Raw genomic sequence first — 44658 nt, 5'->3', positions numbered from 1 at the left:
AAGCCGCAACCAGCAGCCAGAACGCCCCCGGCGCGCGAAAACTTGTTGTATGTTGTGCCATATATTCACTCCCGTTTACCGCCCGGCTTGCCTTCAACCGGGAAGATGCGTACACAGGCCGGAATGCGCGCCGCGCCTTGCGGCGTCCCTTCCAACCCTGGCCGCCCGTCAGCGGCCGTCAAAATTCTCCAGCCGGAGACGCCCATGAATGATCACTCCGACGACGCCCCGCTCTTGCCGGGGCTGAAACCCGTGCTGGAACTGCTCGCCTCCGAGCCCCAGCGCGTTGATCTTGTTTTCTGCAAAAAGGGCCTGCACGGCCCTGAAGCGCGGGAGGTGCAGAACCTCTGCCGTCAAAACGGCGTACGCTTCAGCCTGGTGGACGGCGCGGCACTGGACCGCCTTTGCCGGGGCCCGCGCCAGGGGCGCGACGCCGTGGCCCACCAGGGGGTGGTAGCCCGCCTGGCCGTTACCGGCTTCTGCGGACTGGAAGAATTGCTGGCCGCCGTGCCCGACGCGCCCCTGCCCCTGCTGCTGGCCCTGGACCAGGTGCAGGATCCCGGCAATGTGGGCACGCTCTGCCGCACGCTCTACGCCTTGGGCGGAGCGGGCCTGCTGCTGCCCCGGCACAACAGCGCCTACCTGGGCCCCGCCGCCCGGCGGGCCGCCGCCGGGGCTTTGGAGCATCTGCCCGTGGCCCAGGTGACCAACTTGGCCCACGCCCTGGACAGCGCCGAGGAAGCGGGCCTGACCATTTACGGCGCGGGCGGCGCGGGCGGCGCGCCCGGCCCCAACAGCCTGGACGCCTTTGCGGACGGCATGCGCCTCCCCGCAGTGCTGGTGCTCGGCAATGAGGACAAGGGCCTGCGGCCCGGCGTGGCCAAACGCTGCGCGCATATGCTGCGCATTCCGCTGGCCCGGCCTTTTGATTCCCTCAACGTGGCCCAGGCCGGAGCCGTGCTGCTGGGCCTGGCCGCGTCGGCACGCTCTCGGGGCTCTGTAGTGTAGTTCGGCGGGAAGATAAAAAACTATAGAGCTGAAATAAAATTAGCCGGAAGTATTCTTTCCCGGACGAACGACGCCCCTAATAAACATGAAAAAAGGAGGACTGTACAGAGTCCTCCTTTTATTTTTTAGTCAATATAAAATGTATATTCTTTCTAAACTTTATCTAAACATTATTTATACGTCCCTCTTTGCGCATTGTACAATAACAAAACAACTGTTAGAGCATGTTGCATTGCCACGGCGACATAACCCATGCGGGCTGAGGACACCACAACGCACGGGGAGGAAAGATGAATATCAGATTGGCCCGGCCTGGGGACAGCGCGGCGCTGCTGCGCATTTACGCGCAATATATCGACACTCCGGTGACCTTTGAGTACACCCTGCCTTCGGAGAACGAATTCGCCGCGCGTATCGGCGCCATTTCAGCGGAGTATCCGTATCTGGTCTGTGAGGAAGACGGCGAAACGCTCGGCTACGCTTACGCCCACCGACAGGCCGAGCGCGAGGCGTATCAGTGGAACGCGGAATTATCCGTGTATCTCGATCCCGCCTCGACCTCGAGGGGCATCGGCGCACGGCTGTACCGCATGCTGCTGGACATTCTGCTTTTGCAGGGCGTCAGAACGGCATATGCCCTGGTCACGCTTCCCAACCGCAAAAGTGAGCGGCTGCACGCCTCTCTGGGCTTCCAGACGCTCACAATCCAGCGCAAGGCCGGTTTCAAAGGCGGCACATGGCACGACGTTGCCTGGTATACAAAAGACCTCGCTCCCCATGACGCCGATCCGCAGCCGATTTTGCCTGTGGAGCGGATCAGTGCGGAGCGGCTGCAACAGATCCTGAACACGCGTCCGTAAGCCTGCCCGGATAGACGCCGCCGCGCACCCGCCCGAATTATCTCACATAAGTGGGGATGTTGATGAACACGTCGCGGGTGAAGGTGATCATCCGCTCCATGAGCCAGGGCAGAGCCAGCAGCAGGGCAATGAACATGCAGACGATTTTGGGGATGAAGGTCAGGGTCATTTCCTGAATCTGGGTGGCCGCCTGGATCACGCTGACCACCACGCCCACGCCCAGGCCCACGCCCAGCATGGGCAGGGCCATCATCAGACAGAGTTCAATGGCCTGGCGGCCGAAACCGATGACGAAATCAGGAGACATCTGGCTGCCCTCCTCGGGAGCGAAAGTTAGAGCATTTTCACAATGAAATTACTCTGTACTGTCAAAATGCCCGGCCTTGTGAAACAAGGACCGCAAGATTTCCATAGGCGGGCTTTGCCCGCCGTAAAGCGCAAATCTCAAGCACAATACACTCTAAAGCAAAAAACTGTTGACCAGCGAGCCCACCAACAGATTCCAGCCGTCCACCATCACAAAGAGCAGGAGCTTGAAGGGCATGGAAACCATCATGGGCGGCAACATCATCATGCCCATGGCCAGCAGCACGCTGGAAATGACCATATCCAGCACAAGAAAGGGAATGTAGATCAGAAAGCCGATGGTGAAGGCCGTCTTGAGCTCGCTGATCACATAGGCGGCGGCCAGCAGCATGGTGGGCACTTCTTCCTTGTTCTTGGGAAGTTCCATCTGGGTGATGGCATAGAAGACCGAGAGGTCCTTCTCGCGGGTGTGCTTGAACATGAAGGTGCGCAACGGGGCCTGGGCCCGGTCCAGCGCCACCTTGTAGTCGATCTGTTCGTTGAGATAGGGTTGCAGGGCCTGATCGTTGATCTGCTTGCCCACCGGAAACATGATGACCACCGTCATAAAAATGGCGAGGCTGGCAAGGATCTGGGTGGGCGGCAGCTGCTGCACGCCCATGGCTTGGCGCAGAAAGCTGAAGACGATGATGATGCGGGTGAAGCTGGTGACCGTGAGCATGATGGCCGGGGCCACGGAAAGCACGGTGAGCAGGAAGAGGATTTCCAGCAGCACCGAGACTTTCGTCGGTTCCGGCGCGCCGCCGGACAGCGTGAGGGACATGGCGGGCAGGCTGAGATCCTGCGCCGCGAAAGCCAGGTCAGGCAGCAGGATCAGCAGGCTTGCCGTCAGCAGGCCCGCCGCGCCGGGCTTCCTCCATGATCTCGTGAAAATCTGCGTCGTGCGGCTCATGGTGCGCGTCTTCCTCCGTCAGAAGGGTGATCTGCTGGTCAGTAACCCCCAGCAGCAACCTTCTATTCAAGAAACGTACCACCATAAGTCCTTTGCGCGGTCCCAGCGGCATCTGGGCCTCCATGACCAGCGCGCCGCGCGGCAGGGCTCCCGGACGCGGCAGAAAATTGAACCGCCCGTAGCGCCGCACCAGCCAGACCAGCAGCCAGAGCACGGCCAGCAGCAAAAAAAGAATGCCCACGGCCTGCATATAGCCGCCCCAACTGAACGAGGTCTGGCCGAGGCTGGAGACGTGGCCGCCCGCAACGGCCTGATTCGCGGCATGATCCGTCGCGCGCTCCACGGCCTGGCCCATGATCCGGCCCGCCTGCTCCAGACCGCGCGCCACATGCTCACCGGCTGCCCGGACCGCGTCCTCCAGGCCCATGGGCCGCGGAACCGCCGCGGCACCGTCCACCACGCCGCGCACCGCCTGGCCCGAAAGGCCGGGGTCAGTCGCGGCGGCCGCCACTGAAACGTACCGGCTAGCCAAGCTGCTTCACCCGCTCAATGGGACTGATGATGTCGGTGAGGCGCACGCCGAATTTCTCGTTGATGACCACGGCCTCGCCGCGCGCCACCAGTTTGCCGTTGACATAGACTTCCAGCGGCTCACCGGCCAGCTTGTTCAACTCCACCACCGAGCCCTGGCCCAACTGGAGCAGTTCATTGATCAGCAGGCGGGTACGGCCCAACTCCGCCGAGACGTCCAGCGGGATGTCCAGGATGAAATCCAGTTCGCGTTTGAGCTTGTTGTCCCTGGGCTGGCGGGACATCTCGGTCATATCCTTGAAGTGGGCGTCCGTGGTCTGGCCGCCGCCTCCCGCGCCCGCGCCGCCGAAAGTGGACGGACCGCTTTTGTCCTCCTCATCCTCGGCCAGGGCTTCGGCCCACTGCGCGGCCAGAGTCTCGTCGTCCACGGGCGAACGCTCCTGGTCCCCGGCGGCGGCTCCGGCGTCCCCGGCCTCAGCCTCCGGCGCTCCGGCATCCCCGCCGGGCTGGCCGGCTTCTTCTTCCTCAAGCTGTGCCGCCCACTGCGCGGCCAAGGCTTCCTGATCGTCCTGCGACATGACGTACCTCGTTATCAGCTCCGTCGCGAGGGTCCGCGTTTGCGGCCCCGCCGGAGCGGCTTAGAGCGCTCTGACATTGAAAATATCCAAACGCTCTGTGCGGATTCTCGCGAAAAATCCGCGCCGCGAACGTATCGCAAGGCAAATTCATTTCGCCGTTACGCGAGACGTCCAAGCGCAAAATACGCTCGCGGAACAAGCACCGGCGCGGGCTTATTCCACCACAAAATCCGTAAAATAGACTCGGATCACGCGTTGCGCGCCCAGAATCTGATTGAGCCGCGCCGCCACTTCGGCCTTGAGCAGCACCTTGCCGTCGGGCGTGGCAATGTCCGTGAAACTCTTGCCCGCCAACAACATGATGACGGCATCGCGGATGCGCGCATTCTGGGCTTTGAGCGCTTCCGACACGTCGGCATTGACTTCCACTTCCATGCCCAGCTTGAGATAACGCCGCCCGCCGGGGTCCGACAAGTTGACCGTGATGGGCGGCAGAGGCAGAACCAGGCCCGCGCTGCGGGGCAGATCGCTCTGGCGCTCGATGCGCGGCGCGTCGGCCGCGTTTCCGGCTGAGCCGGAGACCGGGGCTCCGGACGCGGGCGCGGACGGGACCGGTGTCGAGGCGCCGCCCGCTGCCGCCGAAGGGGCGGGGGCTTCCGTCTTGGCCGGAGCCGGCGCGTGGGCCGCGCCGCTGCCGGGCGTGCGCAGATACAGCCACCAGTACGCGCCAAGGCCCGCGCCGCTGAGCGTCATCAGCAGAATCGCCAAAAGAATGACGAGGCGCTTGGCTTTGGATTTCTTCTTGGGCTTTTCGGCCTGCCCTTCCGGCAGGGCCGGGGCTTCCCTGGCGCTGTCCTTGGCTGCCATATATACTTACTCCGGACGGGTTGAAACCGGCCTGACGGCTCAAGACCGGGCCGGTCTGAATCATGCAGGCTTTATGCCAAACATTTATGTTCTGGGCGGGCGCGGCCCGAAAATATCCGTGCCGATGCGCACCAGGGTGGCACCTTCGGCCACCGCCGCCTCAAAATCCCCGCTCATGCCCATGGAAAGCTCGGGCAGGGGCAGGCCCAGTCGCACGCGCAACTCCTCACACAGGACGCGCAGACGCGCGAAGTGCGGCCGTGCCGCTTCGCCCGCGTCGAAGACCGGCGGCAGGCACATCAGGCCGCGCAGTTCCAGATGCGGGCAGTTCTCCACTATATAATCGGCCAGAACAGGCAGATCTTCAGCCATGATGCCGGATTTCTGCGGCTCGGCGGCCACGTTGACTTCCATGAGCACCGGCTGGCGCGCTTCCAGGACGGCCAGACGCCGTTCCAGGCCGTCAGCCAGCTTGCGTGAATCCAAGGTATGGATCAGGGCGAAGGCCCCGGCCACCTGGGCGGCCTTGCGGCTCTGGACGTGCCCGATCATATGCCAGCGCACGTTCCGGCAGGCGGGCTCGCCCGCCAGTTCCTCGCGCTTCTGCAGGGCCTCCTGCACGTAATTCTCGCCGAAATCCACCTGCCCGGCGCGGGCCACGGCGGCCACGTCAGCGGCCGGATGCAGCTTGGACACCGCGATCAGGGCCACGTCCTCCCGCCCGCGGCCCGCGGCCGCGCAGGCCGCGTCCAGCCGCTCCAGAACACGCGCATAACGCTCGCGCAATACGTCTTCGGCACTCATGCCCGCTACTCCGCCATAAGGCCCAGGTCGCGCAGAAAGGCCGGATCTTCCGTCCAATGCTCGCGCACCTTGACCCAGAGTTCCAGATGCACCTTGCCGCCCACCAGCTCCTGGATGTCCTTGCGGGCCTCGCTGCCGATCTGTTTGATGGAAGCGCCCGCCCGCCCGATGACCATGGCCTTGTGCATGGGCCGGGCCACGTAAATCACGGCGTGGATCACGGTCTGGCCGCGCTCCTCGTCCTCTTCCCAACTTTCCACGTCCACGGCCACGGCATAGGGCACTTCCTGGCGCAGATGCAGAAAGAGCTTTTCGCGGATGATCTCGGCGGCCATGAAACGCAGGGAAGCGGTGGAAATCTGGTCCTCGGGGAACTGCGCGGGCCCTTCGGGCAGTTTGGAGCGGATCAGGGCTTTGAGCTCCGGCAGGCCGTCCCGACGCAAGGCCGAGGTCGGAAAGATGTCGGCCCTGGGCCACATTTCGTTCAGGCGGGTCAGCAGGGGCAGCATCCGGCTTTTGTCGCTGAACAGGTCCACCTTGTTGACCACCACGATCATGGGCCGCTCGTCGCTGGCCAGGGCTTCGGCCACCGGGGCCAGATCCCGGTCCAGAAATTCCGGGTGCCGGATGTAAAGATGGGAATCCAGAATGGGCATGATCACGTCCGCCTGACCGAGGCTCTGCCAGACCGCCTGGATCATGGTTTTGCTCAAACGGCCGCGCACCTGGGTCAGGCCCGGCGTATCCATAAAGATGACCTGGGCCTCCTCGTCAGTGAGAATGCCTACGATCTGATTGCGCGTGGTCTGGGGTTTGGGCGTGACAATGGTCACTTTCTGGCCCAGCAGGGCGTTCAACAGCGTGGATTTTCCGGCATTGGGCGGGCCCATGAGCGCCACCCAGCCGCAACGATAGGTATGATCCGTCATTATCTTCTCCCCGGCGGATCGCGGGCTGTGCGGGGCCGCCGTTAGATATCGTGACCGCGCCGACGCGAAGCGGCGCGAAAACAGACCAGAGCAGATTGACTTTGAGAATTGACATTCTCAAAGTTGACGCTGCCCTCAGCCTGCGGCGGGAACGCGGTCCCGCCTTGGTTTCAGGCGCGGGCGTCCGCTTTCGCAGCCGCCGGAGCAAAGTAATTTTGAAAATTACTTTGCTCTGAGAAAGACGCCGCCCGGCATATGACCGGCACGGCAGGAAGACGGGCGCGGACAAGCCCGGCACGCCTTCCATACGCGCTTCATCTCCCATATCCCACGGCCGGGGTCAAGGCCGGGAGCGCGCGGCAAGGGGCGGTTCAGGCCCCGGCGTGAACGCTGAAGCCGTCCTTGCCCCGCTTCTTGGCCTGGTACAAAGCGGCATCGGCGTTTCTGTACAATGTGGCGAAGTCCTTGCCGTCCCTCGGCGCCAGGGCGATGCCGATACTGGCGGTAATACCGAAGGCGTAGGTCTCCGACATAAAGCTCTTGCGCAGGGCCGCGCCCAGCTTAGATGCCTTCCGCTCCACCCAGGCCCTGCCGGGCACCGGCAGAAAGGCCGCAAACTCGTCGCCGCCGATACGGCCCGCGATATCCGTGTCTCTGAACTGCCGCTTCAATTCCAGGGCAAATTCGCGGATGACCATATCGCCCACGGCGTGTCCGAAATCGTCATTGACCCGTTTGAAGTCGTCAATATCCAGCATAAAAAAGGCGAAGCGGCGGTCCTCGGTCTTGCATGCGGCCAGAATCTCGCTGATGTGCTGTTCCGTGGCCGCCTTGTTGTACAGGCCGGTCAGCGGGTCCAGCCGGGCCTGGGCGGAGAGCCTGCTTTCCCGCCTTTTTTCCTCGTCGATGTTCTGGCGGAAAGAAAAAATCCGTACGGATTTGTCTTCATCCCAGAAAAAAATGCGGGCCGTGATGCGCAGCCAGTAATACGCCTCGCCGTCATCAGTGGAAAGCATGACTTCGCAGACCTGGCGATCCGTGCCGTTGGCGTGGGCCGCAAGCACATTGTCCGACAAGAAGGCGTCCAGATACCGCTGCCGGTGCTCGGCCTTGATCTGCTTTTCAGCCACATGATGCAAAAAGCGGTCGTAGGGGGCATCGCCCGGCAATCCCAGGCTTTCGAAATAGGCGCGGGTTTCCTCGTTGGCGGCGCAATTGTGGGTCATATCCATCTCATAGATATTTTCATACAGACCCTTGGCGGCCTCCATAAGTATCTGCTGATACTGGTATGCCTTCCAGTGATGCTTTTCCTCGTCGATATTCTGCCGGTAGACGATCATCCGCACGGACTGGTCGAAGGGCAGAACAAAGATGCGCGCTATGATGCGCAGCCAGTAATAATTCTTGCCGTCCTCGGAGATCATGAATTCATAGCGCAGGCTGCGCACGCCCTCGCGGTAGGTCCGCAGAACCCTGTCCGGAGAAAAGGTGGCCAGATAGCCACGGCGGTCCTCTTCCCGGATCTGCCGGGCCGCGATATGCCGCAGGGCCTCCTCGAAGGGCGTGTCGCCGGCAATGCCCAGCCGCTCGAAATAATGACGGGTTTCCTCGCTGTCCGCCCTGTCGCGGGTGACGTCCACCTCATAGATGCTTTCGTACAGGCCCTTGGTGGCCTCAGTGATCAGCTTTTGGTATTCCAGGCTCCGTTCCATGCTTTCCTGGCGGAGCCTGGCGTTCCGGTTCCGGCTGTGCGCCAGGAGCAGAAAGCCCATCAGCAGCAGCCCGCAGCCCCCCGTCACAAACAAAATGAGCTGGGCGTCGTCGTTCATGGCGACCGGCGGCGTTTTGCCGGAACTGAGCAAGGAATGCGCGAAAGGGAAAAGGGCCATGCCCGCAAGCGGCAGAAACAGCAGAACAAGCAGCGTCCAACCGTGTGCCCTCAACCATGCGCTGAATCTTTCCAAGACGACGCCCTCTTTATGATGCCCTGCGGCGATCCCGGCGGCCATGTCTCGCGGAAAGAGCTGCGACAGCGTCGGATACGGAAGACAGCCCCGCGGATCATGCCGCAGCAACGACCAAAACCCGCTGCCGGACGGGGTGAATTCCGGTCCGGAAAGGCCGCGTTCCCCTCAGCGGCAACGTAACGCCCCTGTTTTCCGCACTCATTAAGTGTATTCCTTGCCCCGTCCCTTGTCCATATGACGCGCCGCTCGCTCTTGACGGCGCGCGGCGCTCCGCATAGTCTGCGCACCATGTTCTCGCTGTTTACCTACATAGCTCTGATTGTGGGCGTTAATTACGCTTTTGCCGTGACCCCGCTCGTTCAGCTGCCCAACGGCGACCTCTGGCCGCCGGCGTCGCTGATCGTGGGTTTTGTCTTTGTAGTGCGCGATTTCGCCCAGCGCCGCGTGGGGCACCATATTCTCTGGGCCATGCTGGCGGGCTGCGTGGTGAGCTGGTATATGGCCACGCCCCAACTGGCCGTGGCCAGCGCGGTGGCCTTCGCCGTGGGCGAACTGGGCGACTGGGCCCTGTTCACCTTCACGCACAAGCCCTTTTCCCAGCGCATCCTGATTTCAAGCCTGCTGGGCGCGCCCTTGGACAGCCTGGTCTTTCTGCTGTTCCTCGGCTTGGCGACCCCCTGGTCCATCGGCATCATGAGCCTGTCCAAGCTGGCCGGTTCCTTTCTGGTCTTTTTCCTGGTGCGCCGCCGCGAACGCCGCGAGGCCGGGGCCGAAGCCGCCTGATCCCCGCCACGGCCTTTCCCGCGCCTCCCTTCCCGGAGGCTACAGTCCGTAACGGCTGAGCTTGCGCCAGAGCGAAACCCGGTTGATGCCGAGAATCCGCGCGGCTCTGGTCCGGTTGCCGTCCGCATAGTCCAGAACCCGGAGGATATGCCGCTTTTCGTTTTCCTCCAGGCTTTCCGGCCGTTCTCCCGCTTCCGGCCCGGCTCCGGCAGCGGGCAGCAATTCCCCGCCGAGTTCCTCCGGCAGATGCGCCGGGGTGATCCGCTGCCCGTCGCTGAGCACCGCCGCCCGCTCCATGAGATTGCACAGCTCCCGCACATTGCCGGGAAAGAGATAGCCTTCCAGAACGCGCAGGGCCTGGGGCGAAAGCTCCGGTACGGGCAGGCCCGCGCGCCGCGCGCCCGTCTCCAGAAAAAAATGCGCCAGCAGGGGGATGTCCTCCCGCCGTTCCGCCAGGGCGGGCATGCGCAGGGTGATCACCGCCAGCCGATAGTAAAGATCCTCGCGGAAATTTCCCCTGGACACTTCCAGCCGCAGATTGCGGTTGGTGGCGGCCAGTACGCGCACGTCCACCTCAATGTCCCGCGTGCCGCCCACCCGGCGGATGACGCGTTCCTGCAGGGCGCGCAACAGCTTGACCTGCATGGCGGGCGACATTTCCCCCAGTTCGTCCAGAAAGAGCGTGCCGCCGCAGGCCGCCTCGAAAAGCCCCGGTTTACGGCGCACCGCCCCGGAAAAGGCCCCCTGCTCGTGGCCGAAGAGCTCGCTTTCCAGCAGTTCTTCCTGCAAGGCCCCGCAATTCACGGCCAGAAAACGTCCCCCGGCCCGGCGGCTCAGGGCGTGAATGGAACGGGCGGCCAGCTCCTTGCCCGTGCCCGTGTCGCCCAGGATGAGTACCGAGGCGTCCGAGGGGGCCACCCGGGCGATGGTCCGCTTGAGCTCGCGCATGACCGGAGCATCGCCCAGCAGCAGCGGCCCTTCGCGCGTTTCCAGCAGGGAGCGCATCCGGGCCACTTCCAGATACAGACGGCGTTTTTCCAGCGCCCTGGCCACGAGCAGGCGCGCCTCGTCCAGTTGGTAGGGCTTGGCCAGATAATGGTACGCGCCCTTGCGCATGGCCTCCACGGCGGTTTCCACCATGGGATAGCCGGTGACCACGATCACTTCAGTGCCGGGAAAGCGCGCGCGGACACGCTCCAGCAGTTCCAGCCCGCCCATGTCCGGCATGATCAGGTCCGTGAGGACCAGATCGTATTCCCCGTGCTGCAGCATCTCCAGCGCAATGCTCCCGCCCCCGGCCTGGGCCGTCTCGTGCCCGTCATGGGCCAGAACGCGGGCAAGATTGGCGCGGGCAATGGCCTCGTCGTCCACCACCAGAATTTTCGCCGCGGCTCCGTTCATCTTTATTCCCCCTTGTGCGCGTCCAGCGGCAGTCGGACGGTGAAACAGCTGCCTTCGCCTTCCACGCTTTCCACGCTGATCGTGCCGCCGTGCCTGCGGATGATCCCGAAAGCCACGGAAAGCCCCAGGCCCGTGCCTTTGCCCACGCCCTTGAGCGTGAAAAAGGGATCGAAAATGCGTCCCAGGCCGGCCTCGGGGATGCCGTCACCGCTGTCGCGCACGCGCAGCACGGCCTGGGCGGCGGCCTCGTCGCGCCGGGCCGTTACGGAAATCCGTCCGGGCAGGCGGCTGACGGCCTGGACGGCATTGAGCAGCAGATTGATGCAGACCTCCTGCAAACGGCGGCCGTCGGCGGGCAGCACGAGATCGGGCGGCACGTCGATGTCGATGCGCAGGCCGGGCGGGGTTTCACCGGCCACCAGGGCCACGGCCCGCCCCACCACGTCCGCCAGGGCCACGGGCTTCAGGCTGAAGTCGGACTGGCGCGCGAAATCCAGCAGGCCGCGCACGATGTCGCGGGCGCGGAGCACTTCCTGATGGATGTTGCGCAGCATTTCCGCCGGGAATCCGGCGTCGCCGCCGTGCGCGCCGCTCTCGCGCAGCAACTGGCAGGACGTGAAAATATTGTTCAGCGGATTGTTCAGCTGGTGGGCGATGCCCGCGGTGAGCACCCCCAGGGAAGCCAGCTTTTTTTCCTGCACGAGCTGGTTCTGGCTGCTCTCCAGTTCACAAATCATATGATTGAGCGCCTCCAGCACATGGCGGCTTTCCGCCTCGGCCCCCTCCAGAGGCAGAGGGGAAAAATCGCCCTTCACGACCCTGGTGGTGGCCTTCTCGATCAGCCCCAGGGCGTGCAGAATGCGCCGCCCCATCAGCCAGGCCAGGAAAAGCCCCACACCCAGCAGCGCGGCTGTGGAGAAGACCAGTTGCCGCCGCAGCGCGGAAACGATCTCAAGAATATGACCGCGCAGCCGTCCCACGAGCAACTGGGTGTCGGCAACCAGATCCTTGCCCAGCATGCGCACATTCTCCGCCTGCGGATCATGGGGAGAGCCGAGCGCCCGGAAACCGTCGCGGTAGGCCTCCATCCGGACGAGCAGCCCGGTCAGCCGCGCCCGGCCGGAGCCCAGAGTGCCGCCGGGCAGATCCGCCCCCGGCTTCCTGCGCAGAAGTCCACGGGCCCGGCTGATGACCTGGTCCACATAACGCAGACTTTCCCCCCTGTCCGCGCCGAGGCCGTACAGCAGGTAGTTCTTTTCACTGCGCCGGATTTCCAGCACGTCGCTCTGCAGGTCGTCCACGCCTTCGGCCAGGGCCAGGGTTTCCTCCAACTGCCGCAGATAATAATAGGAAACCGCCCCCAGCGTCCCCACGCCCACCAGAGAAAGCACGATGCCCAGCAGCACCTTGTGCCGTATGCTTCTGCCGAATGAGCGCAAGCGCCGCTTCATGCCCTTCATGACGTATCCCCCTGCGAGCCGGTGCGGTCCGGGTCGTCGGGCGACGCGCCCGCGCCGGATGCCGTGCCCCACCGGATGCAACTTGCAACGTTCCTGCCAAAACCGCCGGGATGCCCGGCCGGGATGCCCGGCCCCCAAGCCCCGAAATCCGGCGTTTCCGAAAACCGGGGCGCCGGGCTCCACTCCCCGGCCGCCGCCACGGCGTTACACTCCGGAACAGCCGTTGCAATATTCAACATATAAAATATGTTAATATTTTCACATTATTACCTGAAGCAAATCCGCCCGCTGCGTTACATTCCGCAACGCCGCCACCGGGCCATCCGCCCGGCTCTAAAAAATTTCTCATGGAATAACAGCTTGATACAAAAAATCCGGACTGGCACGCTCTTTGATATACCGGAAACAGACACGCGGCGACACAACGGCCCGCCACACCGCAAACCCGGAATGACTGCCATGAGCGTGAAAAACATCCCTTCCCCCCTGAGTCTGAAAGGCATGGCCCGGCTGCGGGAACGCATGGACGACCTGAGCGAGGCGCTGGCCTATGCGGACGCCGGGGAAACGGATCTGGCCCGCGAGGCGTACACGCGCGGCAGCGGTCATCCCAGAGTGGTGCTGGCCGTTTCCCGGCATGAGCACTGGAGCCGGGAACTGGCCGCCAGCGCCCTGGGGCTGGCGCAGCGTCTCGGGGATGCCCTCGTGCTGCTGAACCTCACCCCCCGGCCCGACCGGGCCTTCATTTCGCGGGCGGATTCCGCCGCCGAGCCGTGGCTGCGCCGGGCTTCCGCCGAAGGCGTTCCGGCCCGGCACCACATCCAGCCGGGCGGCATGGACGCCGTCAGCGACGTTGTGCGGGACATGGGCCGGGTGGACATGGTCATCTGCGCCCTGCGGGACGGCGTCCGCCTGCGCGGACAGCTTTCCATACCCGTGTATTGCGTCAGGGTCTGAACAGCTCCGCTTTCATCCATACCTCAAAGGAGGACATCATGCATATCACCGGACACGCCTCAACCATCGGCAAAACCCTGCTCTTCGGCGCCGCCAGCGCGACCCTGTACGTTCTGCTTTACTTCTATGCGGACGCTCTGGCCGCCTTCTGTTCCCAGGGCGGCGTCAGCGCCTCGGTCCCCATCGGCATCGCCCTGCTCTTTTCCTATGTGCACGGCAGCTTCGCGGCCAACCTCTGGCGGCTGCTCGGCGTGACGGCCCACACGGCTCCGGCTCCGGCCCCGACCTGCCCCGAGGAGGAAGAATCCGTTCTGTCCCTGCGCACTCCCGCGCACGCCTGACATCGGACCGGGGAGAAGATTATGGACCTGTTCGCGCTTGATTCCGCCAAATTCATCGACCTGAATCTGGTTACCGTGGGCTTTCTTTTCATTGTCGGCTTTATCGGCGGCCTGGTCAGCGGCTTCATCGGCTCGGGCGGAGCCTTCATTCTCACTCCCGGCATGATGGGCCTGGGTGTGCCGGGCACCGTGGCCGTGGCCAGCAATATGTGCCACAAATTTCCCAAGGCCCTGGTGGGCGCGCTGAAGCGCTTCCGCTACGGGCAGGTGGACGTCAAGATGGGGCTGGTCATCGCCGCCTCGGCCGGGGTGGGCGTGCAGTGCGGCATCGCCATCCAGCGGCATATCCTGGAACGCTGGGGGCAGGCCGGTTCGGACCTCTACGTGAGCCTGGCCTTTGTGGCGGTGCTGTTCAGTGTGGGCGGCTATGTGCTGCATGACGCCCTGCGCTGCAACCGGCGCAACGGCGACTGCGGCGGAACGCCCGCTCTGGCCCGCCGTCTCCAGGCCGTCAATCTGCCGCCCATGCTTACCTTCCGGCGCTCGGGTCTGCGCATCTCCCTCTGGTTCACCCTGCCCGTGGGCTTTGCCACCGGCATGCTGGCGGCCACCATCGCCGTGGGCGGTTTCATCGGCGTGCCCGGCCTGATCTATGTGCTCGGCGTGCCCGGCCTGATAGCCTCCGGCACGGAACTGGTGACCGCCTTTGTCATGGGTCTTTGCGGTTCCGTCAACTGGGCCCTGCACGGCATGATCGACATCCGTCTGGTGCTGATCATCCTGGGCGGCTCGCTGCTGGGCGTGCAGCTGGGGGCCATCGGCACCACCTATGTGCGGGAAAACATGATCAAGCTTGTCATGGGCACCATCATGCTGATCGTGGCGGTCAGCCGGGTCATAGCCATCCCGTGCTATCTGGAGCGCCTGGATGTTCTGACCATGGCCCCCGGCCTCCAGACCGGACTGAAGACCGCCAGCTTCATCTGCATGTGCCTGGGATTGCTCAGCGGCGCGGCCCTGATCCTTGCCGCCATGTGGCGGGGACGCGGAACGGCCGCAGCTCCGGCCGCCTGAGTGCGCCGCCCCTCAGCCTCGTGAGGGGAGCCTCCGCGCGCGAAACCGCCGGAATTCTCACTGCCTGTCGTGAGGATTCCGGCGGTTTTCCGTCTTCCGCAAAACGGGTTCAGACTCCGGCGGCCTGGGCCGCCTCCTCGGGATAGAGTCCTTCCATTCCGGCCAGGAAGGCTCCGAAACGATTTTCCAGCACGGCCTGCCGGGCCTCACGAGCCAGACGCAGAAAATAGGTCAGGTTGTGCAGGGAATTGAGCCGGAAGGAGAGCAGCTCCTTGCTCACATAGAGATGGCGCAGATAGGCCCGCGAAAATGTCCGGCAGGTGTAGCAGCCGCAGGCCGGGTCCAGGGGACCGTCGTCCTCGGCATATTCCTTGCGCTTGATGTTCACCTTGCCCAGCGAGGTATACAGCGTGCCGTTGCGGGCGTTGCGCGTGGGCAGCACGCAGTCGAACATGTCCACGCCCGCATGGATGCCGTGGGCGATGTCCAGGGGCGTGCCCACGCCCATCAGGTAGCGGGGCTTGTGCGACGGCAGCAGGGGGGCCGTATGGTAGAGCAGGTCGTACATTTCCGCCTTGCCCTCGCCCACGGACAGGCCGCCGATGGCGAAGCCGTCGAAATCCAGGGCGCAGATTTCCTCCACCGAGCGACAACGCAGATCCTTGAAAAAACCGCCCTGGGTGATGCCGAAAAGCAGATTGGAGCCCGTGCCCGCCGGATAGGCGGCGCGCGCCCGCGCGGCCCAGCGGGTGGTCAGGGCCAGGGAGGTTTCCGTATAGGCGTAGTCCGCGCCGTAGGGCACGCACTCGTCCAGCACCATCATGATGTCGGAATTGAGATTGCGCTGGATGGAAATGACTTTTTCCGGGGTGAACAAATGGCGCGAGCCGTCCAGATGCGAACGGAACTCCACGCCCTCCTCGCGGATTTTGCGCAGGGAGCTCAGGCTGAAGACCTGAAAGCCGCCGCTGTCCGTGAGCACGGCTCCGGGCCAGGAGGCGAAGCCGTGCAGGCCGCCGTGCCGGGCCACCAGCTCGTCGCCGGGCCGCAGATAAAGGTGATAGGTATTGCCCAGAATGATGGGCGCGCCGATGGCCGCCAGATCGTCGGGCGCAATGGCCTTGACCGAGCCCACCGTGCCCACGGGCATGAAGATGGGCGTGGGGATGACGCCGTGGGCCGTGCGCAGCAGCCCGGCGCGGGCCGCGCCGTCCGTGTGTTGCAGTGTAAAAACGGGTTCAGACATGGCGCGCAGCCTATCCGCAAGCGCGCCGCGTTGCAAGGCCCGCCGGACTCCGGCGCAGGGCAGACGCATCTAATTCCAGCCCTTGCAGGCCCCTTATCTGCCGTGATGATCCGTCAAAACCAGCCTTTTGTGCGCTGGCTGCGTCACTTGGCGCTTTTTGCTGCTCATGTACTTGAGTACATTCCGCGCAAAAAGTGCCATTTTTCTTGCCAGCGCGCAAAAATCTTATTTTTTAGGATTCTCCCGGCACCAGCCATCCGCCTGCGCTTCGCTCCGGCGGAGCAAAGATGGCTTCGCTTTTTTTGTTCGTTCCCCGATCTACCGGGGAATAAAGACTTTTTAGATGCGTCTGCCCTGGACTCCGGCGCGGACGGCCCCCTTAGAAGCCGCCAACGTGTACACATAACTATTGTAACGGGCTGATACGAATCATGGAGTCTCCCCGCGGCATTGAGCGGAGCCTCCTTTACTCCGCCGAAGCGCAGCGCGGGCGGCCGGCAGGCCTCCGCCCCGCCCTCCCGCCGCAAGGCCGCGAGGCGACACGCTTTTCCTTGTGCCGCACGGGCAATGTTGTTATGTTGCCTTTCTAAAAGTTGTCTAGTGTCTGATTTGAAAAGTCAGACCCGTAAAACCCTACGGGGTTTGCGGCGGCTTAGCCGCCGTGAGCAAGCCGAAAACTCCGTTTTCGGCGAAGCGATCTTACCACTTGAGACAGCGTCTTCAGTGGTACATGGTACCAGAGGTTTTCCCGAGTCGGGCGGCTTCTCCCGGTCCTGACGGACCGCCGCCTTCGCAGAGTTGTCTGTTCCGGAGCATTTCATGAGCTGCTGCGCCTTTACGCCGTCCCGCTGCCACATTGATCTCGCCGCTCTGCGGCGCAACTTCGCGCGTCTGGGCGAACCCGGTTCCATCATGCCGGTCGTCAAGTCCGACGCCTACGGCCACGGCCTGCTGCCCGTGGCCCGCGCCCTGGACGGGGCCGGGGCCCGGCGCTTCGCCGTGGGCACCGTATGCGAAGGCGTGGCTTTGCGTGAGGCCGGGCTGGGCCAGACCATTGTGCCGCTGATGGGCGCCATCAGCCGCGAGGACTGGCAAGCCGCCGCCGCCCATGATCTGACGCCCCTGCTCACGGATTTTGAGGACATCGAAAAAGCGGCGGCCTGCTGCCCGGCGGACAGGCCGTTCCGGGTGGCCCTCAAATGTGAGACCGGCATGAACCGCCTGGGCTTTTCCGCCGAGGAACTGCCCGCGGCCCTGGAAAGCCTGCGCCGCTTCCCGCGCCTCGCGCCCGTGCTGGCGCTCTCGCACCTGGCCTGCGCCGACATGCCCGACGAAACGGCCTATACCCAGGCCCAGGCCGAGCGCTTCGCGAGCATGTGCGCCGTCCTGCGCGAAGCCTTTCCGGACATCGCGCGTTCCCTGGGCAATTCCGCGGGGGCTCTGGGCCTGCCTGAAAGCCGCTATGAGGCCTGCCGTCCCGGCCTGGCCCTCTACGGCGGCAACCCCTTTGCCGGCACCGCCTGGGAAGCGCGCGGCACGGGCCTGGAGTGGGTCATGAGCGTCAGCTCGCCCGTCCTGCAGGTACGGCAGCTCAAAGCCGGGCAAAGCGTCTCCTACGGGCGCATTTTCACCGCGCCCCAGGCCATGACCGTGGCCGTGGTGGCCGCCGGTTACGCCACGGGCTTCGCCCGCGCCCTTTCCAACCGCATCGACCTGCTGATCAACGGCCGCCGCGTTCCGCAGGTGGGGCGGGTCTGCATGAGCATGCTGATGGCGGACGTCTCCTCCCTGCCGGACGTGCGGACCGGCGACACGGCCTGGATTCTGGGCGGCCCCGCCGCGCCGGGCCAGCGCCCGGTCAGCGCCCAGGAAATGGCCGACGAACTGGGCACTATTCCTTATGAGATCCTCTGTCTGATGGGCAGCACCAATCCCCGCGTCTACAGCTGAACATTACCCGCATTGACGGCAAAGTGTGAGTATTTCCTCCGATATTTGACAAGTGGGCAGCCTGCCCATATTGTCTCTTTGATGGCGGCCCACCTCCACTGAGGAGCGTCGGCCGTTCGGGCACGGACGCCGCATCCAAGAGGAAGAACAAAATGCCCACATGGGACTCAATAAAAAATCTCTTCAAAACAGCCGCAACCCATCAGCCGCGCCCATATGCCGTTATCCACGCCGCGTTCAAGCACGATGCGGGAGTCAGTCTGTTTTTCGTGGACCGACAACGACAATTGGAAAATGTGATCTGCTACATCAAGTCCGTCAAAAAAAACCGCATTCTTCTCAGATCCCGTAAAAATTTCCTTCCCGATATTCTTAACAATGAAAAATGCAGCATCTATTTCAAGCTGCCCTACGATGTGATCGTCAACGATCTCAAGCTGCCCTCGGCCACGGCCCGTTACGGTTTTTTGTGCAAAAGCCGGATCATCAGCAACGGCATTAATAAGGAAACCAGGGCCTGCGAGATCTCCATCTGCATGCCCGACCAGTACATTCAGCGGGAGTTACGCAAATACGAACGGGTCTATCCCAGTCTCGGCATGGTCAAGGCGGCCGGACTCTGGCTGCCCTTCAGCCGCCTGCCTGAAAACCAGCTTCAGTTCGGCACTCCGGACTTCATGTACCGTGAAGGCTGCCCTTCCCAGCTGCGCCTGGTCAATATCTCCGCCGGCGGTGCCAGAGTGCAGCTGGACAAAGTAGAATTTCTTGAAGAATTCAACAATATGGACGGCAAGCAGGTCATGCTGCTGGTCTCTCTGTGCAAAGCGGGCAACAAGCACTTCAGCGTGCTGGCGGTCTGCAAGTGCGTGGAAAGCACCTACAGCATCATTCTGCGACGCCTGACCCTCCGCCTCCAGTTCAGACAGCTCTGGGAATGCTCCGAGGAAGACCCGAACCAGCGTTGGCGGCCCGTGGACAAAGAGGGCGTGCCCGCCATTCTGGACTGGATCAATAACGATTTCTGCATCCTGATGGAGAAAAGCGGCGAGCAGATGATCTGACGCCGCACCCCTTTCCCGCCTCCCCCTCCTCCTCCGCCTCCCGTTACGCCGCCCGCCGGGCTTGACAGCCCGCCTTGCCGCCTGTATACAGCGTGTTCCTTGCTCGCGCCGGGCGCGCGGGCTGCTAATCCAAAAGGAGAACAACCATGCGGAAATTCGAAACCCTGCTGCTCCTGTCACCGGAGCTTTCCGCCGAAAACCGCGAGGGCATTCTGAACGCACTTGTGGCGATTATCGAGCGCGAAGGGGGCGTCATGACGGAAGTGGATCACTGGGGCATGCGTGATCTGGCCTATCCGGTGCACAAGCTGATGCGCGGCTACTACGTGCGTCTGGTCTATGACGCTCCGGCCGCGCTGGTGGCCGAATTGGAGCGCAATATCCGGATCACCGACGGCATCTTCAAATTCGTGACCGTCAAGCTGGCCGACGAAGTGGCCGGGGAGGTTGCCTAAATGGCCTTTAAAAAGAAATTTGCCCCGCGCCGCAAGTTCTGCCGCTTCTGCGCCGACAAGGAACTGCCCCTGAACTACAAGCGTCCCGACATCCTGCGCGACTTCATCACTGAGCGCGGCAAGATCATCGCCCGGCGCATCACGGGCACTTGCGCCCATCACCAGCGCCTGCTGACCCGCGAAATCAAACGCGCCCGCCAGATGGCTCTGCTCATCTACACCGCCACGCACGACTCCGTCGTCAAGAAAAAGAGCATGATCTAAGGGGGGCGCACATGAAACTGATACTTCGCGCCGATGTGGAAAATCTCGGCAATCTCGGCGATGTGGTCAACGTCAAGCCCGGTTACGGCCGCAACTTCCTGTTGCCGCAAGGCTTGGCCATGGTGGCCAGTGAAGCCAATCTGAAAGTCTTTGAACAGGAGCGTAAAAAGCTCCAGGCACGCATGGATGCCCTGCGCGCCGACGCCCAGGGCGTGCAGGCCCGCCTGGAAGCCCTGGAAGTGGTTATTCCCATGCATGTGGGCGAAAACGACAAGCTTTACGGCTCGGTGACCTCCACCATCATCGGCGACGCCCTTGCCGCTCTGGGTGTGGATGTGGACCGCCGCCGCATCCTGATGGACGCCCCGATCCGCACCCTGGGCGAACACCCGGTGCGCATCCGCCTGCACGCCAGCGTCATCGCCGTTGTGCCGGTGAAGGTGATTTCCGACCATCAGCCCGAGGAAGAGGAAGTCGTTGTGGAAACGGCCTCCGAAACCCTGGTTGAAGAAGCCCAGGCCGAGGCCGCCCAGTAGGCGCAGCGTGGCTTCTCCCCATGACAGCATGACCGCCCCCGGCCGCGAGGCCGGGGGCGGCTCGTCTTACGCAAAAGGCACAAATGGCGGAAGCGGCAGAGGCGGGCACGGCGGCCAGTCCTCGCCCGGCGCTGCCGCCCGCGCGGCGGAAGCCGATCTGCTGCGCCGCGTGCCCCCGCACAGCGCCGAGGCCGAACAGGCCGTGCTGGGCGGCGTGCTGCTGCGCCCCCAACTCATGCACAGCATTGTGGACATGCTGACCGCGGAAGACTTTTATCTGCCCGCCCACACCATCATTTTCCGCGCCTTTCTGGAGCTTTACCGCAAATCCGCGCCCATTGATCTCATTTCCACGGCCGAATATCTCAAAGGCCGCAATGAGATGGAGGACGCCGGGGGCGCGGTCTATCTCGCCGATCTGGCCCAGGCCGTGGTTTCCGGGGCCAATGCCGAATATTACGCCACCATCGTGCGCGACAAGGCCTTGCAACGCGGGCTCATCGAAGTTTGTTCCGGCATCATCAGCAACTGCTACGACGCCTCGCGCGAAGTCGCTTCCCTGCTGGACGAGTCCGAGCAGGCGGTTTTTTCCATCTCCCAGCGCACCACGGGCCGCGACTTCACGCCCACCAAGGACCTGCTGGACAAGGTCTTTGAAAATCTCTCCAAACTGGCCGACTCCAAGGACGTGATTACCGGCGTGACCACGGGCTATACCCGTCTGGACAAACTCACCGCCGGGCTGCAACCTTCGGACCTGATCATCGTGGCCGCGCGCCCGAGTATGGGCAAGACGGCATTTTCGCTGTGCATGGCCCTTAACGCCGCTGTGCGACAGAATGTGCCGGTGGCCGTCTTTTCCCTGGAAATGAGCAAGGAACAGCTCATGCAGCGCATGCTGGCGGTTTGGGGCAAGGTGGACCTGTCCAAGCTGCGGCGGCCCTCCCTGCTCAGCGACGACGACTGGCAACGCCTGTACACCGCTGCCGACGTGGTGGCCCGCGCGCCCATCTTCATTGACGACACCCCCGCCCTGACCACTCTGGAGCTGCGCGCCCGCGCCCGCCGCCTCAAGGCTGAAAAAGGCCTGGGCCTGGTGGTGGTGGACTATCTCCAGCTCATGCGAACCAGCCGCCGCACGGACTCGCGCGAACTGGAAATTTCGGATATTTCCCGTTCTCTCAAAGGCCTTGCCAAGGAGATGTATGTGCCGGTGGTGGCGCTCTCCCAGCTCAACCGCAAGGTGGAGGAACGCGGCGACAAGCGCCCCATGCTCTCTGACCTGCGCGAATCCGGGGCCATCGAGCAGGACGCGGACGTGATCATGTTCGTCTATCGCGACGACGTCTATAAATTCCAGAAGCCCTCCGAACGCCCGCCCCAGGGCGTGGCGGAAATCATCATCGGCAAACAGCGCAACGGCCCGGTGGGCGCGGCGGAACTCATGTACATCTCGCCCTACACCTCGTTTGAGGACATCGCGCCGGACTGGTCGCCGCCCCCCTCGGAAAGCCAAAGCTGACCCTCTACAGTATTTAACACTTGAAATACTCTACCGCGCGATGAGAGCAGAGTCGCTTTGAAATTGAGCCGATTTCAAAGCTGACGCTGCCCTCAGCCTATCTTGCCGTCGTCATCCATAAGCCGCCCAGCGGCAAAGCTGACGCGCGACGCAACCGTGGTTGCCAGAACGGGAAAGAGTGCGCCGGAATACGTAAGTTGATCACTCAAACACTACAGCAAAACTGTGATACCAGCCCGCGTTTGTCTTGCTGCTCTGTACTACAGTCCCATGCGGGTCTTTCCCCTCTCTTTTAGACTTTTCCTCAATTTTTCCGCCCGACTTCGGCGAATTTCGCGCAAAGGCTTGCGCCACAGGCTTTTGCGGACAAAAGTCCCGACGCGAGAAACGCGCAAAAACGCGCAATACCAACTTTTTCATGCCCTTTCGTTGACAAGCAGCGCAAAGCATGCTTTTGTCTCCACAAGGGCCGCGTACCGGTAATACGTTTTGCCGGATGGATGCGCGGGAAGATTGTTTTTTTTGAGAGGGTGTTTCATGTCCAAGTCCATTTATGTCGGAAACCTTCCCTGGTCGGCCAATGAAGAACAAGTTCAGGATCTTTTTGCCGAATACGGCAACGTCCTGTCCGTGAAACTCGTCAGCGACAGGGAAACCGGCCGCGCCCGCGGTTTCGGTTTTGTGGAGATGGAGGACGGCGAAGCCGATGCCGCCATCGAAGCTCTGGATAACTTCAGCTTTGGCGGCCGCACCTTGCGCGTCAACGAAGCCAAACCCAGAGCGCCGCGTCAGCCCCGTTACTAGGGCTTTCCGACGGGTCTCCAGCAAACGCCCCGGCCAGGTTCGTCCGCCGGGGCGTTTTTTATTTCCCGGCCCTACTGAGATGTCACCCCGCACCTGTCGGTTCAGCGTGAAGACCGCACAGCAAAAACGCGATTTTTACTGTGCTTACGCCGCCTGTGGCGGCGCGCACCCACTTACGGGTTTGCGACATGCGCCGCTTGACGCGACACCACGGCCTTTCCAAGACACAGAGTCGCAAAAGTCCGCCATGCGCGTCTTGCTGTTTGCCGTTCCGGCCCCGGCTCTGCCGCCCGCCGGGCAGGCTTTGCCTTGGAACGGCAAGGTTCCGGGCAGGTCCGCGCTGACCGCCCGCCACGGCAGGTAATTCCGGAGGAAAAAGCAAATGCACTCTTGGGATTTTCAATCACCCGGTCTGATCGCCTTCGGCGAAGGCAAGGCCGCATGCGTCGGCCCCTTGGTCAAAAACCGGATTTCCGGCAAAATTCTGCTGGTCACCGGACCGGTTCTGCTGCGTACGGGCGCGGTGGAACCCGTGCTGCAATCGTTGCGCGAGGCGGACGTGTCCTTTGCCCTCCATGCCGAAACCAGCGGCGAACCCACCAGCCGACATGTGGAAGACGCCCTGGCCCTGTTCCGCCGCGAGAACTGCACGGCCCTGGTGGCCTGCGGGGGCGGCGGCCCCATGGACCTGGCAAAGGCCGTGAGCCTGCTGCACGCCAACGGCGGCAGCCCGGCGGATTACGCCCGCAAGGGCGCATCCCCCAAAGCCGGACCGCCGGTATTCGCCCTGCCCACCACCGCCGGTTCAGGCAGCGAGGTTTCCGGCAATACGGTGATCATTGATGCCGCCACGCAAGAAAAACTGCTCATCGGTTCTCCTGCCCTGGTGCCGGTGGCCGCGATTCTTGACCCCCTGCTGACCCGCAGCATGCCTCCCTCGCTCACGGCGGCCACAGGCATGGACGCCCTGACCCACGCCATTGAGTCGTATGTATCCCGCAAGGCCACGGATATGACCATGCCGCTCTCACTGCGGGCCGCCGCGCGCATGGTCCGCTTCCTGCCCCGGGCCTGGAAACGGCCCGACGACGCCGAGGCCAGGCGCGAATGCCTGCTGGCCTCGCTGGAGGCGGGTCTGGCCTTTGCCAACAGCTCCGTGGCCCTGGTGCACGGCATGGCCCGGCCCCTGGGCGCGAAATTCGGGGTTCCGCACGGCTTGAGCAACGCTATGTTGCTGGAGACGGTCACCGCCTTTTCCCTTTCCGGCAATCCGCAACGCTACGCCCGACTGGCCCAGGCCATGGGCGCGGCGACAACGGGCCTTGACGATGCGGCCGCCGCCGGGCTGCTGCCGCCCCTGCTGCGCGATCTGGCGGCGACGCTGGGCATCCCGCGCCTGCGCGAACGCGTCAGTGAGGACGAACTGGCCGCGCAGTGCGGGATCATGGTGCAGGAGGCCCTTGCCAGCGGCAGCCCGGCCAACAATCCGCGCGAGGCCACGCCCGGGGACATCGCCCGGCTGTATAAGGAAGCCCTGTAAGGGACACGGACGAAACGCAAACAGGTCGCGACCGCCCGCGGGCTTTTCTCCGGCGAGCCGCCTTGCCGAGCGGCGCAAATTCTGCCATGATGCCCGCATTGACGCTGCCGCCTCATTGGGAGCGAATCTCCCCAATGAGAATCCGCGCTTGTGTCCGGCGTCAGACATCTTTTTGAGGAGGCAAGCATGCTTAACCCCAATCAATGTGTTCTCTACAGCGGCGGCGCTGCCGGAACGGAACAGTTTTTCGGCGCCCTGGCGGAAAGCTGGGGCATCGAGGAAGTGAACTACAGCTTTGAAGGCCATCAGATCGAGCGCAGCCGTGGTGTGCGCGTGCTCACCTCCGAGGAACTGGCCCTCAAGGACGTCAGCCTGACCTATGTTTCCAAGCTGATGAACCGCGAGTACACCCGCGCGCCCATTTTCCGCAAAGTGCTGCAATCCATCTGCTGGCAGGTCAGCAGCGGCGACCAGATCATCGTGGTGGGCGCCATCCAGCCCGACAACACGGTCAAGGGCGGCACGGGCTGGGGCGCGGAATTCGCCAAGATCTGCAACAAACCCCTGCTGGTTTTCGACCAGCCCCGCGGCACCTGGTTTATCTGGCAGAAAGACGCCTGGAGCGAAGTGGAACAGCCGGCCATCGAGCACGCCCACTTTGCCGCCACGGGCACGCGCTTCCTGGAAGACAACGGCCGCATCGCCATTCAGGATCTGTTCGCCCGCTCCTTCAAGCGCTGACGGCCGTCGGCGTTTATAAGTACGAAGTGTTTTCCGGCCGCGCCTGCCGCTTTGTCCGGCGGCGCGGCCTTTCCTTATTACCCGGACCGGAGGCCGCCCATGAGCCACCAATTCAGTGAAGCGGAACGCGCCGTCCTGCGCATCGTCCAGGCCGATCTGCCGGACACGCTTGCCCCGTATGCCGACATCGCCCGCGAGGCGGGCGTCAGTGAAGCCGAAGTGCTGGAACTGCTGGCCCGCCTGAAGGCCTCCGGCGCCATCCGCCGTTTCGGGGCCAGCATCAAGCATCAGAAAACCGGCTGGACCCACAACGCCATGGTGGCCTGGAAGGTGAACGAGGCGGAAGTGGACGAATGCGGGCGCATCGCCTCGCTTCACGACCATATCTCCCACGTCTATTACCGTCCCTGTTCCGTGCCTGACTGGCCGTATACCCTGTACACCATGGTCCACGGCCGCAGTGAAGAGGAATGCCTCAAGGTGGTGGATGAACTGCTGCATACCAGCCCGCTCAGGGAATACGCCATCCTCCGCAGCCTCAGGGAACTGAAAAAAATATCCATGACGTATTTCGCCTGACGGCCATGCCGCCGGGCACAAAGGAGAACCGCAGATGGACGATCTTTCCCGCCAGTTGTTTGAAAAAGCCTGCGCGCTGATCCCCGGCGGCGTCAACAGCCCGGTGCGTGCCTGCCACAATGTGGACAGCCTGCCCCTGTTCATCGCCGAGGCCCACGGCTGCCGCCTCACGGACGTGGACGGCCGGGAATACATCGACTTTGTGCTGTCCTGGGGCCCCATGATTCTGGGCCATGACGAGCCCTCGGTGACGGCGGCCCTGCGCGAGGCCGTGGGACGCGGCACCAGCTACGGCGCGCCCTGCCCGGACGAAGTGACCCTGGCCGCCGAAGTGGTGGCCGCCATGCCCGGCCTGGAAATGGTGCGCATGGTCAATTCCGGCACCGAAGCCACCATGAGCGCCCTGCGCCTGGCGCGCGGCGTGACCAAACGCCACAAGGTGCTCAAATTCATCGGCTGCTACCACGGCCATGCCGATCCCTTCCTGGCCGCCGCCGGTTCCGGCGTGGCGACCTTCTCCATTCCCGGCACGCCCGGCGTGCCTCCGGCCGTGGTGGCCGACACCCTGCTGGCCCCCTACAACGACCTGGACGCGGTCAAGGAATGCTTCGCCCGGCACGGCGCGGACATCGCCGCGATCATCGTGGAACCCGTGGCCGCCAATATGGGCCTTGTCCCTCCCCTGCCCGGCTTTCTGGAAGGCCTGCGCCTCCTGGCCGACCAGTACGGCAGCCTGCTGATCTTCGACGAAGTGATCACCGGCTTCCGCGCGGCCTTCGGCGGGGCCCAGGCCCGCTTCAACATTGATCCGGACCTGACCACCTTCGGCAAGATCATCGGCGGCGGCCTGCCGGTGGGCGCGTTCGGCGGCAAGCGCCGCTTCATGGAACACGTGGCCCCGCAGGGCGAGGTCTATCAGGCGGGCACCCTGTCCGGCAATCCACTGGCCATGGCCGCCGGTCTGGCGACCCTGCGCAAGCTCAAAACCCTGGATTACGCCGCCCTGGAAGCCCGTACCCGCGCCTTTGCCGAAGCCCTGCGGGACATCCTGCGGGCCAAGGGCGTGCCGGTGCAGATGCCCACCCTGGCATCCATGTTCTGCCCCTTCTTCAGCGAGGCCCCGGTCACCAACTTTGTCCAGGCCCAGGCCTGCGACCAGAAGCTCTTCACCAGTTTCTACAAGCAGATGCGGGCCCAGGGCATTTATCTGGCCCCCTCGGGCTTCGAAACGGGCATGGTTTCCTTCGTCCACAGCGACGACGACTTCAACCGCGCGCTGGACGCGGCCCGCAAGGTGCTTTTTTGAACCAGACGCCGCCGGTGTCGGCAGCCTCAGGGGCCGCTTCCCGAAAGGAAGCGGCCCCTTCTCTGGCCTGCCACGTCCTGAGCAAGGGCGGGCTGCCCCTGGCCCGACGGCTGGCCGCGCGGCTGGCCGCCGCTCCCTGGCGTGCGCCCGACGGCCGGATTGTGGCGGCCTGCCCGCTCAGCGCCCCGGCCCGACTGGCCGGGGACGGCATCCGGCCCGTTCACGACCTGGCCGCTTTTCTGGCCGAAGAATACCGCCGCCATACGGCGCACGCCTTTGTGGGGGCCACGGGCATTGCCGTGCGTGTGCTGGCTCCCCTGCTGAGGCACAAAAGCCAGGACTCGCCCGTCGTGGTGCTGGACCCGGCCGGGCGCTTCGTCATCAGCCTGCTCTCCGGCCACTGGGGCGGCGGCAATGACCTGGCCCGGCATCTGGCCCGCCTGCTCCGGGCCATGCCGGTGATCACCACGGCCTCGGATCATGCGGCAGGCCAGGCGACAGCATCCCCGGCCCTGGACCTGCTGATCCGGGACGCGGGCCTGCGCATTCTGGACTGGGATCTGCTGCCCAGGGCCCAGGCCGCCCTGCTGGAGGGCCGGAGTCTGCGCCTCTGGGATCCCTGCCAAGCCCTGCCCGCCGTCCTGCCTCACGTTTTCGAACTCCTTTCCGGCGGGGAAGGCGACGCGCCGCCCGTCCCCGCTCTTCCGGATGCGGACATCCCGCCCCTGCTGGCCGCCCACTGGCGACACCTGCCGCCGTCTCCCGGCCTGCTGCGCCTGGCCGTGCCCCGGCTCTACGTGGGCCTGGGCTGCCGCCGGGACATCCCGGAGGCCACGGCCCTGGCCGCGCTGGCGGAAGTTTTCATTGCCCGGAAGCTGGAAATGCGCGCCGTGGCGGCCTTGGGCACAGTGACGGAAAAAGCGGACGAGCCCGCCCTGTGCGCGGCGGCAGCCCGGCTGGACATTCCCCTGCGCGTTTTTCCGGCCGACGAGCTGGCCCGCTGCGTCACGCCCACTCCCTCCGAGGCCGCCGGGCGGCGTTTCCACCAGCCGCCGTTCAGCGTCTGCGAAGCCGCGGCCCTGCTGGCCGCGCGGGCGGACGGGCACAGCGCTCGCCTGCTTCTTCCCAAAATCGTTGTCCAGGAGCGCCTGACCCTGGCCGTGGCCCTGGCTTCACCCCCGGCAACCTCAACCCCAAACCAATCATGACCAACGCGCCTCTTTACGTGGTGGGCCTGGGTCCGGGCGACGCCCGCTGTCTCACGCCCCAGGCCCGTACGGCTCTGGATCAGGCCGCCTGCATCGCCGGCTACCAGCTTTACCTGGACCTGGTGCCGCCGGAACTGCTGCGCGGCAAGACCGTCATCAGCACCGGCATGCGCCATGAGGAAGAACGCTGCGCCGCCGCCGTGGACGCGGCTCTGAGCGGCCGGTCCACGGCCCTGGTCTGCTCCGGCGATCCCGGCGTCTACGCCCTGGCCGGGCTGACCCTGGAAACCCTGGCGGCGCGCGGCCTGCTGGAGCGCGTGCCCCTGACCGTGGTGCCCGGCATACCGGCGGTCTGCGCGGCGGCGGCCCTGCTGGGCGCGCCCCTGACCCACGATTTCGCCTGCATCAGCCTGAGCGATCTGCTCACCCCCTGGGAAACCATCCAGCGGCGGCTCACTGCGGCGCTGGAAGCGGATTTTGTCTGCATCATCTACAATCCGCGTTCCAAAGGACGGCCGCATCAGCTGGACCAGGCCCTGGCCGAAGCCAGGCGCGTCCGGCGGCCCGACTGCCCCGTGGGTCTGGTGCGCAAGGCCTTCCGGCCCGGCCAGGAAGTTTCCGTGCATGCCCTGGCCGACTTTGACGCGCGTCTGGCGGACATGCTCTCTCTGCTGATCATCGGCAACAGCGAAAGCCGCGTTCTCGGCCCCTATATGCTGACCCCGCGCGGCTACGCCCGCAAACATCGGCAATAACCAGTCCCCGGCCACGTTGAAAACTGTTTTCAGCGCGCCCCATTGACACAGTATGCCCGGCAACGTAAGCTCGCCCCAATTCTCATGTGCCGCTTTTGTCAAGGAGGAAGTCTGCCATGAAGAAATTTATGTTTCTGGCCTGTATCCTGACTCTGGCCCTGGCTCTGCCCGCTCTGGCGGCCCAGCCGCCCGTGCCCGACAAGCCGTTGGAGTTCAAGGGCTCCAAAAAAACGGTGATGTTCCCCCACGCGCCGCACCAGAAGGTGGAGTGCGTGACCTGTCACCACAAGGTGCAGGACAAGGAAAACTTCCAGAAGTGCGCCACTGCGGGCTGTCATGACGATCTGACCGCCAAGAAGGGCGAAAAGAGTCTCTTCTATGTGGTCCACACCAAGACCGGCCTCAAGCATCAGACCTGTCTGGAATGCCACACCAAGGTCGTGGCCGAAAAGCCCGAGCTGAAGAAGGATCTCACCGGCTGCGCCAAGTCCAAGTGCCATCCGTAGACCGGCCCCTTTTCAATGCTGCATGCGCGGTCTCTCGGGGCCGCGCATTTTTATTTCCGCATTTCTTCCTCCGCGCTCCTGTTCCGGCCGAGGGGTCAGGCCGTTTTCTCCACGAATTTGCGTCTTTGCCTATAAACTGATACATTTTTTTGCCGTTTCTGTATTAGAGCGGGGCGGAGTTTCGTTTCAGCCCGCGCCGCACGGATAACGACAATAACGCCGCGTCGCCGCTGCCCGTTTTTCCAGGCGTCAATGCCGGCGGAAACGCTGTGGAGCGGTGGTCCGCCCGCTCCGGCGCACGCGCGCCGCTCCGTCAACCCCATGAGGTTCGCATGGTTGCCGAGAAAATTGCTGAGACTGATGAAGAAATCATCGACCTCACCGAACTGATAGAAAAAGGCGAGGCCCCGGCGGCTGTTGTCCCCCCGGCCGAAAGCGTCAAAGAAGACATCAGCGTGCACATGCAGAGTCTCAACGACGGCCAGGCCCGGCAGGGCGACGCGGAAATCGACGCCCTTCTGGCCCAGATGGAAGCCGGCGACGAGCAGCCCGTGCCCCCGCCTCCCGCCGCGCGGGCTGACGCGCCGGAACACAAGGTCGATCCCCACGAAGAGCTCGACATGTCGGGCATGGTCGAGGTGGACAAGCTGCTCGACACTCTGGACATTCCGCCGCAGCCCCATGAGCGCGGGCCGGATGCCGCGCAAGACGCCGATCCCGCGGATCTGGACAATGCCGTGGATGATCTGCTCAACGCCATGAGCGGCTCCGCGCCACGGAAACCCGCTTCAGAGTCCGCGCAGGAACCGGATGTGCATGATCTCCTGGCCGCGGCCTCGCCGCAGCCGGAAGAACCGAATTTCGCCGACGACCTGGACGCCCTGCTGGCTTCAGCCGAGGCTCCCGCTCCGGCCGAAGCATCCGCTCCCGCACCGCAAGCCCGGGAGAATCCGGATTTGACCGCGGACCTGGACAGCCTGCTGGCCGGTCTGGATGCGGAGCAGGCTCAGCCCGCAACGGCGGAATCCGCGCTGGGCCAACCCGCCGCATCCCCGGCAGCGTCCGAGCCCGCGCCGGAAAAAGAGCCTGATCTTGAAATGGACTTGGACGCCCTGCTGGCCTCGGTCGACGCGCCCGCGTCACCCCAGCCGACGAAACGGTCCGGTTCCGGAGAGTGCGATGCATGCATAGATCTGGACAAGCTGCTGGCCCCCGCCGGAGCGGAGGCGACGCCCGCCCCCGCGCCGGAAGCCCCGGCATCTCCGACCCCATCTCCTGATCCGGCCCCGGAGCCGAGCGCGGACCAGAGCAATCCGCCGACCGGCCTGGACGCGGAACAGGATGCCGCCGCAACAGCGGAGCCCGAGCAAGCCCGACCCTCCACGCCCTCGACAGCGGCGGATCACATGCCGGAGGACGTTGCGCCGGAAGCGGCTCCTGATCTTGAGACAGATCTGGACGCCCTGCTGGCGGTCATGTCTCCGGATCAGGACATGTCGCCCGCCCCCGCTGCTGGTGACGCCGAAGAGGCGGGGAAAACCGACGCCGCCCGGCCGCCCCTGGAAGCCGAGGCACTGGAGCCGGAACCGGCATTGCCCGCCGACAGCATGGAAAATCTGCCGCAAGCCGAGGAGGCGCCGGATCTCCCCGCCGTGGAAGAGAACCCGGCGGCAGAGGAACGTCCGGAATCCGAACCGGAACTGGATCTGGACAAACTGCTGCGCAGCGCCATGCAGGAAGAAGCCGATGCATCCGCGACGCCTTTTGCTGCCTCCGAGGGAACGGAACAGCCCGAGACCGAACCCGCTGTGGTGGCTGACGTCCCGGCTGTGGAAGATCTTTTGCTCATGCCCGCCTCGGAAGAAGACTCGCGAATGGAACAGGCCGCCCGGACGGCGGACATCCCGGCAGATCCGGCGGCGCTGCGGGAACTGACGGAGTTGACGGAGCAGGCCGCCCGCCTGGACGAACGCCTCCAGCGTTGTGAAAGCGAACTGGCCGAGGCCCGGGCTCGCGTCGCGGCATTGGAAAAGGCCACCGCCGCGCCCTCGGCCTCTCTGGAAGATCTTCTGCGCGAGGGCAATCCCCTGCACGACCGTTTCGCGGCCCTGATCGCCTCCTCGGTGAGCCAAGCCCTGAAGGCCATGCCCTCGGGCGTCACGGACGCGGTCCTGGAGGAACGCCTGCAAAGCGTCAGCCTCTTGGGCAAAAGCGTGTCGGCGCGCATGGACGCGCTGGAAAGCCGCCTGGACACCTTGGAACCCCGCTTCAACCAGCAGGTGGAAAAGGCCGCCGCCGGTGCGGCGGCGCGCATTCTGCGCGAGGAAATCGCCAAACTGATACAGGGCTGATCAAGTCCCGGCAAAGCCCAGAGCGGATTAACTTTGAAATTTGTAAAATTTCAAAGTTAATCCGCTCTAACTGCAAGCCCCTCAAAATTCCCGTCCGGACGCCGCCGACGCGGCGTCCGGATTTTTTACATACCGGCGAGCCGCCTCATGCCCCGCCCGGCACGCGCTCTTGCCAAGGCCCGGCGGAACGCATATGCTGTTGCCCTGTTTTGCGACGCTGTCGCTTCCTGTCGAAAAAATAGAATTATCGCTGCTGCCGATGCGGCGGCAAGGCGTTTCAGCATTGAAATGCTCTCATGACGAACAAAAGGGGCGGGGGCTTGTGTTTCCGTTCTTTTACCCGTCCAGGCGACGAACCCGCTGTGGGTCATCCGGCCATTCCCCAAGGGACGGGTTTTTTATTTTCGCCGGAGCAACTCACTGATCCCGGCGGATACGGACTTTTGAGGCAGACATGGATAAGGATCGCAAGGAAGCCTTGCAGGTGGCCAAGGAACTGACCGCCAAATTCATTGAGACACGCACGGTTTCGCCGGGCAACTTCGCGGAAATCTTTCCCGCCGTCTACCGGGTGGTCTACGAAGCCATTCGCAACAGCGCGGATGAAACCGACGGGCCGCGGGCGTGAGCGCCTCTCCCACTTCCCCATCCGGCCCGGCTTCCGGTCAGTCCCGCGCCCATGACGCGGCCGTGGCCGGTATGTTCGGCCGCATCGCGCGTTTTTACGATTTGCTCAACCGGCTGTTAAGCCTGGGCGTGGACCAGTACTGGCGTAAGGTGCTGGCCCGCAACGTGCGCCTTGGCCAGGGGGGCGTTGTGCTGGACCTGGCCGCCGGAACCTTGGACGTGGCCCTGGCCGTACGCCGCCGCTACCCCACAGCCTTGGTGCCCGCGCTGGATTTCTGCCCGCCCATGCTGGCTCTGGGCCGTCGCAAGCTCAAAGACGAAAACGCCCGGCGCATCCTGCCCGTGGCCGCGGACGCCAAGCGGCTGCCCCTGCCCGACGCCTCGGTGGACTGCATCACCATGGCCTTCGGCATCCGCAACATTCTGCCGCGCGAGGCCGCGTTCGCGGAAATGCTGCGCGTGTTGCGGCCCGGCGGCCGGGCCTGCATCCTGGAATTCGGTTCCGGCCAGGAACGGATCTGGGGCGGGCTGTACAATTTTTATCTGAACCAGATCCTGCCGCGCGTGGGCCGGATGTTTTCCAAAGACCCGGCGGCCTATGGCTACCTGGCGGATACCATCCGCGCTTTTCCCACGGCCCGGAAACTGGAGGAGGAAATGCTGCGCGCCGGATTCGCCCGCGCCTGGCACCTCAAACTGACCTCGGGCATTGTCTGCCTGCATGTGGGGGAAAAGGCATAACAAACCTTGCAGGAAAATATCAGCCCGGAACTGTCCGCAATTATGGCAACGGTTCTAGGGCTGTCTTTAGAGCATAGAATGCTTGAGATTTCAGCTTAACGGCGGGCAAAGTCGCCTACGCAAATCTCGCAGGCCCTGTTTCACAAGGCCGAGCATTTTAACAGTACAGAGTACTTGCATTGTGGAAATGCTCTAGAGCGGATTTACTTTGAAGTTGTGCCGATTTCAAAGCTGACGTTGCCTTCAGCCTGCGGCGGGAACATGGTCCGTCATTGCTCTCTTTATCCGTAGCGCTGCTGTCCTTGTCTGTACGGCTCCTGCGTCGCCTGCAGCTAAAGCAACGCTCGTTTTGCTCGCGAACGGCTAAAGGCACCTTAGGCTTCAGGCGTGGGCGTCCGCTCTCGCGGCCGCCAGGGCATTTCAACATTTTCAAAGTTGAAATACGCCAAAAAAGATGGATTTTTTCCCCGGCAGGGAAGCGGCGATCGCCGGCCAGGGGGCAAAAAAACTTTTTTTACAGGCAGGCCAGCGCGACGATCAGCAGCCCCGCCGCCACCGCCGCCAGACCGGTCAGGCGCAACTGGCTCTCCGGGCGGGGCAGCAGGCTGGCCATGGCCCGGCGCATGCCGCCGGGAAACAGCGCCCAGCACAGGCCTTCCAGCACAAAGGCCAGGCCCAGGGCGCGCAGAAACAGGGCAAGATCAAATTGCATATTTTCTGGTGACGGAAAATCAGGCTTTTGTAAAGGAAAGAACCATGATCACATTTGAAGCGCTGCAGAAACGCCGTCAACCTCTGGCCGTGGTGGGCCTGGGGTATGTGGGCCTGCCCCTGGCCGTGGCCCTGTCGCGGCATATGGACGTGCTGGGTTTCGACATCAATGCCGGACGCATTGCGGAACTGGCCCAGGGCCACGACCGCACCCGTGAAGTCAGCGACGAGGGGCTCAGGGCCGCTACGGTGCGCTACACCAGCGACCCGGCTGACCTGGCGCAAGCCGCGGTGATCATCGTGGCCGTGCCAACGCCCATCGACGACCACCGCTCCCCGGACCTCACGCCCGTGGTGGGGGCCACCACCACCGTGGGCCGCCATATGTCCAAGGGTTGCGTGGTGGTCTATGAATCCACGGTCTATCCCGGCCTGACGGAAGAAATCTGCGTGCCCATCCTGGAGAAGGAATCGGGCCTGCGCTTCGGCAGCGACTTCACGGTGGGCTATTCGCCGGAGCGCATCAATCCCGGCGACAAGGTTCACACCCTGGAAACCATCACCAAAATCGTTTCCGGCTCGGATCAGGCCACGGCGGACCTGCTGGCGCAAATCTACGGCTCGGTGGTCCGGGCGGGCATCCACCGCGCCTCCAGCATCAAGGTGGCCGAGGCGGCCAAGGTCATCGAGAACACCCAGCGCGACCTGAACATCGCCCTGATGAACGAACTGGCCGTCATTTTCGAGCGCCTGGGCATCGATACCCTGGAGGTGCTGGAAGCGGCGGGCAGCAAATGGAACTTCCTGCCCTTCCGGCCCGGCCTGGTGGGCGGCCACTGCATCGGCGTGGATCCCTATTACCTGACCTTCAAGGCCGAGGAACTGGGCTTTCATCCGGAAGTGATCCTGGCAGGGCGCCGGATCAACGACAATATGGGCAAATACGTGGCCGAATGCGCGGTCAAGCGGATGATCAAATGCGGACGGGTCGTCAGCGGCGCGCGGGTGGGCATTCTGGGCTTTACCTTTAAGGAAAACGTGCCGGACCTGCGCAATACCCGCGTGGTGGATGTGGTGCGCGAGCTCAGGGATTACGGCGTGGACGTGCTGGTCAGCGACGCCCAGGCCGATCCGGCGGAAGCCCTGCACGAATACGGGCAGGAGCTGGTGCCCCTGGACGAACTGCGCAATCTGGACGCCCTGATTCTGGCCGTGTCCCACCGGGAATACACGGCCCTGACGCCCGACGAGCTCAAGCGTCGCTTCGCGGATCCGGACAAAGCCGTGCTGCTGGACGTGAAGGCCTTTTTCGATCCCTCGGCCATGCGCGCGGCGGGCATCGACTGCTGGAGGCTGTAGAGCCGGTGTGCCTGCTGATCTGCGCGGCCACGGGCCGGGAGCTGGCCGCCCTGGCCCCGGCGCTCTTTCCCGAAGCGGACGCTCTGGAGGAAATGCGCCTCATTCCCATGCGCCTCAAAGGTCGGGAGGCGCTGGCCTGCGTCACCGGCGTGGGTCCGCTCAACGCGGCGCTGGCCATGGGCCATTGCCTGGGCCGGGCGGCGGCGGAGAACCGGCCCGTCACAGCGGTGCTCAACGCGGGTCTGGCGGGCGCGTTTGATCTGGACGCGCTGCCCCTGCGCACGCTCTGCCTGGTGCGCGAGGAAATCTGGCCGGAATACGGCCTGCACGACGGGCGGCATGTGACGGCCAGGGCGTTCAGCTTTCCGCTCTGGCGGCGCGGCGCGGAAGACGCGGGGGATGCGGAGGTCTATGACCGCCTGCCCCTGCCCGGCCCGGAGGCCCTGCCGGAAGTCGCTCTCAAATCCGGCGGCATGGATGCGTTTACGGAATGCCGCTCGCTGACCGTGGCCGGAGTCAGCGCCAGCTTTGACCGGGCCCGCGAGCTCTGGAACCGCTATCACGCGGAGTTGGAAAACATGGAGGGCTTTGCCGTGGCCTATGCCTGCGTCAGAGCCGGGATTCCCTGCGTGGAGATCCGTTGCGTATCCAACAAGGTGGGTCCGCGCAGAAAAGAGGAAAAGGATTTTCCGGGCGCGCTGCAAGCCCTCGGCGCGGCGCTGCCCTCACTCAACCTGTTGTGAGCCATGGCAAACATTCTTCTCAAAGCACGTCTCGCCCTGGAATTGCCGCCCGTCAACGCGGCCCTGGAACGCGCCGCCCACGGCCTGCCCGAACCCGTGCGGCCCGTGGCCCTGCACATTTTTGAAGCGGGCGGCAAACGCCTGCGGCCCTTGCTGGTGGTGCTCACGGCCCGCCTGCTGGGCTATGAGCGCGCGGACATCTACGATCTGGCCGTGACCATGGAAATGCTGCATGCGGCCACCCTGCTGCATGACGACGTGCTGGACAATGCCGCGAGTCGCCGGGGCAAGCCCGCCGCGCACACCATTTTCGACGTGACGCCCACCATCCTGGCGGGCGACGCCCTGCTGGCCCAGGCCAACGCCCTGGTGGCGGGCTTCGGCGATCCGCGCCTCTCCCTTTGTTTTTCCGAGGCTACCAGCCGTACCGCGGCCGGTGAGATTCTGGAAATCGCGGCCCAGCGCCGGGTGGACACCAGCGCCGAGGAATACGCGGAAATCGTGCGCGGCAAAACCGCCTGGCTGATCCGCGCCTCCTGCCAGCTGGGCGCGTTGCGGGCGGGCGGCACGGACGCGCAGGTGGAGGCGGCGGCCGCTTACGGCGAGAATCTGGGCATGGCCTTCCAGATGGTGGACGACGCCTTGGATTTCGCGCCTGAAAGCCTCACTGGCAAACCCACGGGCGGCGACGTGCGCGAAGGCAAGCTCACTCCGCCCCTGCGCCTCTACCGCCTGGGTCTGGCCGATGGCGAACGCGCGGCCTTTGACGCGGCCTTCGGCTGCGGCCTGATGACCGACAACGACGCCGCCGCCATTGCCGGACGCATCCGCGACGCCGGGCACGACCGGCAGACCCGCCTGGACGCCGACGCTTACCTGGCCACGGCCCGCTCCGCTCTGGACGCCCTGCCGGACAGGCCGGAACGCGAGCTCATGCGCCAGATGGCGGATTATGTGCGCGACAGGAAAAAATAAGGAAGTGCTGATTAATGGTCATTAATCAGCACTTCCGTTAAATTTAAAGATCATGTCCGTTCTTTTTGCGGGGCTCCGCCCCAAACCCCGCCGGGGAGAATGATTCCCCCCGCATACATAAAAGCCGCTGCGAGGAAGCCTACTATGCTCTATCGTGTGGAAACAGGCCTGCATGCCGGGCTGGACGATACCCAGGGCCGCAAGACGGCCCAGCATCTGCGCAAGGCCCTGGGCCTCAGCGTGGCGCAGGTGCGCCAGATCAAGGTTTTCACCGTGGACGGTCTGGGCGAGGCCCAGGTCCGCCGCCTGCTGGATGAAGGTGTCTGGCACGATCCCATACTGCAACGGGCCTCGCTGGAGCCCCTGCCCCTGCTGACGCCCGAACCGGACTGGTTCGTGGAAGTGGGCTTCCGCCCCGGCGTCACGGACAACGAGGCCCGCACGGCCCGCGACACCGCCGCCCTGGTGCTGGACATCCCGCGCGACAGCCTGCGCGTCTACACGGCGGTGCAGTACCGCATCCGCAATGATCCGGCGGCCCCTCTCAGCCGCGAGCAGGTGGAAGCCCTCAGCCGCGACCTGCTCTGTAATACGCTGATTCAGCGCTTCCGGGTCAAGAGCCTGGAGGAATGGCGGGCCGAACCCGGCTTTGCGCCGCAGGCCGCCAAGGTCACCGGCGAAGCCAACGACACGGTGGAAACCGTGCCGCTTTCCCGCATGGACGACGCGGCCCTGCAACAGGCCAGCCGTGAAAATACCTGGGCTCTGAATCTCAACGAGCTGCACCGCATCCGCGACCACTTCACCGAAGCGGGCGAAGCGGCCCGGCGCAAGGCCCTGGATCTGCCCGCCGACCCCACGGACGTGGAAATGGAAGTGCTGGCCCAGACCTGGTCCGAGCACTGCAAACACAAGATTTTCGCCTCGCGCATTGATTACACCAATGAAGAGACCGGCCGTCGCGAGGATGTGGACAATCTGTACAAGACCTGCATCCGCGACGCCACGGCCCTGCTGCGCGCGCGCATGGGCGACAACGACTACTGCAAGTCCGTGTTCAAGGACAACGCCGGAGTCATCGCCTTTATCAACGGCTACGACGCCTGCATCAAGGTGGAAACGCACAACAGCCCTTCGGCGCTGGACCCCTACGGCGGCGCGCTGACCGGCATCGTGGGCGTGAACCGCGACCCCATGGGCACAGGCCTGGGCGCGGAACTTGTCTGCAATACGGACGTGTTCTGTTTTGCTTCGCCTTTCTACGACAAGGCCATTCCCCCGCGTCTGCTGCACCCGCGCCGGGTGCTGGAAGGCGTGCGCGAAGGCGTGGAGCACGGCGGCAACAAATCCGGCATTCCCACGGTCAACGGCTCCCTGGTCTTTGACGAGCGCTATCTGGGCAAGCCCCTGGTCTATTGCGGCACCGTGGGCATCATTCCCACGGAAATCAACGGCCGCCCCGGCTGGCAGAAAAAAGCCAATGTGGGCGACATCATCGTGATGACCGGCGGCCGTATCGGCAAGGACGGCATCCACGGGGCCACCTTCTCCTCCGAGGAACTGCACGAGGGTTCCCCGGCCACGGCCGTGCAGATCGGCGACCCCATCACCCAGCGCAAGATGTACGATTTCATCCTGCGCGCGCGCGACCTGGGCCTGTACACGGCCATTACGGACAACGGCGCGGGCGGCCTGTCCTCCTCGGTGGGCGAAATGGCGGAAGATACGGACGGCTGCGTGCTGGACATCGCCAAGGCCCCGCTGAAATACGACGGCCTGCGGCCCTGGGAAATCCTGCTCTCCGAAGCCCAGGAGCGCATGACCCTGGCTGTGCCGCCGGACAAGCTGGCGGAATTCATGAATCTCGCCGCGCGCATGGACGTGGAGGCCACGGCCCTGGGCCACTTCACGGATTCCGGCTTTTTCGAGGCTCGCTACAATGAAAAGGTGGTGGCCTCCCTGCCCATGGAATTCATGCACGACGGCGTGCCCCAGCTGACGCTGGAAGCCGTATGGAAGGCCCCGGACATGCCGGACATCCGCGTGAACGTCGAGGGGGCGGACGAGGGCGAATTTTTGCGGCGCATGCTGGGCCGCCTGAATATCTGCTCCAAGGAATACATCATCCGCCAATACGACCATGAAGTACGCGGCGGCAGCGTCATCAAGCCCCTGGTGGGCGTGCTGCGCGACGGCCCGGCGGACGCGGGCGTACTGCGCCCCCTGCTGGAGTCGGACGCGGGCCTGGTCATCAGCCACGGCATTTGCCCCAAGTTCAGCGATTACGACACCTATTGGATGATGGCCAACGCCATGGACGAGGCCGTGCGCAATGCCGTGGCCGTGGGCGGCGACCCCGACGCCCTGGCCGGGGTGGACAACTTCTGCTGGTGCGACCCGGTCTGGAGCGAGAAGAATCCCGACGGCCGCTACAAACTGGCCCAACTGGTGCGGGCCTGCAAGGCCCTGCGGCAATTCTCCCTGGCGTTCGGCCTGCCCTGCATTTCGGGCAAGGATTCCATGAAAAACGACTACACCGGCGGCGGAGAACGCATTTCCATTCCGCCCACGGTGCTCTTCTCGGTGCTGGGCGTGATCCGCAACGTGACCTGCACCCAGACCTCGGACTTCAAGCGCGAGGGCGAGCATATCTACCTGCTGGGCGGCACCTGGCGTGAAATGGCGGGCAGCGAAGCCGCCGACGAATTGGGCCTCAGGGGCGGCCGCGTGCCGCAGGTGGACGCCGCCGCGGCCCTGGCGCGCTACCGCGCGCTGCACGCGCTCATGGGCCAGCGGGCCATTGCCGCCTGCCACGACTGCTCGGACGGCGGCCTGGCCGTAGCCCTGGCCGAAATGTGCATTGGCGGCCGCCTGGGCGCGGAAGTGGACCTGGACGCTGTGCCCGCCCTGGAGGAAATGAGCCGCACGGAACTGCTCTACAGCGAGTCGGCCAGCCGCCTGCTGGTCAGCGTCAAGCCGGACCTGGCCATGCTGCTGGACGCCCTGGGCCTGTGGCAGATCTGCCGCCGCATCGGCACGGTCACCGGCGACGGGAACCTGACCCTGAAAAGCGGCGACAGTACGGTGCTGCGCGAAAACGTGGAGGATCTGGCCCGCGCATTTAAACGGACCCTGGACTGGTAACTTCCCCCCGCATTTCTCTTTTATCGTTGATGCCGCCCCAGCATTGTTTATGTTGGGGCGGCATTTTTTTGGCAGCCGCAGCGGTCGGCACCCGGCCTAATTTCTTTCTAAACTTTTTATAACCGATTGATAATAAAAATTTTTCACTGATTTGACAGAGGCGTTTTTTTTGCGGTATAGTCTGTGCAATAAGAAAAGGCATTCCCCTTGCAGGCGGGCGGCACACGACGCGCGGACGCGTTTCCAGGCCGCCGGGAAAAGCCCTTGGGGTCAGAGTCGCGGGCGCGACCCGTCCGGCTTTTTCAAGACGTTCAACGCGGTCGGCGGGCAAAAGGCCCGCACGCTGAATGTCTTGGCGGACAGCCTCGAACACCAACCAAGGAGTAACCATGAAGTATTCACGCTGGCTTTCCATAGGGGCGGCCCTGGCCCTTTGCCTGGCCCTGGCCGCCCCCATGAACGCCGACGCGGCTTCACAAAGCGCTCCCCAAGCCAAAAGCCGGAAATCCGGCACGGAAGCCCACACGCCCTCCGCTGGAAAAAGCAAAAAAAATGTCTCTTCAGCGCGTAAAAGCCAGGCTGTCAGCAGCAAGGACAAAAGCACGCGCAAAAAACACCGCAGCAGCGCCAAAAACAAAAAGCAGCGCAAGGCCGAGGAAGTCCGCAAGAGCGCGGACAGCCGCGAAATCTGGCTCAAGCGCGCCCAGGGCAGCGAAATGCTCACGGGCAAGGCCTCCTGGTACGGCCGCGATTTTCACGGCGGCTCCACGGCCAGCGGTGTCGATTACGACATGTACACCTTTACCGCGGCCCACCGCACCCTGCCCATCGGCACGGTGGTCAAAGTCACGGATCAGGACAACGGCAAGAGCGTCATGGTCTGTGTGACGGACCGCGGCCCCTATGTGCGCGGCCGGATCATCGACCTCTCCTATGCCGCGGCCAAGCAGCTTGACCTGAGCAAGCGCGGCGTGGGCAAGGTGGACCTGGAAGTGATCAGCGACGAGAGCGGCACCCCGCTCAAGGCCGATCAGGCGTATTACGTGCGTTACAGCGCCGGCAAGGGCGACGAGAAGGTAGGGCCGTTCCGCGCCTTCGCCGATGCGGCCGCCATGCATGAGGCATTGCGCCAAGCCCATCCCGAGGCCGAAGTGGTGCTGGACAGCTCGCACTAGAGCAGATTCGCTTTGAAGTTGCTCTGCGCCCGCACACGGTGCGGCGCGCCGCGAAGGGCGACCCGTAGGGCCGTGTGTAGCCCAGGGGCGTACAGGCATCGAGAGCAACGCTTTGTAAAATTTCAAAGTTAATCTGTTCCAAGTCCGCCTCCGACATATTTCTGACGAACAGGCCTCCCGGACATACGCCGGGAGGCCTGTTCCATTTGGAGTCCAAAACGCCGCAGTCCCGGCCCGCCCTTGCGTGGCGACCCGATCTCCGGTATGGACGGGCCGGAGGCAGTGATGGGCTTTTTCCTGGGTTTGTTTTCGTCCGCCACGTTCGGGCTGATCCCGCTGTTCACCCTCCCGCTGCTGCACGCGGGCGTGACGGCGGAAACCGCGCTTTTTTATCGCTTTCTGATCGCCACCCTCACCCTGGGCGGCCTGCTGGCCGCACGCGGCGAGCGCTTCCGCATGCGCGGGGTGGACCTCTGCAAGCTGGCGGGCATGAGCGTCATGTATATGCTCGCCGCGCTGCTTTTTTTCTGGGCCTTCAGCTACCTGCCCAGCGGCGTGGCCGCCACCCTCCAGTTTCTCTATCCGGTCATGGTCATGCTGATCATGATCGTTTTTTTCCATGAACGCTTTTCCTGGACCATCGCCCTGTCCATCATCCTGGCCGTGTCCGGCGTGGCCCTGCTCAGCAGCGGCCCCGGCGACGGCGGCACGAGCATCAGCTTGCTGGGCGTGGGCATGATGCTGCTGTCCGCGCTGTGCAATTCCCTGTATATCGTCGGCATTCAGACGGCGCGCATCCCGAATATGAGCGGCCTGGTGATGACCTTTTACGTGATGCTGTTCAGCGCCCTGCTCTCCCTGATCAACGCCCTGAGCACCGACACGTTCCAGATCCTGACCTCCTGGCGGGAGCTGGGCATCGCCGCCCTGCTGGCGGTGGTCACCGCCGTGCTCTCCAACCTCACCCTGATTCTGGCCATCCAGCGCATCGGCTCCACCATGACCTCCGTGCTGGGCGTCATGGAGCCGCTCACCGCCGTCATGGTGGGCATACTGGTGTTCGGGGAACCCTTCAGCCCGGCCCTGGCGGGCGGCGTGGTGCTTATCGCCGCCTCGGTGCTGCTGGTCATGCTGGGCGGCCATATCCGGGCTTTGCTGTGCCGCGCCCGGACTTAGAGGCTGTCGTCACGAGCGTCTTTTCGGTTATCTCTGCGTCGAAATTCACCTTTTATTCCGGTCGCGTTAGCCGTTCACAGCTCTGCTGTGTTGCCTTAACTGTAGCCGCAAGACAACACGGCTTCGCCGTGAACGGCTCAAGCAAGACGCTGACGCGGCAACGGCTGGCGCCCTTGGCGGAGAACAAAAATCTTCATTCCTCAACGCGTCCTTAGAACGTTTTCAAAATAAAAGAGCCCTCAACGCCCTTCCCCAGCGGGCGGCGCAAAAAAAAAAAGAGGAAGGCGCGCGGCCTCCCTCCTTTCACGTTCTCAATGCCGTACGCCCACGGCGTATGCGGACTACAGGCGCTCGATGACCTTGCGGCCCATCTCCTCGCAACCCACCAGGGTTTTACCCGGCTCCATGATGTCGCCGGTGCGGTAGCCGTCGCGCAGGGTCCGGCGCACGGCGTTTTCAATGCAGTCCGCTTCGGCGGCGAGGTGCAGTCCCAGGCGCAAAAGCATGGCCCCGGAAAGAATGGTCGCCAGGGGATTGGCCTTGTCCTGGCCCGCGATGTCCGGCGCTGAGCCGTGGGCGGGCTCGAACAGGCCCGGCCCGGACGCGCCCAGGGAAGCCGAGGGCAGCATGCCCAGGGAACCGGTAATCACCGAGGCCTCGTCGGAAAGGATGTCGCCGAAAATATTGCCGGTGAGAATCACGTCGAACTGGGACGGGTCGCGCACCAGCTGCATGGCCGCATTGTCCACATACATGTGGGAGAGCTCCACGTCGGCATAGTCCTTGTGGACTTCCAGCACCACTTCTTTCCAGAGACGCGAGGTTTCCAGCACATTGCTCTTTTCCACGGAGCAGACCTTGCCACGGCGCCGGCGGGCGGTCTCAAAGGCCACCCTGGCGATGCGGCGGATCTCTTCCTCGTCATAGATCATGGTATTGAAGCCCGTGCGGCGACCGCCGCGCAGTTCCACGCCGCGCGGCTCGCCGAAATAGACATCGCCCGTGAGCTCGCGCACCACAATGAGATCAAGACCCTTGGCCGCCACATCCGGCCGCAGCAGGCAGGCCCCGGCCAATTCCGGCAGCAGCAGGGCCGGGCGCAGATTGGCGAACAGGCCCAGAGCCTTGCGGATGCCCAAGAGGCCTTTTTCCGGGCGCTTTTCCGGCGGCATACTGTCCCATTTGGGACCGCCCACAGCGGCCAGATACACGGCGTCGGCCTTGCGGCAGGCCTCCACGGTCGCCTCGGGCAGGGGCGAACCCGTGGCGTCCACGGCGGCCCCGCCGATGAGGGCCTCTTCAGAATCAAAGGTATGGCCGAATTTCTGGGCCGTGGCCGCCAGCACCGCAGCCCCCTGGGCCAGAATTTCCGGGCCGATGCCGTCGCCGGGCAGCAGGCAAATGGTTTTGTTCATGAAAAATATCCTTTTGTAAGACGATGTTGCGCCGTGGGGGAAGGAATCCCATGTAAAAAAGAGCTTCCTTTCCTCACGCCCATCCTCCCGAAAACGTTTATTCAGGTCAGCTTCCCTGGATAAACGTTTTCGGAAGAGGGGGCGGGGGAGAAATCTTTTTTCAAAAAGATTTCTCCCCCGCAAAAAATTACCCTCGCGCCAAGCGTTCCTTCACATAGCCAACCAAACCACCCTTGGACAAAATGGCGGCCATGGATTGGGGCAGGGGCGGGCAGGTGATTTCCGCGCCGTTGCTCAGGTCGCGGATGCGGCCCGTGGCGGCGTCGATTTCCAGCGCGTCGCCGTCGTTGATCTTGTCCACCTCATCGCCTACTTCCATGAGCAGCAGACCCATATTGAAGGCGTTGCGGTAAAAGATGCGCGCGAAGCTGTGACCGATGACCACAGGCATGCCCGCGCCCAGAATGGCGATGGGCGCGTGCTCGCGCGAGGAACCGCAGCCGAAGTTGCGCCCGGCCACCAGGATGTCGCCCGGCGCCACGCGTTTGACCCAGTCCGGTTCCAGGCCGGACATGCAGTTCTCGCCCAGCTTTTTCGCGTCGGTGGTCACCAGGAAACGCGCCGGAATGATGGCGTCCGTATCAATATGTTCGCCCACTTTGTGGGCCTTGCCCTTGTAGTTCATGCTTTGACCCTCTGGAGAGACTCTCCGGAAAGGGAACCCCCTTGGGAAAAGGCTTCTCCCTTCCCCGGCCCCCTGTCTTTCCCAAAACTTTTATGACAGTCGCGCGCTTCCATCCGTGACGGTTTTACAACGTCCCGGGGGAAGCGATTTTACCCGCCACGGCGCTGGCCGCCGCCACCACCGGGCTCGCCAGGTAGACCTCGGAGGAGAGACTGCCCATGCGGCCCTTGAAGTTGCGGTTGGTGGTCGCCACCGCGCGCTC

47 protein-coding genes (2 of these 47 only partly in view) are annotated in these 44658 nt (G+C 63.9%); 29 read left to right on the top strand and 18 right to left on the bottom strand.

Annotated features, from left to right (window positions below; genetic code table 11):
• On the bottom strand, positions 1–61 hold the start of the coding sequence (locus AXF13_RS00665) for a lytic transglycosylase domain-containing protein (RefSeq protein WP_062251248.1). The gene continues 1601 nt to the left of window position 1, outside the view; only the first 61 of its 1662 coding nucleotides appear in the window; it begins with the start codon at positions 59–61; its stop codon lies off the left edge, out of view.
• Positions 62–204: 143 nt separating this feature from the next.
• On the opposite strand from AXF13_RS00665, the gene AXF13_RS00660 reads away from it, so the two are divergent.
• Both AXF13_RS00660 and AXF13_RS00655 read left to right on the top strand, forming a co-directional pair.
• Complete coding sequence (locus AXF13_RS00660) at positions 205–1008, top strand: TrmH family RNA methyltransferase (protein ID WP_062251247.1); 804 nt, start codon at positions 205–207, stop codon at positions 1006–1008.
• A 290-nt stretch (positions 1009–1298) separates the two neighbouring features.
• Positions 1299–1868, top strand: coding sequence for a GNAT family N-acetyltransferase (locus AXF13_RS00655; RefSeq protein WP_062251246.1), 570 nt, complete (start codon positions 1299–1301; stop codon positions 1866–1868).
• A gap of 37 nt (positions 1869–1905) precedes the next feature.
• Here the strand turns inward: AXF13_RS00655 and fliQ are convergent, their stop codons facing one another.
• The 8 genes from fliQ to AXF13_RS00615 form a co-directional block, all read right to left on the bottom strand.
• Entirely contained in the window at positions 1906–2175 is a 270-nt protein-coding gene (fliQ, locus tag AXF13_RS00650; RefSeq protein ID WP_008683600.1) for a flagellar biosynthesis protein FliQ, read from the bottom strand.
• Between the two features lie 153 nt (positions 2176–2328).
• Complete coding sequence (gene fliP / locus AXF13_RS00645) at positions 2329–3126, bottom strand: flagellar type III secretion system pore protein FliP (RefSeq protein ID WP_190276363.1); 798 nt, start codon at positions 3124–3126, stop codon at positions 2329–2331.
• Positions 3035–3658 carry a flagellar biosynthetic protein FliO gene (gene fliO, locus AXF13_RS00640; RefSeq protein ID WP_062251245.1) on the bottom strand — a complete coding sequence of 208 codons (624 nt, stop codon included), beginning with the start codon at positions 3656–3658 and terminating at the stop codon, positions 3035–3037. The genes fliP and fliO overlap by 92 nt, the downstream gene beginning before the upstream one ends.
• Complete coding sequence (gene fliN, locus AXF13_RS00635) at positions 3651–4235, bottom strand: flagellar motor switch protein FliN (RefSeq protein ID WP_062251244.1); 585 nt, start codon at positions 4233–4235, stop codon at positions 3651–3653. Before fliN ends, fliO begins: the two co-directional genes overlap by 8 nt.
• A 213-nt stretch (positions 4236–4448) precedes the next feature.
• Positions 4449–5102 carry a flagellar basal body-associated FliL family protein gene (locus AXF13_RS00630; protein ID WP_009303933.1) on the bottom strand — a complete coding sequence of 218 codons (654 nt, stop codon included), beginning with the start codon at positions 5100–5102 and terminating at the stop codon, positions 4449–4451.
• Positions 5103–5186: 84 nt separating this feature from the next.
• Positions 5187–5906 (bottom strand): YggS family pyridoxal phosphate-dependent enzyme, encoded by a 720-nt coding sequence (locus tag AXF13_RS00625; RefSeq protein ID WP_062251243.1) that lies wholly within the window; start codon positions 5904–5906, stop codon positions 5187–5189.
• A gap of 5 nt (positions 5907–5911) precedes the next feature.
• On the bottom strand, positions 5912–6835 hold the full coding sequence (era, locus tag AXF13_RS00620) for a GTPase Era (protein ID WP_008683585.1): 924 nt from the start codon (positions 6833–6835) through the stop codon (positions 5912–5914).
• 371 nt (positions 6836–7206) lie between these two features.
• Positions 7207–8802: a GGDEF domain-containing protein gene (locus AXF13_RS00615; RefSeq protein WP_062251242.1), complete on the bottom strand. Its 1596-nt coding sequence runs from the start codon at positions 8800–8802 to the stop codon at positions 7207–7209.
• Between the two features lie 291 nt (positions 8803–9093).
• On the opposite strand from AXF13_RS00615, the gene AXF13_RS00610 reads away from it, so the two are divergent.
• Positions 9094–9588, top strand: a complete 495-nt coding sequence (locus AXF13_RS00610; RefSeq protein ID WP_062251241.1) for a VUT family protein — start codon at positions 9094–9096, stop codon at positions 9586–9588.
• A 39-nt stretch (positions 9589–9627) separates the two neighbouring features.
• Here AXF13_RS00610 and AXF13_RS00605 read toward each other — a convergent pair whose 3' ends face one another.
• Positions 9628–10989 (bottom strand): sigma-54-dependent transcriptional regulator, encoded by a 1362-nt coding sequence (locus AXF13_RS00605; RefSeq protein WP_062251240.1) that lies wholly within the window; start codon positions 10987–10989, stop codon positions 9628–9630.
• Positions 10990–10991: 2 nt separating this feature from the next.
• Positions 10992–12449, bottom strand: a complete 1458-nt coding sequence (locus AXF13_RS00600; RefSeq protein ID WP_062251239.1) for a sensor histidine kinase — start codon at positions 12447–12449, stop codon at positions 10992–10994.
• 459 nt (positions 12450–12908) lie between these two features.
• Between AXF13_RS00600 and AXF13_RS00595 the strand changes: the two genes are divergently transcribed.
• From AXF13_RS00595 to AXF13_RS00585, 3 genes are read left to right on the top strand one after another with little or no spacing between them, the layout of a single operon-like run.
• Complete coding sequence (locus tag AXF13_RS00595) at positions 12909–13406, top strand: universal stress protein (protein WP_009303939.1); 498 nt, start codon at positions 12909–12911, stop codon at positions 13404–13406.
• 38 nt (positions 13407–13444) lie between these two features.
• Positions 13445–13747 carry a hypothetical protein gene (locus tag AXF13_RS00590; protein WP_062251238.1) on the top strand — a complete coding sequence of 101 codons (303 nt, stop codon included), beginning with the start codon at positions 13445–13447 and terminating at the stop codon, positions 13745–13747.
• A 21-nt stretch (positions 13748–13768) separates the two neighbouring features.
• Entirely contained in the window at positions 13769–14821 is a 1053-nt protein-coding gene (locus tag AXF13_RS00585; protein ID WP_062251237.1) for a sulfite exporter TauE/SafE family protein, read from the top strand.
• 109 nt (positions 14822–14930) lie between these two features.
• On the opposite strand, the gene tgt is transcribed toward AXF13_RS00585, so the two are convergent.
• Positions 14931–16067 carry a tRNA guanosine(34) transglycosylase Tgt gene (gene tgt, locus AXF13_RS00580; protein ID WP_062254647.1) on the bottom strand — a complete coding sequence of 379 codons (1137 nt, stop codon included), beginning with the start codon at positions 16065–16067 and terminating at the stop codon, positions 14931–14933.
• Between the two features lie 819 nt (positions 16068–16886).
• On the opposite strand from tgt, the gene alr reads away from it, so the two are divergent.
• The 6 genes from alr to dnaB all read left to right on the top strand — a co-directional run bounded on the left by alr (position 16887) and on the right by dnaB (position 21855).
• Positions 16887–18017: an alanine racemase gene (alr, locus tag AXF13_RS00575; RefSeq protein ID WP_062251236.1), complete on the top strand. Its 1131-nt coding sequence runs from the start codon at positions 16887–16889 to the stop codon at positions 18015–18017.
• A gap of 152 nt (positions 18018–18169) precedes the next feature.
• Complete coding sequence (locus tag AXF13_RS00570) at positions 18170–19078, top strand: PilZ domain-containing protein (RefSeq protein WP_009303944.1); 909 nt, start codon at positions 18170–18172, stop codon at positions 19076–19078.
• Between the two features lie 146 nt (positions 19079–19224).
• On the top strand, positions 19225–19533 hold the full coding sequence (gene rpsF, locus AXF13_RS00565; protein ID WP_008683562.1) for a 30S ribosomal protein S6: 309 nt from the start codon (positions 19225–19227) through the stop codon (positions 19531–19533).
• Positions 19534–19797, top strand: coding sequence for a 30S ribosomal protein S18 (gene rpsR, locus AXF13_RS00560; protein ID WP_008683560.1), 264 nt, complete (start codon positions 19534–19536; stop codon positions 19795–19797).
• 11 nt (positions 19798–19808) lie between these two features.
• Positions 19809–20333: a 50S ribosomal protein L9 gene (gene rplI, locus AXF13_RS00555; protein WP_062251235.1), complete on the top strand. Its 525-nt coding sequence runs from the start codon at positions 19809–19811 to the stop codon at positions 20331–20333.
• 7 nt (positions 20334–20340) lie between these two features.
• Positions 20341–21855, top strand: coding sequence for a replicative DNA helicase (gene dnaB, locus AXF13_RS00550; RefSeq protein ID WP_009303946.1), 1515 nt, complete (start codon positions 20341–20343; stop codon positions 21853–21855).
• Between the two features lie 201 nt (positions 21856–22056).
• Here dnaB and AXF13_RS16335 read toward each other — a convergent pair whose 3' ends face one another.
• Positions 22057–22275: a hypothetical protein gene (locus tag AXF13_RS16335; RefSeq protein ID WP_150116040.1), complete on the bottom strand. Its 219-nt coding sequence runs from the start codon at positions 22273–22275 to the stop codon at positions 22057–22059.
• 117 nt (positions 22276–22392) lie between these two features.
• On the opposite strand from AXF13_RS16335, the gene AXF13_RS00545 reads away from it, so the two are divergent.
• The 11 genes from AXF13_RS00545 (at position 22393) to AXF13_RS00500 (ending at position 33013) form a co-directional block, all read left to right on the top strand.
• Complete coding sequence (locus tag AXF13_RS00545) at positions 22393–22659, top strand: RNA recognition motif domain-containing protein (protein ID WP_008683552.1); 267 nt, start codon at positions 22393–22395, stop codon at positions 22657–22659.
• 382 nt (positions 22660–23041) lie between these two features.
• The gene (locus AXF13_RS00540) at positions 23042–24199 is read left to right on the top strand and encodes an iron-containing alcohol dehydrogenase (RefSeq protein ID WP_062251234.1); all 1158 of its coding nucleotides are present in this window, start codon (positions 23042–23044) and stop codon (positions 24197–24199) included.
• Positions 24200–24385: 186 nt separating this feature from the next.
• On the top strand, positions 24386–24940 hold the full coding sequence (locus AXF13_RS00535; protein WP_009303948.1) for a hypothetical protein: 555 nt from the start codon (positions 24386–24388) through the stop codon (positions 24938–24940).
• 99 nt (positions 24941–25039) lie between these two features.
• Positions 25040–25519: a siroheme decarboxylase subunit beta gene (gene ahbB / locus AXF13_RS00530; protein ID WP_062251233.1), complete on the top strand. Its 480-nt coding sequence runs from the start codon at positions 25040–25042 to the stop codon at positions 25517–25519.
• A 34-nt stretch (positions 25520–25553) separates the two neighbouring features.
• Positions 25554–26825, top strand: a complete 1272-nt coding sequence (gene hemL / locus AXF13_RS00525) for a glutamate-1-semialdehyde 2,1-aminomutase (protein ID WP_062251232.1) — start codon at positions 25554–25556, stop codon at positions 26823–26825.
• Positions 26822–28033 carry a cobalt-precorrin 5A hydrolase gene (locus AXF13_RS00520; protein ID WP_223299948.1) on the top strand — a complete coding sequence of 404 codons (1212 nt, stop codon included), beginning with the start codon at positions 26822–26824 and terminating at the stop codon, positions 28031–28033. Before hemL ends, AXF13_RS00520 begins: the two co-directional genes overlap by 4 nt.
• On the top strand, positions 28030–28788 hold the full coding sequence (gene cobJ / locus AXF13_RS00515) for a precorrin-3B C(17)-methyltransferase (protein WP_062251231.1): 759 nt from the start codon (positions 28030–28032) through the stop codon (positions 28786–28788). Before AXF13_RS00520 ends, cobJ begins: the two co-directional genes overlap by 4 nt.
• 116 nt (positions 28789–28904) lie before the next feature.
• Positions 28905–29294, top strand: a complete 390-nt coding sequence (locus tag AXF13_RS00510) for a cytochrome c3 family protein (protein ID WP_009303953.1) — start codon at positions 28905–28907, stop codon at positions 29292–29294.
• 332 nt (positions 29295–29626) lie between these two features.
• A complete protein-coding gene (locus tag AXF13_RS00505; protein ID WP_062251230.1) occupies positions 29627–31645 on the top strand; it encodes a hypothetical protein in 2019 nt (672 codons plus the stop codon).
• Positions 31646–32099: 454 nt separating this feature from the next.
• Positions 32100–32273 (top strand): hypothetical protein, encoded by a 174-nt coding sequence (locus AXF13_RS16955; RefSeq protein ID WP_008683532.1) that lies wholly within the window; start codon positions 32100–32102, stop codon positions 32271–32273.
• Positions 32270–33013: a ubiquinone/menaquinone biosynthesis methyltransferase gene (locus AXF13_RS00500; protein ID WP_062251229.1), complete on the top strand. Its 744-nt coding sequence runs from the start codon at positions 32270–32272 to the stop codon at positions 33011–33013. Before AXF13_RS16955 ends, AXF13_RS00500 begins: the two co-directional genes overlap by 4 nt.
• Before the next feature lie 514 nt (positions 33014–33527).
• Here AXF13_RS00500 and AXF13_RS00495 read toward each other — a convergent pair.
• Complete coding sequence (locus tag AXF13_RS00495; protein ID WP_062251228.1) at positions 33528–33725, bottom strand: DUF2065 domain-containing protein; 198 nt, start codon at positions 33723–33725, stop codon at positions 33528–33530.
• A gap of 44 nt (positions 33726–33769) precedes the next feature.
• On the opposite strand from AXF13_RS00495, the gene AXF13_RS00490 reads away from it, so the two are divergent.
• The 4 genes from AXF13_RS00490 to AXF13_RS00475 all read left to right on the top strand — a co-directional run bounded on the left by AXF13_RS00490 (position 33770) and on the right by AXF13_RS00475 (position 39945).
• The gene (locus tag AXF13_RS00490) at positions 33770–35083 is read left to right on the top strand and encodes a nucleotide sugar dehydrogenase (RefSeq protein ID WP_062251227.1); all 1314 of its coding nucleotides are present in this window, start codon (positions 33770–33772) and stop codon (positions 35081–35083) included.
• A 5-nt stretch (positions 35084–35088) separates the two neighbouring features.
• Positions 35089–35826, top strand: coding sequence for a futalosine hydrolase (gene mqnB / locus AXF13_RS00485; protein ID WP_062251226.1), 738 nt, complete (start codon positions 35089–35091; stop codon positions 35824–35826).
• 3 nt (positions 35827–35829) lie between these two features.
• Entirely contained in the window at positions 35830–36801 is a 972-nt protein-coding gene (locus AXF13_RS00480; RefSeq protein WP_008683523.1) for a polyprenyl synthetase family protein, read from the top strand.
• A 144-nt stretch (positions 36802–36945) separates the two neighbouring features.
• On the top strand, positions 36946–39945 hold the full coding sequence (locus AXF13_RS00475) for an AIR synthase-related protein (RefSeq protein ID WP_062251225.1): 3000 nt from the start codon (positions 36946–36948) through the stop codon (positions 39943–39945).
• Here the strand turns inward: AXF13_RS00475 and AXF13_RS16330 are convergent.
• Positions 39923–40360, bottom strand: coding sequence for a hypothetical protein (locus AXF13_RS16330; RefSeq protein WP_150116039.1), 438 nt, complete (start codon positions 40358–40360; stop codon positions 39923–39925). The two genes, AXF13_RS00475 and AXF13_RS16330, sit on opposite strands and share 23 nt — an antisense overlap.
• Here AXF13_RS16330 and AXF13_RS00470 point away from each other — a divergent pair.
• Both AXF13_RS00470 and AXF13_RS00465 read left to right on the top strand, forming a co-directional pair.
• The gene (locus AXF13_RS00470) at positions 40335–41120 is read left to right on the top strand and encodes a septal ring lytic transglycosylase RlpA family protein (protein WP_062251224.1); all 786 of its coding nucleotides are present in this window, start codon (positions 40335–40337) and stop codon (positions 41118–41120) included. The two genes, AXF13_RS16330 and AXF13_RS00470, sit on opposite strands and share 26 nt — an antisense overlap.
• A 285-nt stretch (positions 41121–41405) precedes the next feature.
• A complete protein-coding gene (locus AXF13_RS00465) occupies positions 41406–42296 on the top strand; it encodes an EamA family transporter (RefSeq protein ID WP_062251223.1) in 891 nt (296 codons plus the stop codon).
• A 341-nt stretch (positions 42297–42637) separates the two neighbouring features.
• Here the strand turns inward: AXF13_RS00465 and leuB are convergent, their stop codons facing one another.
• The 3 genes from leuB to AXF13_RS00450 all read right to left on the bottom strand — a co-directional run.
• Entirely contained in the window at positions 42638–43711 is a 1074-nt protein-coding gene (gene leuB, locus AXF13_RS00460; protein ID WP_008683516.1) for a 3-isopropylmalate dehydrogenase, read from the bottom strand.
• A 187-nt stretch (positions 43712–43898) separates the two neighbouring features.
• Complete coding sequence (locus AXF13_RS00455) at positions 43899–44396, bottom strand: 3-isopropylmalate dehydratase small subunit (protein ID WP_008683515.1); 498 nt, start codon at positions 44394–44396, stop codon at positions 43899–43901.
• Between the two features lie 124 nt (positions 44397–44520).
• A protein-coding gene (locus tag AXF13_RS00450; RefSeq protein WP_008683513.1) for a 3-isopropylmalate dehydratase large subunit crosses the window boundary here: on the bottom strand, positions 44521–44658 show its 3' end. 1125 nt of this gene lie beyond the right edge of the window; only the last 138 of its 1263 coding nucleotides appear in the window; its start codon lies beyond the right edge, outside the window; it ends in the stop codon at positions 44521–44523.

This window comes from Desulfovibrio fairfieldensis (genome assembly GCF_001553605.1).
Classification (GTDB): Bacteria; Desulfobacterota; Desulfovibrionia; order Desulfovibrionales; family Desulfovibrionaceae; genus Desulfovibrio; species Desulfovibrio fairfieldensis.
This window is presented reverse-complemented; position numbering and strand designations above follow the sequence as displayed.

Bases quoted from the DNA above. Each gene is read 5' to 3' on its own strand.
- AXF13_RS00455 (WP_008683515.1), bottom strand. From the start codon at position 44,396: ATGAACTACAAGGGCAAGGCCCACAAAGTGGGCGAACATATTGATACG.
- era (WP_008683585.1), bottom strand. From the start codon at position 6,835: ATGACGGATCATACCTATCGTTGCGGCTGGGTGGCGCTCATGGGCCCG.
- AXF13_RS00605 (WP_062251240.1), bottom strand. From the start codon at position 10,989: ATGAACGGAGCCGCGGCGAAAATTCTGGTGGTGGACGACGAGGCCATT.
- alr (WP_062251236.1), top strand. From the start codon at position 16,887: ATGAGCTGCTGCGCCTTTACGCCGTCCCGCTGCCACATTGATCTCGCC.
- leuB (WP_008683516.1), bottom strand. From the start codon at position 43,711: ATGAACAAAACCATTTGCCTGCTGCCCGGCGACGGCATCGGCCCGGAA.
- AXF13_RS00590 (WP_062251238.1), top strand. From the start codon at position 13,445: ATGCATATCACCGGACACGCCTCAACCATCGGCAAAACCCTGCTCTTC.
- AXF13_RS16335 (WP_150116040.1), bottom strand. From the start codon at position 22,275: ATGAAAAAGTTGGTATTGCGCGTTTTTGCGCGTTTCTCGCGTCGGGAC.
- AXF13_RS00535 (WP_009303948.1), top strand. From the start codon at position 24,386: ATGCTTAACCCCAATCAATGTGTTCTCTACAGCGGCGGCGCTGCCGGA.
- AXF13_RS00475 (WP_062251225.1), top strand. From the start codon at position 36,946: ATGCTCTATCGTGTGGAAACAGGCCTGCATGCCGGGCTGGACGATACC.
- AXF13_RS00625 (WP_062251243.1), bottom strand. From the start codon at position 5,906: ATGAGTGCCGAAGACGTATTGCGCGAGCGTTATGCGCGTGTTCTGGAG.
- AXF13_RS00600 (WP_062251239.1), bottom strand. From the start codon at position 12,449: ATGAAGGGCATGAAGCGGCGCTTGCGCTCATTCGGCAGAAGCATACGG.
- AXF13_RS16955 (WP_008683532.1), top strand. From the start codon at position 32,100: ATGGATAAGGATCGCAAGGAAGCCTTGCAGGTGGCCAAGGAACTGACC.
- AXF13_RS00490 (WP_062251227.1), top strand. From the start codon at position 33,770: ATGATCACATTTGAAGCGCTGCAGAAACGCCGTCAACCTCTGGCCGTG.
- AXF13_RS00465 (WP_062251223.1), top strand. From the start codon at position 41,406: ATGGGCTTTTTCCTGGGTTTGTTTTCGTCCGCCACGTTCGGGCTGATC.
- AXF13_RS00505 (WP_062251230.1), top strand. From the start codon at position 29,627: ATGGTTGCCGAGAAAATTGCTGAGACTGATGAAGAAATCATCGACCTC.
- AXF13_RS00610 (WP_062251241.1), top strand. From the start codon at position 9,094: ATGTTCTCGCTGTTTACCTACATAGCTCTGATTGTGGGCGTTAATTAC.
- rplI (WP_062251235.1), top strand. From the start codon at position 19,809: ATGAAACTGATACTTCGCGCCGATGTGGAAAATCTCGGCAATCTCGGC.
- hemL (WP_062251232.1), top strand. From the start codon at position 25,554: ATGGACGATCTTTCCCGCCAGTTGTTTGAAAAAGCCTGCGCGCTGATC.
- AXF13_RS00495 (WP_062251228.1), bottom strand. From the start codon at position 33,725: ATGCAATTTGATCTTGCCCTGTTTCTGCGCGCCCTGGGCCTGGCCTTT.
- rpsF (WP_008683562.1), top strand. From the start codon at position 19,225: ATGCGGAAATTCGAAACCCTGCTGCTCCTGTCACCGGAGCTTTCCGCC.
- cobJ (WP_062251231.1), top strand. From the start codon at position 28,030: ATGACCAACGCGCCTCTTTACGTGGTGGGCCTGGGTCCGGGCGACGCC.
- AXF13_RS00545 (WP_008683552.1), top strand. From the start codon at position 22,393: ATGTCCAAGTCCATTTATGTCGGAAACCTTCCCTGGTCGGCCAATGAA.
- tgt (WP_062254647.1), bottom strand. From the start codon at position 16,067: ATGTCTGAACCCGTTTTTACACTGCAACACACGGACGGCGCGGCCCGC.
- rpsR (WP_008683560.1), top strand. From the start codon at position 19,534: ATGGCCTTTAAAAAGAAATTTGCCCCGCGCCGCAAGTTCTGCCGCTTC.
- AXF13_RS00510 (WP_009303953.1), top strand. From the start codon at position 28,905: ATGAAGAAATTTATGTTTCTGGCCTGTATCCTGACTCTGGCCCTGGCT.
- AXF13_RS00570 (WP_009303944.1), top strand. From the start codon at position 18,170: ATGCCCACATGGGACTCAATAAAAAATCTCTTCAAAACAGCCGCAACC.
- AXF13_RS16330 (WP_150116039.1), bottom strand. From the start codon at position 40,360: ATGGAAAGCCAGCGTGAATACTTCATGGTTACTCCTTGGTTGGTGTTC.
- AXF13_RS00540 (WP_062251234.1), top strand. From the start codon at position 23,042: ATGCACTCTTGGGATTTTCAATCACCCGGTCTGATCGCCTTCGGCGAA.
- fliQ (WP_008683600.1), bottom strand. From the start codon at position 2,175: ATGTCTCCTGATTTCGTCATCGGTTTCGGCCGCCAGGCCATTGAACTC.
- AXF13_RS00585 (WP_062251237.1), top strand. From the start codon at position 13,769: ATGGACCTGTTCGCGCTTGATTCCGCCAAATTCATCGACCTGAATCTG.
- fliN (WP_062251244.1), bottom strand. From the start codon at position 4,235: ATGTCGCAGGACGATCAGGAAGCCTTGGCCGCGCAGTGGGCGGCACAG.
- AXF13_RS00630 (WP_009303933.1), bottom strand. From the start codon at position 5,102: ATGGCAGCCAAGGACAGCGCCAGGGAAGCCCCGGCCCTGCCGGAAGGG.
- AXF13_RS00660 (WP_062251247.1), top strand. From the start codon at position 205: ATGAATGATCACTCCGACGACGCCCCGCTCTTGCCGGGGCTGAAACCC.
- AXF13_RS00470 (WP_062251224.1), top strand. From the start codon at position 40,335: ATGAAGTATTCACGCTGGCTTTCCATAGGGGCGGCCCTGGCCCTTTGC.
- AXF13_RS00595 (WP_009303939.1), top strand. From the start codon at position 12,909: ATGAGCGTGAAAAACATCCCTTCCCCCCTGAGTCTGAAAGGCATGGCC.
- ahbB (WP_062251233.1), top strand. From the start codon at position 25,040: ATGAGCCACCAATTCAGTGAAGCGGAACGCGCCGTCCTGCGCATCGTC.
- AXF13_RS00655 (WP_062251246.1), top strand. From the start codon at position 1,299: ATGAATATCAGATTGGCCCGGCCTGGGGACAGCGCGGCGCTGCTGCGC.
- AXF13_RS00480 (WP_008683523.1), top strand. From the start codon at position 35,830: ATGGCAAACATTCTTCTCAAAGCACGTCTCGCCCTGGAATTGCCGCCC.
- fliP (WP_190276363.1), bottom strand. From the start codon at position 3,126: ATGAGCCGCACGACGCAGATTTTCACGAGATCATGGAGGAAGCCCGGC.